58 protein-coding genes (2 of these 58 running past the window's edge) are annotated in these 56,404 nt (G+C 65.3%); 36 read left to right on the plus strand and 22 right to left on the minus strand.

Translation table 11 applies throughout. The features are described from left to right. The 5 genes from E2484_RS01735 to E2484_RS01755 form a co-directional block, all read left to right on the plus strand. On the plus strand, positions 1-45 hold the final stretch of the coding sequence (locus E2484_RS01735) for a glucose 1-dehydrogenase (protein WP_137283497.1). 1,023 nt of this gene lie to the left of the window's left edge; 45 of the gene's 1,068 nt are visible here — the last part of the coding sequence; the start codon falls outside the window, past its left edge; its stop codon occupies positions 43-45. After that, a complete protein-coding gene (gfcR, locus tag E2484_RS01740; protein ID WP_137283498.1) occupies positions 42-683 on the plus strand; it encodes a transcriptional regulator GfcR in 642 nt (213 codons plus the stop codon). Before E2484_RS01735 ends, gfcR begins: the two co-directional genes overlap by 4 nt. Before the next feature lie 37 nt (positions 684-720). Then, a complete protein-coding gene (locus E2484_RS01745) occupies positions 721-1,062 on the plus strand; it encodes a glutaredoxin family protein (RefSeq protein ID WP_137283499.1) in 342 nt (113 codons plus the stop codon). A 112-nt stretch (positions 1,063-1,174) separates the two neighbouring features. Continuing rightward, positions 1,175-1,756 carry a DUF7110 family protein gene (locus E2484_RS01750; protein WP_137283500.1) on the plus strand — a complete coding sequence of 194 codons (582 nt, stop codon included), beginning with the start codon at positions 1,175-1,177 and terminating at the stop codon, positions 1,754-1,756. Positions 1,757-2,135: 379 nt separating this feature from the next. Further along, entirely contained in the window at positions 2,136-3,107 is a 972-nt protein-coding gene (locus E2484_RS01755) for a phosphoadenosine phosphosulfate reductase family protein (protein WP_137283501.1), read from the plus strand. Between the two features lie 236 nt (positions 3,108-3,343). On the opposite strand, the gene E2484_RS01760 is transcribed toward E2484_RS01755, so the two are convergent. From E2484_RS01760 to E2484_RS01775, 4 genes are all read right to left on the minus strand, one after another. Then, entirely contained in the window at positions 3,344-3,535 is a 192-nt protein-coding gene (locus E2484_RS01760) for a DUF7333 family protein (RefSeq protein ID WP_137283502.1), read from the minus strand. A 152-nt stretch (positions 3,536-3,687) separates the two neighbouring features. Next, positions 3,688-4,431 (minus strand): hypothetical protein, encoded by a 744-nt coding sequence (locus E2484_RS01765; RefSeq protein WP_137283503.1) that lies wholly within the window; start codon positions 4,429-4,431, stop codon positions 3,688-3,690. Positions 4,432-4,526: 95 nt separating this feature from the next. Further along, on the minus strand, positions 4,527-5,018 hold the full coding sequence (locus E2484_RS01770) for an SHOCT domain-containing protein (RefSeq protein WP_137283504.1): 492 nt from the start codon (positions 5,016-5,018) through the stop codon (positions 4,527-4,529). An 81-nt stretch (positions 5,019-5,099) separates the two neighbouring features. Then, entirely contained in the window at positions 5,100-5,933 is an 834-nt protein-coding gene (locus E2484_RS01775; RefSeq protein WP_137283505.1) for an aldo/keto reductase, read from the minus strand. Positions 5,934-6,074: 141 nt separating this feature from the next. Between E2484_RS01775 and E2484_RS01780 the strand changes: the two genes are divergently transcribed. Continuing rightward, on the plus strand, positions 6,075-6,776 hold the full coding sequence (locus tag E2484_RS01780; RefSeq protein ID WP_137283506.1) for a helix-turn-helix domain-containing protein: 702 nt from the start codon (positions 6,075-6,077) through the stop codon (positions 6,774-6,776). Positions 6,777-6,903: 127 nt separating this feature from the next. Next, complete coding sequence (locus tag E2484_RS01785; protein ID WP_137283507.1) at positions 6,904-8,076, plus strand: MFS transporter; 1,173 nt, start codon at positions 6,904-6,906, stop codon at positions 8,074-8,076. On the opposite strand, the gene E2484_RS01790 is transcribed toward E2484_RS01785, so the two are convergent. Continuing rightward, positions 8,067-8,909: an SDR family oxidoreductase gene (locus E2484_RS01790; protein ID WP_137283508.1), complete on the minus strand. Its 843-nt coding sequence runs from the start codon at positions 8,907-8,909 to the stop codon at positions 8,067-8,069. The two genes, E2484_RS01785 and E2484_RS01790, sit on opposite strands and share 10 nt — an antisense overlap. A gap of 151 nt (positions 8,910-9,060) precedes the next feature. Between E2484_RS01790 and E2484_RS01795 the strand changes: the two genes are divergently transcribed. The 6 genes from E2484_RS01795 to E2484_RS01820 all read left to right on the plus strand — a co-directional run bounded on the left by E2484_RS01795 (position 9,061) and on the right by E2484_RS01820 (position 15,684). Continuing rightward, the gene (locus tag E2484_RS01795; protein WP_137283509.1) at positions 9,061-10,491 is read left to right on the plus strand and encodes an ABC transporter substrate-binding protein; all 1,431 of its coding nucleotides are present in this window, start codon (positions 9,061-9,063) and stop codon (positions 10,489-10,491) included. 3 nt (positions 10,492-10,494) lie between these two features. Next, on the plus strand, positions 10,495-11,322 hold the full coding sequence (locus E2484_RS01800; protein WP_137283510.1) for an ABC transporter ATP-binding protein: 828 nt from the start codon (positions 10,495-10,497) through the stop codon (positions 11,320-11,322). Positions 11,323-11,662: 340 nt separating this feature from the next. Next, the gene (locus E2484_RS01805) at positions 11,663-12,361 is read left to right on the plus strand and encodes an ABC transporter ATP-binding protein (RefSeq protein WP_137283511.1); all 699 of its coding nucleotides are present in this window, start codon (positions 11,663-11,665) and stop codon (positions 12,359-12,361) included. Beyond that, the gene (locus E2484_RS01810) at positions 12,358-13,368 is read left to right on the plus strand and encodes a branched-chain amino acid ABC transporter permease (RefSeq protein ID WP_137283512.1); all 1,011 of its coding nucleotides are present in this window, start codon (positions 12,358-12,360) and stop codon (positions 13,366-13,368) included. The genes E2484_RS01805 and E2484_RS01810 overlap by 4 nt, the downstream gene beginning before the upstream one ends. Before the next feature lie 166 nt (positions 13,369-13,534). After that, positions 13,535-14,662, plus strand: coding sequence for a branched-chain amino acid ABC transporter permease (locus tag E2484_RS01815; RefSeq protein ID WP_170977202.1), 1,128 nt, complete (start codon positions 13,535-13,537; stop codon positions 14,660-14,662). Beyond that, entirely contained in the window at positions 14,659-15,684 is a 1,026-nt protein-coding gene (locus tag E2484_RS01820) for a 3-oxoacyl-ACP synthase (protein ID WP_137283514.1), read from the plus strand. Before E2484_RS01815 ends, E2484_RS01820 begins: the two co-directional genes overlap by 4 nt. Positions 15,685-15,863: 179 nt before the next feature. On the opposite strand, the gene E2484_RS01825 is transcribed toward E2484_RS01820, so the two are convergent. Next, entirely contained in the window at positions 15,864-17,102 is a 1,239-nt protein-coding gene (locus E2484_RS01825; protein WP_137283515.1) for a mandelate racemase/muconate lactonizing enzyme family protein, read from the minus strand. A 65-nt stretch (positions 17,103-17,167) separates the two neighbouring features. Next, complete coding sequence (locus E2484_RS01830; protein WP_137283516.1) at positions 17,168-18,088, minus strand: dihydrodipicolinate synthase family protein; 921 nt, start codon at positions 18,086-18,088, stop codon at positions 17,168-17,170. 100 nt (positions 18,089-18,188) lie between these two features. Here E2484_RS01830 and E2484_RS01835 point away from each other — a divergent pair, with 100 nt between their 5' ends. Continuing rightward, positions 18,189-18,461 carry a MoaD/ThiS family protein gene (locus E2484_RS01835; RefSeq protein WP_137283517.1) on the plus strand — a complete coding sequence of 91 codons (273 nt, stop codon included), beginning with the start codon at positions 18,189-18,191 and terminating at the stop codon, positions 18,459-18,461. Between the two features lie 146 nt (positions 18,462-18,607). Here the strand turns inward: E2484_RS01835 and E2484_RS01840 are convergent, their stop codons facing one another. Next, positions 18,608-18,916 carry a hypothetical protein gene (locus E2484_RS01840; protein WP_137283518.1) on the minus strand — a complete coding sequence of 103 codons (309 nt, stop codon included), beginning with the start codon at positions 18,914-18,916 and terminating at the stop codon, positions 18,608-18,610. 90 nt (positions 18,917-19,006) lie between these two features. Between E2484_RS01840 and E2484_RS01845 the strand changes: the two genes are divergently transcribed. Further along, entirely contained in the window at positions 19,007-20,194 is a 1,188-nt protein-coding gene (locus tag E2484_RS01845) for an MFS transporter (protein WP_137283519.1), read from the plus strand. Here the strand turns inward: E2484_RS01845 and E2484_RS01850 are convergent. From E2484_RS01850 to E2484_RS01860, 3 genes are all read right to left on the minus strand, one after another. Next, complete coding sequence (locus E2484_RS01850; protein WP_137283520.1) at positions 20,180-20,782, minus strand: hypothetical protein; 603 nt, start codon at positions 20,780-20,782, stop codon at positions 20,180-20,182. The genes E2484_RS01845 and E2484_RS01850 overlap by 15 nt on opposite strands. Beyond that, positions 20,782-21,894 (minus strand): DUF3179 domain-containing protein, encoded by a 1,113-nt coding sequence (locus E2484_RS01855; RefSeq protein ID WP_137283521.1) that lies wholly within the window; start codon positions 21,892-21,894, stop codon positions 20,782-20,784. The genes E2484_RS01850 and E2484_RS01855 overlap by 1 nt, the downstream gene beginning before the upstream one ends. A 145-nt stretch (positions 21,895-22,039) precedes the next feature. Continuing rightward, positions 22,040-22,402, minus strand: coding sequence for a group I truncated hemoglobin (locus E2484_RS01860; RefSeq protein ID WP_137283522.1), 363 nt, complete (start codon positions 22,400-22,402; stop codon positions 22,040-22,042). A 179-nt stretch (positions 22,403-22,581) separates the two neighbouring features. Here E2484_RS01860 and E2484_RS01865 point away from each other — a divergent pair, with 179 nt between their 5' ends. From E2484_RS01865 to E2484_RS01910, 10 genes are all read left to right on the plus strand, one after another. Next, a complete protein-coding gene (locus tag E2484_RS01865) occupies positions 22,582-22,950 on the plus strand; it encodes a response regulator (RefSeq protein ID WP_137283523.1) in 369 nt (122 codons plus the stop codon). A 63-nt stretch (positions 22,951-23,013) separates the two neighbouring features. Continuing rightward, positions 23,014-26,172 carry an ATP-binding protein gene (locus E2484_RS01870; RefSeq protein WP_137283524.1) on the plus strand — a complete coding sequence of 1,053 codons (3,159 nt, stop codon included), beginning with the start codon at positions 23,014-23,016 and terminating at the stop codon, positions 26,170-26,172. Then, on the plus strand, positions 26,169-27,452 hold the full coding sequence (locus E2484_RS01875) for a chemotaxis protein CheC (RefSeq protein ID WP_137283525.1): 1,284 nt from the start codon (positions 26,169-26,171) through the stop codon (positions 27,450-27,452). The genes E2484_RS01870 and E2484_RS01875 overlap by 4 nt, the downstream gene beginning before the upstream one ends. Positions 27,453-27,857: 405 nt before the next feature. Next, positions 27,858-28,409 carry a heme NO-binding domain-containing protein gene (locus E2484_RS01880; protein WP_170977203.1) on the plus strand — a complete coding sequence of 184 codons (552 nt, stop codon included), beginning with the start codon at positions 27,858-27,860 and terminating at the stop codon, positions 28,407-28,409. A 99-nt stretch (positions 28,410-28,508) separates the two neighbouring features. Next, positions 28,509-29,045: a heme NO-binding domain-containing protein gene (locus tag E2484_RS01885; protein ID WP_137283527.1), complete on the plus strand. Its 537-nt coding sequence runs from the start codon at positions 28,509-28,511 to the stop codon at positions 29,043-29,045. 156 nt (positions 29,046-29,201) lie between these two features. Beyond that, positions 29,202-31,031 (plus strand): methyl-accepting chemotaxis protein, encoded by a 1,830-nt coding sequence (locus E2484_RS01890; RefSeq protein ID WP_170977204.1) that lies wholly within the window; start codon positions 29,202-29,204, stop codon positions 31,029-31,031. Positions 31,032-31,036: 5 nt separating this feature from the next. Further along, complete coding sequence (locus E2484_RS01895) at positions 31,037-31,546, plus strand: chemotaxis protein CheW (protein ID WP_137283529.1); 510 nt, start codon at positions 31,037-31,039, stop codon at positions 31,544-31,546. Then, a complete protein-coding gene (locus E2484_RS01900) occupies positions 31,543-32,307 on the plus strand; it encodes a chemotaxis protein CheC (RefSeq protein WP_137283530.1) in 765 nt (254 codons plus the stop codon). The genes E2484_RS01895 and E2484_RS01900 overlap by 4 nt, the downstream gene beginning before the upstream one ends. Beyond that, positions 32,307-32,825, plus strand: coding sequence for a chemotaxis protein CheD (locus E2484_RS01905; protein ID WP_137283531.1), 519 nt, complete (start codon positions 32,307-32,309; stop codon positions 32,823-32,825). The genes E2484_RS01900 and E2484_RS01905 overlap by 1 nt, the downstream gene beginning before the upstream one ends. A gap of 675 nt (positions 32,826-33,500) precedes the next feature. Further along, positions 33,501-35,261: a DUF7405 family protein gene (locus E2484_RS01910; RefSeq protein ID WP_137283532.1), complete on the plus strand. Its 1,761-nt coding sequence runs from the start codon at positions 33,501-33,503 to the stop codon at positions 35,259-35,261. Positions 35,262-35,362: 101 nt separating this feature from the next. Here the strand turns inward: E2484_RS01910 and msrA are convergent, their stop codons facing one another. Beyond that, entirely contained in the window at positions 35,363-35,911 is a 549-nt protein-coding gene (msrA, locus tag E2484_RS01915; RefSeq protein WP_137283533.1) for a peptide-methionine (S)-S-oxide reductase MsrA, read from the minus strand. A gap of 300 nt (positions 35,912-36,211) precedes the next feature. On the opposite strand from msrA, the gene E2484_RS01920 reads away from it, so the two are divergent. Next, positions 36,212-39,541, plus strand: coding sequence for an MEDS domain-containing protein (locus E2484_RS01920; protein ID WP_137283534.1), 3,330 nt, complete (start codon positions 36,212-36,214; stop codon positions 39,539-39,541). Between the two features lie 348 nt (positions 39,542-39,889). Beyond that, positions 39,890-41,245: a DEAD/DEAH box helicase gene (locus E2484_RS01925; protein ID WP_137283535.1), complete on the plus strand. Its 1,356-nt coding sequence runs from the start codon at positions 39,890-39,892 to the stop codon at positions 41,243-41,245. Between the two features lie 16 nt (positions 41,246-41,261). Here the strand turns inward: E2484_RS01925 and E2484_RS01930 are convergent, their stop codons facing one another. Continuing rightward, positions 41,262-41,675 carry a hypothetical protein gene (locus tag E2484_RS01930; protein ID WP_137283536.1) on the minus strand — a complete coding sequence of 138 codons (414 nt, stop codon included), beginning with the start codon at positions 41,673-41,675 and terminating at the stop codon, positions 41,262-41,264. A 77-nt stretch (positions 41,676-41,752) separates the two neighbouring features. Here E2484_RS01930 and E2484_RS01935 point away from each other — a divergent pair, with 77 nt between their 5' ends. Then, positions 41,753-43,321 carry a DUF790 family protein gene (locus tag E2484_RS01935; protein ID WP_137283537.1) on the plus strand — a complete coding sequence of 523 codons (1,569 nt, stop codon included), beginning with the start codon at positions 41,753-41,755 and terminating at the stop codon, positions 43,319-43,321. Positions 43,322-43,387: 66 nt separating this feature from the next. On the opposite strand, the gene E2484_RS01940 is transcribed toward E2484_RS01935, so the two are convergent. Next, positions 43,388-43,927 carry a DUF7122 family protein gene (locus E2484_RS01940; protein WP_137283538.1) on the minus strand — a complete coding sequence of 180 codons (540 nt, stop codon included), beginning with the start codon at positions 43,925-43,927 and terminating at the stop codon, positions 43,388-43,390. Next, positions 43,924-44,832, minus strand: a complete 909-nt coding sequence (locus E2484_RS01945) for an RsmB/NOP family class I SAM-dependent RNA methyltransferase (RefSeq protein WP_137283539.1) — start codon at positions 44,830-44,832, stop codon at positions 43,924-43,926. The genes E2484_RS01940 and E2484_RS01945 overlap by 4 nt, the downstream gene beginning before the upstream one ends. 116 nt (positions 44,833-44,948) lie before the next feature. Between E2484_RS01945 and E2484_RS01950 the strand changes: the two genes are divergently transcribed. From E2484_RS01950 to E2484_RS24650, 4 genes are all read left to right on the plus strand, one after another. Then, positions 44,949-46,013 (plus strand): methyltransferase, encoded by a 1,065-nt coding sequence (locus E2484_RS01950; RefSeq protein WP_137283540.1) that lies wholly within the window; start codon positions 44,949-44,951, stop codon positions 46,011-46,013. Positions 46,014-46,057: 44 nt separating this feature from the next. Further along, positions 46,058-46,330 carry a hypothetical protein gene (locus tag E2484_RS01955; protein ID WP_321111549.1) on the plus strand — a complete coding sequence of 91 codons (273 nt, stop codon included), beginning with the start codon at positions 46,058-46,060 and terminating at the stop codon, positions 46,328-46,330. 49 nt (positions 46,331-46,379) lie between these two features. Then, positions 46,380-47,126, plus strand: a complete 747-nt coding sequence (locus E2484_RS01960) for a proteasome assembly chaperone family protein (protein WP_137283541.1) — start codon at positions 46,380-46,382, stop codon at positions 47,124-47,126. Between the two features lie 562 nt (positions 47,127-47,688). Beyond that, complete coding sequence (locus tag E2484_RS24650; protein WP_170977205.1) at positions 47,689-47,835, plus strand: hypothetical protein; 147 nt, start codon at positions 47,689-47,691, stop codon at positions 47,833-47,835. 28 nt (positions 47,836-47,863) lie between these two features. On the opposite strand, the gene phnE (E2484_RS01965) is transcribed toward E2484_RS24650, so the two are convergent. The 4 genes from phnE (E2484_RS01965) to phnD form a co-directional block, all read right to left on the minus strand. Beyond that, the gene (gene phnE, locus E2484_RS01965; RefSeq protein WP_137283542.1) at positions 47,864-48,664 is read right to left on the minus strand and encodes a phosphonate ABC transporter, permease protein PhnE; all 801 of its coding nucleotides are present in this window, start codon (positions 48,662-48,664) and stop codon (positions 47,864-47,866) included. Beyond that, entirely contained in the window at positions 48,664-49,482 is an 819-nt protein-coding gene (gene phnE / locus E2484_RS01970; protein ID WP_137283543.1) for a phosphonate ABC transporter, permease protein PhnE, read from the minus strand. Before phnE (E2484_RS01970) ends, phnE (E2484_RS01965) begins: the two co-directional genes overlap by 1 nt. A gap of 4 nt (positions 49,483-49,486) precedes the next feature. Beyond that, positions 49,487-50,302 (minus strand): phosphonate ABC transporter ATP-binding protein, encoded by an 816-nt coding sequence (phnC, locus tag E2484_RS01975; protein WP_137283544.1) that lies wholly within the window; start codon positions 50,300-50,302, stop codon positions 49,487-49,489. 178 nt (positions 50,303-50,480) lie between these two features. Beyond that, positions 50,481-51,611: a phosphate/phosphite/phosphonate ABC transporter substrate-binding protein gene (gene phnD / locus E2484_RS01980; protein WP_137283545.1), complete on the minus strand. Its 1,131-nt coding sequence runs from the start codon at positions 51,609-51,611 to the stop codon at positions 50,481-50,483. A gap of 315 nt (positions 51,612-51,926) precedes the next feature. Between phnD and E2484_RS01985 the strand changes: the two genes are divergently transcribed. Beyond that, positions 51,927-52,712, plus strand: coding sequence for an HAD-IIA family hydrolase (locus E2484_RS01985; protein WP_137283546.1), 786 nt, complete (start codon positions 51,927-51,929; stop codon positions 52,710-52,712). A gap of 24 nt (positions 52,713-52,736) precedes the next feature. Here the strand turns inward: E2484_RS01985 and E2484_RS01990 are convergent, their stop codons facing one another. Then, positions 52,737-54,107, minus strand: a complete 1,371-nt coding sequence (locus tag E2484_RS01990) for a geranylgeranyl reductase family protein (protein WP_137283547.1) — start codon at positions 54,105-54,107, stop codon at positions 52,737-52,739. Between the two features lie 121 nt (positions 54,108-54,228). Between E2484_RS01990 and E2484_RS01995 the strand changes: the two genes are divergently transcribed. Continuing rightward, complete coding sequence (locus E2484_RS01995; protein WP_137283548.1) at positions 54,229-54,567, plus strand: 2Fe-2S iron-sulfur cluster-binding protein; 339 nt, start codon at positions 54,229-54,231, stop codon at positions 54,565-54,567. A gap of 4 nt (positions 54,568-54,571) precedes the next feature. Here the strand turns inward: E2484_RS01995 and E2484_RS02000 are convergent, their stop codons facing one another. Both E2484_RS02000 and E2484_RS02005 read right to left on the minus strand, forming a co-directional pair. Beyond that, on the minus strand, positions 54,572-55,381 hold the full coding sequence (locus E2484_RS02000) for an AAC(3) family N-acetyltransferase (RefSeq protein ID WP_137283549.1): 810 nt from the start codon (positions 55,379-55,381) through the stop codon (positions 54,572-54,574). Continuing rightward, positions 55,381-55,974: a flavin reductase family protein gene (locus E2484_RS02005; protein ID WP_137283550.1), complete on the minus strand. Its 594-nt coding sequence runs from the start codon at positions 55,972-55,974 to the stop codon at positions 55,381-55,383. Before E2484_RS02005 ends, E2484_RS02000 begins: the two co-directional genes overlap by 1 nt. A gap of 113 nt (positions 55,975-56,087) precedes the next feature. Between E2484_RS02005 and E2484_RS02010 the strand changes: the two genes are divergently transcribed. Then, a complete protein-coding gene (locus E2484_RS02010; RefSeq protein WP_137283551.1) occupies positions 56,088-56,309 on the plus strand; it encodes a hypothetical protein in 222 nt (73 codons plus the stop codon). Positions 56,310-56,376: 67 nt separating this feature from the next. Beyond that, positions 56,377-56,404 carry the start of a hypothetical protein gene (locus tag E2484_RS02015; RefSeq protein WP_137283552.1) on the plus strand. 392 nt of this gene lie beyond the right edge of the window, so only the first 28 of its 420 coding nucleotides appear in the window; it begins with the start codon at positions 56,377-56,379; its stop codon lies beyond the right edge, outside the window.

Raw genomic sequence — 56,404 nt, forward strand, 5'->3', positions numbered from 1 at the left:
GACGAAACGACAATAAAGACCGCACTCCAATTTAACCAGATATGAAGAACGTAGACGACCTCATCGAGAGCGCGGCAGAACTCGCCGAGCAAGGATTATCGAAGGGCGAAATCGCCGACGAACTCAACGTCTCGCGCGAGACCGCGAGTTGGTTGGTCGAGCGAAGCGGTACGGGCGCACCCACGACCACCCCGAGACCCGAACCCACGGGCGGCCCCCACGACATCCACGTCGACTGGTCGGCGCTCGGCCGGGACAGCAACCGACTCTACCACGCGGGGGCCGCGATGGCCGACCTCCTGAAGAAACAGGGCGAGGAGGTAGACCTGACCATCGGCATCGAGAAGGCCGGCGCACCCCTCGCCACGTCGGTCGCGCGCGAACTCGACACCGACCTCGGAACGTACGCGCCGAGCAAGCACCAGTGGGAGGAGGGAGACATCGACGACCTCGGCGGAACCTTCTCGCGGAACTTCGCCCAGATTCGGGACCGCGAGTGCTACGTCGTGGACGACACCATCACCAGCGGCACGACCATGACCGAGACGGTCGAGGCCATCCGCGAGGAGGGCGGCAAGCCCGTCGCCTGCGTCGTCCTCGTGGACAAGCAGGGCGTCGAAGAGGTGGAGGGCGTTCCGGTCCACTCGCTCATCAACGTAGTTCGGGTGGGCAACGACGAGTAACACAACTTCTTTGCGCGCGGGGTGCGTATCACAGGGTATGACATTCCAGCCGGAAAGTGAATTGACCGAGGAAGAAGCCCGCGAGCGCGTGAACTCGGCCATCGAGGACAACGACGTGGTCCTGTTCATGAAGGGGAACGAACTGATGCCCCAGTGTGGCTACTCCCAGAAGGCCCTCGAACTTGTTCAGCAACACCGCGACGACTACGAGACCGTAGACGTGTTGGACGCGCTGGCCGAGTTCCGGACTGCGTTGGAAGACCACAGCGGGTGGGAGACCATCCCACAGACGTTCGTCGACGGTGAGTTCGTCGGTGGAAGCGACGTTCTCGCCGAGCTCGACGAGCGCGGTGAACTGGGTGAGAAGCTGTCGGCGTAAGTACTCGTTACGTCGGTAGAAACGAAGACCAAAAGAGTAGGTCATATATGTTCGGACCACCTACACTCCCGTGTACCGTGTCGTCAGCCGGGAACCTGCATGTAAATTACAAATGACGGGGCAAGTATATCGACTTCATTCGACGCTCGAACTGCCGTTAGAAAACGTTTACGACTACTTCGAAGGCGACCCCGACCTTCCGCCCAAGATAACTAGCGTCGACATCACCCGGCGCAAGAACACGCTCATCATCAGCGCGGTGGCCGACGACGATAGCATCAGCAAGTACACGCCGACTGCACAGTTGAAGGCCAGCATCTCGGAGACCCGCGTCTACACCGAGGAGGAACAGAAACGACGCGAGGGCCCCCGATGGAGCGACGACGTCGACGAGGAGGAGGAAGACGACGAACCCATGGGCGAACTCATCGAAGTCGCCGCGTTCAAGGGCGACCGCGAGACGGTCCTCCAGAACACGGCGCTCCAGTACCCGATGTTTCTCGTCCTCTGCGACATCGCTCGCCTGGCCGAGAAGGGGACGCTCACCGCCATCACCGAGGTGGACGGCGAACTCCAGGCGACCCGCATCGTGGACGGCGAGGACCGACCCGCGTCCATCGAGGTCGTCGAAGGTCCGACCTCCTCTGACTCCGGGTCCAGCGGGGTCGATTGGCGGGACAACGAGTTTATCTGAACCCACCGTTTTTCTTCGTCGGGTGTCCTCGGGCGCTCCCTTCGGTCGCGCCCTGCGGGCACCACTCCTCGAAAAATGTGGATCAAAGAAGACCTGCTCGCTCAGTCGCTACGCTCTTTCGCTCGCAGTACAGTTGCCGGTTCCCGTGCCTCCGACTCGCTGACGCAGGGACGTCACGATTGGTCGCTACGCGCCGGACGCTCCGCTCTCGTTCGCTGCTCGATTTCTCCCGACCGTGCACCCCTTTATCACGGCAATCAGTGTCACCAATCGAGGCCTGTAACCCCGGTACACGCCGCTTTCGCGTCTATTGGCGCGGCCTGCGAACGCGAAGAGCCGAAAAGCACTTTAGGGTCGTAATTAGATGTAATTACGAACGATGCCCGAAGACTTCCCGAACTACGTCGACGTAGACTACAGCGACGGCGAAGGCGAAAACCCCGAGGACTACCCCTCGATGGAGCACAAGATCGAGAAGGCCATCGACGTGACCCGACAGGGTCTCGAAGAGTACGAGAACCCGGCCGTGATGTGGACCGGCGGCAAGGACTCGACGCTCACCCTCTACTTCATCAAGGAGGTCGCCGAGAAGTACGACCTCGAAACGCCGACCGCCGTCTTCATCGACCACTTCCAGCACTTCGACGAGATTCACGACTTCGTGGACCACTGGGCCGACGAGTGGGACCTCGACGTCGTCTACGCCAGCAACGACGACGTGGGCGAGTACGCCGAGGAGAACGACCTGACGCCGGGCGACGACATCCCCATCGACGCGCTGAACGAACACAACCAGCACCACGTCCGCGAGATTCTTGAGTACGAGGAGGACACCTTCCCGTTCCTGCTCGACACCTACGTGGGCAACCACCTGCTGAAGACGGTCGCGCTCAACGACACCATCGAAGAACTCGACATCGACGGCATCATCTCGGGCGTCCGCTGGGACGAACAGGAGGCCCGCGCCGACGAGACGTTCTTCTCCCCGCGCCACGACCCCGACATCTACCCGCCGCACGACCGCGTTCAGCCGATTCTCCACTTCGACGAGCGCGCGGTCTGGGACACCTTCTGGCACTTCGTCGTCCCGGACACCGTCGAGGAGTACCCGGACGAGGGCCACGTCCCGCAGACCGACGACGACCTGCCCAACGACCTCACGCAGGACGACATCCCGGTCAGTCCCAAGTACTTCGCCGGGTTCCGCTCGCTCGGCAGTGAGGTCAGCACCGAGAAGTCCGACGAAGAGCCTGCGTGGTTGCAGGACCTCGAAGACACGACCGAGCGCGCGGGCCGCGCCCAGGACAAGGAAGACCTGATGGAGCGCCTGCGCGACCTCGGCTACATGTGAAACTTTTGCCGCGCTCCGGGCCGCCGTAGGCGGCCCTCCGCTGGCAAAACTTTCATGAAAAACGCTTCGTCACCCTCTCCGTCGCTTGGAGGTGCGCAGAGCGCACCTCCGGCGCTCCGTCGAGGGTTCCTCGGTCCGCTCGTTCGTTCGCGGTCGTCCACTGGTACGCGACTGGGTAAGGGTCGAGACGACCGCAGGTGGTGAGACTGACCCTGTTTCGTCGTTCTTTCTTTAGATCACCGCGTCGCCCGGTACTCGCCGTGCTTGACGCCGACGAGGAGCACGACGAGGCCGAACACCAGCATCGAGGGAGTCACCATCATCAACACCGTACTCGTGGCCATGAATCCCATCCCGATGAGCGCGGCCGTACCGAGGGCGACGATTCCGAGCAGTACCGCGGCGGTCACGGGCAAATTGAACTCCATGTCCGAACGTCGGGACGAAGCGAGCAAAAGCGTTGTCCCCTTCGGTCGGCCGCGCTCGACGGCTCGCACTTCTATAGGTTCGTCTAAAACAAAAGGACCTTTCTCAGAGCCATTTATAGTGAGGTTACGCGGGTGAGGCTCGCGGGGACCGCTCACTCCCGTTTCGGCCGCACCACGTCGGCCAGCGTCACCAGAGAGCCGAGGAGCCACCCCGTCGGCACCGACAGACCGAACCACATCGCCACGTAGTTCGCGCCTTCGAGCGTGAACTGCTCGCGGAGGAACGTGTTGAGACCCCACAAGTCGAGGGGGTTTTCGAGGAGCCAGACCGCGAGCGTGTAGCTCTTCGGGAAGATGACCGACGAGAGCGTCGGCGAGTAGAGCGCCGCGACGACCGGCGGCAGGAAGACGGCCGTCATGGCGAACGGATAGGCGAACAGGACCGTGCTGAATCGTCCGCCGCGCGTGCCCGTGACGTACGCGAGCGCCGCCGAGACGGTTGCGACCCCGCCCGCGGCCCCGACTGCGAGGAAGCCGTCTGTCGAGAAGCGAAGTCGGGCCAGCGCCGTCAGGCCACCCCACACCAGAAGCGACAGCAGGACCACGCCCACGACGCCGAGTCGGGTCGCGGTCCCGTCTATCTTCCGCGTGTAGTACCGGGCCGCGAACCCGAACAGCGCGAGGGGGTAGAGAACTCCGACGACCGGCGTTCCGACCGCGCTCCACGCCCGGTAGGCGACCTTCCCGGTGGTGGTAGAGGGTTCCCACTTGCCGAGGACGCCGCTCTGGGTTCCGCGCTGACGCGGGAAGAACAGCGCCATCCAACTCTCGTGTAGTCGTTGCAAGTCGTATCGAACGGCTCCGACGAGACCGGTGCTGCTTGTTCCGCCGTGCATCTGCGTTTTAATACGTTACGGCCATTATGAAGTCTTGGGGTTGTTTTACTGCCAGAATTCGGAGGAGTTCGGTTCCTGTCGGGAGTAGGGAGCGTCTACCGACTTCGAGAGCGTTCGAGTCGCGCGTCCCCGTCGTCGCCGGTTTTCGACTCCTCGCTCCCGTCCGCCCGGTGGATTCCCATCACGTCGCCGAGTCGGCGTTCGAACTCCTCGCGCGAGAGTTCCCCGGCGGCGTACCGTCGTTTCAGGACGGCTTCCGTGCTCTCGCGGCCTCCTCGCGGCTTGCTCGCCCCGTCGGGATACGCCGCGGGCGAACCGACGTTGCCGATGAGCGAGAGGTACACCGGCCAGAGCGTGAGTACGCCGAGGACGAACGCCGGGATGCCGAGGACGGACGCGAGCAGGGCGAGCAGGAAGGCGGCGAAGTTCGCGGCGGTTCCCAGTCCCGCGACGCCGACGAAAAACAGGAACGGCCCGGAGACGAGCGCCGTCCCGCCGAGTAGGATGCGACCGAGGGTGCCGTCGGGCGTGTAGTGTTCGACCAGTCGGTGAAGAGCGCGAAAGGTGCTGTCGGAGGACTCGCTCATCGTCCGGATACTCCGGGACGTGTCAGTAAAAGACTGTGATTTGCGATTTGATACGAAACTCCGGCGGAAGAGCCTATCCCGTCAGTTCCACGGACCGAAGTCCGGGTCCACCTGTCGCTCGCGTCGGTCGATGCTCTCTATCTTCTCGACGTCCTCGTCGTCGAGTTCGAGGTCCAGCGCACCCCAGTTGTCCCGGATGTGGTCCTCGCTGGAGGCCTTCGGAATCGCGGCCACGCCGTCGCGCTGGAGGAGCCACGCCAGGCTTACCTGCGCGGCCGAGACGTCGTGCTTCTCGGCGACCTCCCGAATCTCGGGCACGTCGAAGACCTGCCCGCGGGCCAGCGGCGAGTAGGCCACGAGGTTCATGTCGTTCTCTCGACCGTACTCCACCAGTTCGTCCTGCGGAAGCATCGGGTGCATCTCGACCTGATTGGCGAAGACGGGCGCGTCGAGAATCTCCTGCGCTTCGTCCAGATGGCGGGGTTCGAAGTTGCTCACGCCCACGTTCTCGATGAGGCCGTCGTCGTAGAGTTGGTCGAACGCGGGGAGCGTGTCCTCGGGGTCGTACTCGTTGGCCGGCCAGTGGACGTACAGCAGGTCCACGTAGTCGACGCCGAGTTTGTCCAGACTCTCCTTGGCGGTGTGAATCACGTCGTCGTAGGCGAGGTTACTCGTCCAGATTTTCGTGGCGAGGAACACCTCGTCGCGGTCCACGTCTGCCGACGCGATGCCCTCGCCGACGTACTCCTCGTTGTCGTACGCTTGGGCCGTGTCGATGTGACGATACCCCGTTTCGAGCGCCTGCCGGACGCTCTCGGCGCACGTTTCGCCGTCGGTGTTCTCCCACGTTCCGAGTCCGAGTCGTGGCATGCCGTCGAGTAGCTGCGCCTCGCCGAGTGCTTCGCGCTGAGACATAACGTCTGTAGGTAGTGCGACCGTGAGGAAAGTGGTTTCGGCGCCGGAAATCCTCGTGGGTCGCCCCGACCGGCGAAGGTTGCCGGAAGAAAAGTCTTTTATCCTACCTCTCATATGTGGCCTGATAGCAAGGGCAGGCCCATGATAGACATCACGATGGACGTGGAGCAGTACGACTGCCCATTTATCGACACGACCGACGACCACGAGGTCGGCTTCTCGGCCATCCAGTGGGACTTCGACCGGGTGAACGACCAACTGGAGACCCGGATGATGGTGGAGGGCGAGGACCGGGGGACCCTCTCGAACGGCCTGTCGGCACTTCGGGACCACGAGAACATGCGCGATTACGACCTGCTCACTCGTCGGGACAACGTCGCCCACATCAGGACGGTCATCGCCGAGACCGACGCGATGGCGACCATCCGCGACCACGACGGCTACATCACCGGACCGTTCTACATCGAGGGCGGGAGCGAGATCTGGCACGTCGGCTTCGACACCATCGAGGACGAGGACACGACATTGGCAGAACTCGACCGCGACAACGAGTACGACGTGCTGGACCGCAACGACACCGAACTCCCCGAGATGCAGGGGTTCGTCCAGAACGCCGGGGCCGCGATGACTCTCATCGAGGGCTGTCGGGACCTCTCGGACGTCGAGCGCCAGACCCTCGAAACCGCGGTCTCGGACGGCTACTTCGAGAACCCCCGCGGCGCGACGCTCGGCCACCTCGCCGACGAGTTCGACGTGTCCAAGCCCGCCGTCTCGAAGAACCTACGGCGGGGCCAGCAGAAGATGATCCAGCGCGTCGTGGAGGCCCTCGACGAACTGGAGTAGGAATCGCCGTCCCGGCTTGCGGATTGCAGTAGATTTATCCAGATTCGTCGGCCACACGCCGGTAGGATGATTTCGGAGCGCGACCGATTTTCGCCGGACGTTCCCCGGATTCCGGGGGGGTGAACCCGTGGAGCGTGGTTGGAAACCGGTGCTCGTCATCGCTGGCTGGCAGACGGCCGCCAGCCTCTGTTACTACAGCATCTTCGCCGCGACGTCGTTCGTCCGCGAGGACTTCGACCTCTCGCGGACGCTCGTCGGCGTGTTCCTGACGGCGGCGCTACTGGGCTACACGCTGAATCTCTTTCCGAGCGGGGCGGCCGTGGACGGGTTCGGCGAGCGCCGGATGATGGTCGCCAGTCTGCTCGCGCTGGCGGGCGGAGCCGTCGCGGTCTCGCTCGCGCCGAACTACCTCCTCCTGCTGGGGGCCGCGGTCCTGCTCGGAGGTGCCTACGCGACTGCGATGCCGGCCTCCAACAAGGGCATCGTCGCCTCCGCGCCGCGGGGCCGCGAGAACCTCGCCATGGGCGTCAAGCAGGTCGGCGTCACCGCCGGAAGCGGGGCGGCGTCGCTTGTCGTCACGGGCGTCGCGGCCGTTCTCGCGTGGCGACTCGGCTTCTGGGTCATCGCGGTCGTGGCCGGTGGGTACGTCGCCGTCTTCTGGTTCGCGTACTCCGGCACCGGCGGGACCGGCCGGTGGGAACTGCCCGACCTCTCGAAGCTGACGGGCGACCGGGCGTACCTCCTGCTGGTCGCCGCGGGGTTGTTCGTCGGCGCGACCATCTTCTCGATGCTCGGTTACGTCATCCTCTACGTCGAGGACGTGGTGGGTGCCGGGGCGGCCGCTGGCGGGGTCGTCCTCGCGCTGACACAGGCCGCCGGGAGCGCGGGCCGGGTCGGGGCCGGGTCGCTGGCCGACCGCCTCGGCAGTGCCGACAGCGCGGCGACCGTCTCGCTGGTGCAGTTGGGCGGCGCAGTCGCGCTGTTCGGCGCTCTCGGTGCCGGGGTCACCTCGCTTCCGATCGCCGCCGCGGTGTTCGGCGGACTCGGCCTGACCGTCCTCGGGATGACCGGGGTCTACTACTCCTGTCTGGGCGAGTTGGTGCCGAGCGAGGACCTGGGTGCCGCGACGGCGGGCGGCCAGACCGCCATCAATCTCGGCGGGCTACTGGCCCCGCCCGCGTTCGGCTACCTCGCCGACACCGCGGGATACCGGGTCGGATGGGCCGCGATGGCGGTGCTTTCGGCCTGTGGGGTCGTCCTACTGTGGGGCGTCCGGCGGGAAATCGCCGGCTACTCGTAGGTCAGGGTCATCCCGCCGTCGAAGCGCAAGTCGCCGCCGTTGAGGTGGCTGGCGTGCTTCGAGAACCCGAAGGCGAACAGGTTCGCGACTTCGGCGGGCGTCATCATCTCCTTCGTGCGCGACTGGCCGAGCATCACGTCCTCGACCACTTCCTGCACGGAAATTCCGCGCTGTTCGGCGGTGTCCGGAATCTGGTCGGTGACGAGCGGCGTCTTGACGTAGCCGGTGCTGACCGAGAACGACCGGACGTCGCCCTCGCCTTCCGCGGCGATGGACTGGGTGAGTCCGCGGAGTCCGAACTTCGCCACGTTGTAGGCCACCTTGTCGCTGGTGACGTAGTGGCCGTGGACCGAGGCCATGTTGCCGACGCAACCGAACCCGATCTCGCGCATGTGGGGCAGACACTCCTTGGCGAGTTGGACCGGCGCGCGCACCATCACGTCCTGCATTCGGTCGTAAGCCTCCATGGGGAACTCGTCGATGGGGTCGATGTGTTGCATCCCGGCGACGTTGGCGAGGAAAGCGACGTTCCCGTACTCGGCGGCCGCGTCCACGATTTCGGGCACGTCCTCCCGAAGGTCGCCAGTGACGGTCTCGACGGTCCCTTCGACGTCGAGGTCTGCGGCCTTCTCGCGGGTCTCGGCCAGTCCGTCCTCGTCTACGTCGGTGCCGACCACGGTCAGGCCGTTCGCGGCCAACACGAGGGCGGTCGCGCGACCGATGCCGGAGGCCGCGCCGGTGACGAGCGCGACGTTCTCCGGAGCGAATCGGTCGTCGTCGAGGACGAGTACGTCGTCTTGCGAGAGTTCCGGGGCAGTGACTTCTTCGGCCATATCCGAAATACACCCCCAACCAGTGAAAAACCGGAGGTTAACGTATTAAGGAGTCGCGCTTCTCGGCGGTGTTTCGGGACCGTCTTGCGAGCCTGTTCACATATTAACCCAGCAGTATTTGCCGGGGGGGAAGGTATCATTCTAATCTGTTATGGCAGATGACAGCGTTTCACGACGGCGATGGCTCACTGCGCTCGGGGTGACCGGAGCGGCGGGTCTCGCCGGATGTACAGGCGGTGACGGTGGACAGGATACGACGACCGAATCGACTACGGCGAGCGACACGACGGAAGGTGGCATGACCGAAACCACGGCGAAGACGACCGAGCAGGCGAACGTCTCCGGCAAAGTGAAAATCGGCGTCCTCCAGCCGACCTCTGGGGACCTCAAGTACTACGGCCAGCAGAGTCTCTGGGGTTTCTACTCCGGACTGGCGTACAAGGGCGACACCGACCCCATCGAGAGCGGCAGTACCGGTACGTACACCGCGACGGTCGGCGACACGGAGTACGAACTGGTCGTCCGAGACACCCAGTTCGCCGCCGACAAGGCCCAGTCGCTGGCGACCGACCTCGTGCAGGACGAGGAAGTCGACATGCTGTTCGGGTGTGCTTCCTCGGGCGCGGCCAACCGCGTCATCAAGACGGTGGTCAAGCAGGCCCGAGTCCCGTACATGGTGGGCCCCGCGGCGTCGGCCGACATCACGTCGAGTTCCGAGACCTGCGACGATCTCGTGTTCCGCGCGAGCGAGAACACCGCGATGGACGCCCGTTCGGGCGGGAAGTACGTCGCTCAGGAGACCGACGTGAGCAAGGTCTACCTGTTCGGTGCCGACTACTCCTTCGGGAAAGCGGTCGTGAACAACTACGAGCAGGTCCTGAAGGACGAGGGCGTCGAAATCGTCGGCAAGAAGTTCGTTCCGCAGGGCCACTCCGAGTGGAAGGGACTGCTCGACAACGCCCAGAGCGCGGGCGCCGAGGGCATCGTGGGCGGCTTCACGGTCGCCACCCTGCCGAAACTGTTCACGTCGTTCCTCAACGGCGACTACGACTACCGCGTCTTCGGTGGGTTCGCGACCCGGATTACCAACGGTATCGTGGGCCAGACCCTCCAGAAGGCGCTCGGCAACCCCCTGACGAAGGAGAAGCTTCAGGGCACCAACCTCGGGCCGTTCACGACGCGCTACCACTGGAACCAGTACGACAACGACATCAACAACGAGTTCGTGGACACCTACACCAGCACCTACGGCTCGGTGCCCGACCTGTTCACCTCCGGGACGTTCACGGCCGCGTCGGCCATCGCGCAAGCGGTCGGCGAGAGCGGTTCGACCGAGGGCGCGGACATCGCCGAGGCGCTTCGCGGGATGACCGTCACGGACACCCCGAAGGGCGAGAACGGCTACACCTTCCAGCAGTACAACAACCAGGCCCGGTCGGCGATGACCGTGGCGGACCCGGTTCCGACCACCGACGAGTGGGCCGACAACTGGAAGGCGGCCATCATGCCCAGCGAACCGCTGGCCACCATCGACGCGAAGGAAGCGACCGTTCCGAAAGGTAGCGTGGACTGCTCGCTGTAGGCCATGTTGCGAACCTCGGGATTGACGAAGAAGTTCGGCGGTCTCACGGCCGTCGACGACGTAGACTTCGCGCTCGAAGAGGGCGAACTCTGTTCGCTCATCGGGCCGAACGGCGCGGGCAAGACGACGTTCTTCAACCTGCTGACCGGCGTACTGACCCCGACCGAGGGCACCATCGAGGTGCGCGACGGCGGCGAGCAGGCTGACGGCGGGTGGCGCGACGTGACCGACGCCACGCCGTACGAGACGGCGAGTATCGGTCTCCACCGGTCGTACCAGATCACGAACGTCTTTCCGACCAGCACGGTGCTGGAGAACGTCCGGGTCGCCGCACAGGCCGCCACCAACGACGCCGCGAAGTTCTGGCGCAACGCCGGGGCCTTCGAGCGACACGTCGAGGAGGCGTACGCCATCCTCGACCGAGTGGGTCTCGCCGACGAGGCCGAGACCACCGCCGAGAGCCTGAGCCACGGCGCGAAGCGCCAACTGGAGGTCGCCATCGCGCTGGCGGGCGACCCCGACGTGGTGTTGATGGACGAACCCAACGCGGGGGTCTCCTCGGAGAGCGTCGGTCGAATCATCGACCTCATCGAGGACGTGGCGACCGACCACGCCGTCCTACTCGTGGAACACAACATGGACATCGTGATGAACGTCTCCGACCGCGTGGTCGTGCTGAATCAGGGCGCGGTCATCGCGGAGGGCGAACCGGAAGCGGTCCGGAACGACCCCACGGTCCAGGAGGCGTACCTCGGCGGCTACGAGGCCGGGAGCCTCAACGCCGAGTCGGACGCCGAGTCCGGAACCGAACCGGAGGAGGGCGCGGCGTGAGAGCGACTCGCCGACCTTCGGCACGCTCGCGCTCGGTGCGACGGACCACCGGGGCGCGCCCGGTGACCCAATCAACCAGCGGACGCTCGGTGACACATTCTCCCGTCCGGGTGGACGAAAGGGGCCGCCCGCTCGCGGGCCGGAGGCCCGTGGTCGTCTCCGCGGGCCAGTATTTCCGCGCCGGGCGGTGCAGAGAGGCGCGGACATATCCCGCGGAGCGACAGCGAGCGGGCGGGGGCTTTCTGAAACGTGGTCGCCATTCTCCCGCTGCCAAGAGAAACGCGGACCATTCTAAAACAATCAAATTTCGTTCCAATAGAAACGTAAAGGAGGCTACAAAGTGACACTTCTAGAAGTCGAGAACGCCCACACCTACTACGGCGAGAGCCACATCCTCGAAGGCGTCTCGCTCGAAGTCGAGGCGGGCGAGGTGGTCGCGCTGGTCGGCCGGAACGGCGTCGGCAAGACCACGACGCTCCGGACCATCCTCCAGTTGACGCCGCCGCGCGAGGGGACGGTCCGCTACCGCGGCGAGGACCTGACCGGGCGCGAGACGCACGAAGTCGCCGAGGAAGGCGTCGGGTGGATTCCCGAGGAACGGCGCATCTTCACCCAACTGTCGGTCGAGGAGAACGTCCGGGTCGCGGTGCCGAAGGGCAACGACGTGGACGAGGCGCTCGACCTCGCGTTCGAGACGTTCCCGGACCTCCGGGACCACCGCGATCGGGAGGCCGGAACGCTCTCGGGCGGCCAACAGCAGATGCTCGCGCTGGCCCGCGGACTGGTCGGCGACAACGACCTGTTGCTGGTGGACGAACCCAGCGAGGGTCTCGCGCCGCTCATCGTGGAGCGCGTGGCCGAGGCGCTCGCCGACGCGGCCGAGGACACCACGCTGTTGCTGGTCGAGCAGAACCTGCCGCTGGCGCTCGACCTCGCCGACAGGTTCTACGTCCTCGACAACGGACAGGTGGTGGACGAGGGCGACGCCGACGAGACCTCGGCCGACGACGAGCGACTCAGGAGGTATCTCTCGGCATGATGGAGATAGTTCTCGCCGGATTTATCGACGCGCTCGGCCAGTTCCTCCGCCCGGAGAATCTGGCCTCCGTCTTCGTGGACGGACTGGCGAAGGCCGCCATCTACGTGATGATTGCGGGCGGTCTCACCCTCATCTTCGGCCTGATGGGCGTGCTGAACTTCGCTCACGGGTCGATGACGATGATAGGTGCCTACTTGGGCGGCCTGCTGATGGTGTTCGCCATCGGCGGAGAGACCGGCCCCGGGACGCGCCTGCTCGCCTTCTTCCTCGCGCTGGCCGCGACGTTCGCGGTCCTCGCGGGTCTCGGCGGCGTGGTCGAAGTCGGACTCATCAGACGCCTCTACGACCGACCGCCGGTCTACCAGATTCTGCTGACGTTCGGGCTGACGCTCATCCTCGACGAACTGGTCCGAATCGCGGTCCTGTTCTACGGGATGCAACCCACCAGCGACTGGCAGGCCGCGCTCGGGACCAAACCGTCGTTCCTCGCCGAATCGGTGGACCTCGGTCTCATCTCGGTCAGCGGTCTCTCGCTGTTCGAGATCGTAATCGGCGCGGCAACGGTCGCGGGCCTGTGGGCGTTCCTCACCCGGACGCGCTACGGTCTCGTCATCCGGGCCGGGAGCGAGGACGCCGAGATGACCGAGGCGCTCGGCATCGACGTGCGCCGGGTGTTCACCGTCGTGTTCGCGCTCGGCGCGGGCGTGGCGGGCGTGGCCGGGACGCTCCTGATGTGGGACCCCTCGTGGGGTGCCAGCGTCCCCCTCGCCGCCGACACCCTGCTCCCGGCGTTCGTGGTCGTCATCATCGGCGGTCTCGGCACCTTCCGGGGCACCGTCGTCGCGGCGGTCATCGTCGGGATGGCCGACGCCACGACGACGTGGTGGTTCGTCAACGAAATCGACTTCGCGAGTCTGCCCGAGATGACCATCTTCCTCATCCTCGTGGTGATGCTCGTCCTGCGCCCGCAGGGTCTGTTCGGCGTCGAGGAGGTGGGCGGCCATTAGCACCGAAACCGCGGACGCCACCGCGTCCGACACCGAATCGGAGTCGGCGGCGTCGTGGCCGGTTCGCTACGTCCGCGAGCAGTTCGCCCACGTCGCGGTAATCGCGTTCTTCGCGGTCTACCCCATCCTCCACTCGGCGCTGATCAACTCGCCGGTCGGCGCGGAGATGGTGACGATTCTGCCCGACGTGGAGACGATGATTACCGTCCTCTACTTCGGACTGTTCGCCATGTCCTTCGACTTCATCAGCGGCTACACCGGTTACCTCTCCTTCGGCCACGCGGCCTTCTACGGTACCGGGGCGTACTTCGTCATCCTCGTCGCCAACGGGAAGATACCCCTGCTCGGGCCGGGCACGCCGTTCGTCTACCTGCTCGTCCTCGGCGGACTCGTCGCCGTGGTGCTGGCGGTCCTCATCGGCGCGGTGTCGTTCCGGCTGTCGGGCGTCTACTTCGCCATGATAACGCTGGGCTTCTCGCAGGTGCTGTACGTGTTCGTCCGCGACTGGGACTTCGCGGCCTCGAACCCGCGGGACGGTCCCGCGGTGCTGGAGCGGACCGAACCCTTCAGCGTCGGGGTCCCCGGCGTGGACTCGCTGAACCTCGCCATCGGCCAACTCGCGGGCGACAGCGTGGACGGACTCCTCGGATTCCTCTCGTTCGGGACGACCGAAGTGTCCTACTACATGATCGGTCTCGTGGTGCTGGTCTGCTACTTCGCCATGCAGCGCATCGTCCACTCGCCGTTCGGCCGGGTGCTGGTCGCCATCCGCGAGAACGAGGAGCGCGCCGAGGCCGTGGGCTACAACACCTTCTGGTACAAACTCGGCGCGTTCGCGATCAGCGCCTTCTTCGCGGCGGTCGCGGGCGGCCTGTTCGCGGGGTTCCAGCGGTCGGTCTCGCCCGAGAGCAGTTTCTACTTCCTCGTGACCGGCGACGCCCTGCTGGCGTCCATCATCGGCGGGTTCGGCACGCTCGCCGGGCCGCTGTACGGGTGGCTGTTCGACGAGACCGTCACCGAGTTCCTCTCGAAGTCCGGAGAGGGCGGCGGTCTGCTCCCGTACCTCCGGGACAACCTCGGCGAGGCCACGATGACGACGGAACTCTACAACGGCCTGACGGTCGGCCAGGCCATCGACACGTTCCTGAACGGCCACGCCGAGCTCTACATCGGTGTCATCTTCGTGCTGTTCGTGCTGTTCGTGCCGAACGGCCTGCTCGGGACGGTCCGAGACCGACTCGGCGGCCCGGTCGGCAAGCAGGTCGCCGCGCGACTCCGGGGTGACGACCGATGACCCGAGCGGACTCCCACGTCGGCCTGACCGGCTACGGAACCTACGTGCCGGACGAAACCGTCACGGGCGAGGAAATCGCGGCCCAGAGCGGGATTCCCCGGGAAGTCGTGGTCGAGAAGATGGGCGTCCGCGAGAAGCGGGTCTGTCCGCCCGACGCCGACCACGCGACCGACATGTGCGTGAACGCCGCGGAGGACGCGCTCGCGGACGCCGACGTCGCGCCCGAGGACGTGGACGTGGTGCTCTACCACGGGTCGGAGTTCAAGGACTTCGTGGTCTGGAGCGCCGCCGCCAACGTCGCCGAGCGCATCGGCGCGGACGGGGCCTTCGCGGTCGAGAGCTACGCGCTCTGTGCGGGCGCTCCCCTCGCCGTCCGACAGGCCAAGTCCCAACTGCTGGCCGACGCGCCCGAGACGGCCCTGCTGGTCTCGGCGAGTCGGGAAGAGGACCTGGTGGACTACGAGAACGAGGACTCGTCGTTCATGTTCAACTTCGGTAGCGGGGCCTGCGCGATGGTGCTGGAGGCGAACCCCGACGACGACCGGACTCGGGCAACCGTCCGGGAGAGCGCCGCCGTCACCGACGGCAGTTTCTCCGAGGACGTGGTGATGCCCGCGGGCGGGTCCAGAAATCCGCCGAGTCACACCACGGTCGAGCAGGGCCTCCACGTCCTCGACGTGCCCGACCCCGAGGGGATGAAGGAGCGACTCGCCGACGTGAGCCTCCAGAACTTCCTCGACGTGGCCGACGACGCGTTGGCGTCGTCGGGATACGACCGCGACGACCTCGACTTCGTGGCGCTGACCCACATGAAGCGGTCGTTCCACGACCTGCTGACCGACGAACTCGACGCCGAGGACTACTACCTCGACGAGTACGGTCACGTCCAGAGCGTCGACCAGATTCTGGCGCTGGACGAGGGACTGGACCGCGGGCTGGTCGAGTCCGGCGACCTGCTGTGCTTCCTCGCGGCCGGAACCGGCTACACGTGGGCCGCGACCGTGCTGGAGTGGCACGACTGAAACCGTCGGTGTCGTTCTCTTTCGGACGGTGCTCCGGTACCGGTCGGCGGAGGGGACGTATCGCCGTTTCTATCCGACACCGAGGACGGTCCAGTTCGATTCTCGAACCCGAAAACGAGGACGCGGAAGCGGGGTCGACGCACGCTTCCGACTCCGGAACGCGACCGTAACGCGGCGTCCTACGCTTCGTCGAACAGCTCTTCGCCTTCGACCATGTTCTCTTCGACCACGTCCATGTCCAGCGTCACGCCGAGACCCGGCTCTTCGGGAATCTCGATGTAGCCTTCCTGAATCACGTCTTCCTGCACGAGGTCCTCCCACCAGCCAAGCTGGTAGCTGTGGTACTCGACCGCCAGCGAGTTCGGGATGGCCGCCCCGACGTGGGCCGAGGCCATCGTCGCTACCGGCGACGAGACGTTGTGCATGGCGACCGGAATGTAGTAGGTGTCGGCCATGTCGGCGATTTTGCGGGTCTCGCGCATCCCGCCGGTCTTGGGCATGTCGGGCGCGATAATGTCCACGGCCTGCTCCTCGATGAGGCGGCGCTGGCCGTGCTTGCGGTAGACGTTCTCGCCCGCCGCGATGGGCGTGGTCGTGGAGTGAGTGACGTTCTTCTGTACGTCGTGGTTCTCCGGCGGGACGGGGTCTTCGAGCCACCAGATGTCGTACTCTTCGAGCGCGCTGGCGAGGCGCTTTGCGCTCCCGGCCGAGAAGGTCCAGTGGCAGTCGAAGGCCACGTCGGCGCGGTCACCGACGCGCTCGGTAACGGCCTCCACGATGTCCACCTTGTGCTGAATCTCGGGGTTCCGGAGGTGGCGGTTGGCGCGGTCCTTCTCGTGGCCCGATGGCACGTCGAGGTCGAACTTGAGCGCGTCGTAGCCCAGTTCCTCGACCACGCGCTCGGCCTCGTCGGCGTTGCTCTCGGGGTCGGCCTCCTCTCCGGCGTGACAGTCGCAGTAGACCCGAACCCGGTCGCGGTACTTCCCGCCCAGCAGTTGGTAGGCGGGCACGTCGAGAATCTTGCCCGCGAGGTCGTGAAGCGCCACCTCGATGCCCGAGATGGCCGTGACGGTGACGCCCTCGATGGACCCCTCGCCCGACATCTTCTGAATCAGATGCTCGTAGAGGCGGTCGATGTCGAGGGGGTTCTCGCCAACGACGAAGGGTTTCATCCGCTCGATGAGTTCCGGAACGCCCGCGCCCCAGTAGGCCTCGCCGGTCCCCACGACCCCGGCGTCGGTGTAGATGCGGACCAGCGTCCACGGGAAGTTGCCGTCTATCATCGTCGTCTGTACGTCGGTGATCTCTACGTCGCGGTTTCCGCCGCGCTCCCCGCCACAATCCATCGTCTCCGCCGAGAGGTCCCGCATCGTGTACTCGGCGTTCGGGTCGTGTAGCGACTCGTAGTTACGAACCATGCAAAGCGATTACTCCGCCCAGAGTAAAAGTTTGAAGGTTCCGTCGGTCCGGACCGACGCGTCCTTCAGAGCAGGCCGAGTTCCGAGAGGTCGGTCCGCAAGGCTTCGCGGTCCTCGTCGTCCATCGTCCGGAGGGGACTCCGAAGCGGGCCGGGGTCGAAGCCGACCTCGCGCAGGCCCAACGCGGTCTTGACGCCCGCCATGTAGGGGCCTCGCTTGAGCGCCGACCGCACGTCGTACACCTCGCTCTGCAACTCGCGGGCGCGGTCTTCGTCGCCCTCGTCGTAGGCCTCGTAGAGGTCCACCACGAGTTCGGGGAAGGCGTTGGCGACCGCGCTCACCACGCCCGAACAGCCGACTTCCAAGCCGGGGAACAGAAGCGAGTCCGACCCCGCGAGGAACGTCAGTTCGGGATGCGCGTCGATGGCCTGACCGAGCCACGGCACGTCCTTGCTGGAGTCTTTCAGCCCGACCAGATTCTCGATGTCGGCGAGCGCGTCCAGCGTGTCGAGCGACAGCGAGTTGCCGGTCTTGCTCGGGATGTGGTAGACGTAGACCGGACACTCGACCGCCTCGGCGACCCGCCGGTAGTGAGAGACCGCGGCCTCGTGGTCCAGCGGGTAGTAGTACGGCGTGACGACGACCACGCCGTCCGCGCCCACCTGCTCGGCGTGTTCGGCGTGAGCCACCGTCTGGCGGGTGCTGGCCGCGCCGACGCCCGCGATGACCGGCGCGTCGTCGCCGATCTCCTCGACCACGGCTTCGACCACCCCGTCGCGCTCGTCGGGCGTCAACAGCGGGAACTCGCCGTTGGTCCCGAGCGGGAAGACGCCGTGTGCGCCTCGGTCCACGACGAACCGCGCGTGTGCGGCAGTCGCGTCGTAGTCGACCGATTCGTCCTCGTCGAATGCGGTTATCGTCGGCGGGACGACCCCGTGGACGCCGAGCGAGTCGCCCGTTCCGGGGTCGGGTGCGTGGTCCACCATACGAGAGTCGTCGGGAGCCGTCTCCTTAAGCGATTTCGTCTCGGCAGGACTTTTTCGCGTGTGAGTAAACTTTTTGTGAGTGGCGATGCGAGTGGAGTGTATGAACGTCACAGTCGAACTCACCGGTACCCTCGTCGCACGCACCGGCACGCGCAAGGCCCGCGTCGCCGTGCCCGAGGACGCGACGGTCGCCGACGTGGTCGAGAGACTCGCAGACAAGTACGGCACGCAGGTCCGCGCGGGCGTGCTCGACGGCCAGCGTCTCCGCTCGGACACCGTGGTCGTCCGCGAGTCGTTCGACTCGACCGAGACGCTCTCGACCGCGAGTTCGCTGGAGAACGGCGACACGGTCCGGTTCAGCCTGAACGTCTGACCGGCGTCGAATTCGTCTCTCGCCGCTGTATCTCGATTCTACGAACTGCTTCTCACTCTTTTCGTCAGCGAGTCCGTCGTTTCGGCCCACCCTCCGTTCTCACGCGCGAATCGGTTCCCGTCCGCTGGGCGTCGGCAGCAGCTCGCTCACTCGACGCCGAAAACGCCGACCGAGTGCACCCAGACGCCCACGACGACGGGGACGGAGGCCTCGCCCGAGTTCGCACCGGTCCCGGCGCACAGATGGACGACAGTTCCGACGAGGAACGCCGTCCCGCCGAACCGCCAGTGCGTTCCGGTTTCGACCTCGAAACCTGGGGCTTCCAGCGCCACCGCCGCGGCCGCCGCCAGGACGAAGTGCGCTCTCGGGCCGTCCATCGTCCGTCCCGCGACAGCCATCAGCGGCATCACCAGCCACGCGGTACCGATGGCCAACGCGAACGTGGAGTTCGTCACGCGAGAGACGAACTTCGCCGCGCGTAAGAATCTCGTAGCCGGACGACGAGACTGAGAAAGTAGAGGGACCCAGATTCGGGGTGATACACCGTGACGACCAAAACCCGCGACCCCGCCGCCGTTCCGTGGGGCTCGCCCACCGTCAGGGTCGTGTTCGCGGCCACGGCGCTCGCACCGCTCGGAGTCCCGCTGGTCAGCCCCGCGCTCCCGGTGGTCAGGGACGCTTTCGGCCTGACCGACGCGACGGCTAGCCTGCTGGTCGCCGTCTACTTCCTGACCGGCATCGTCCTCTCGCCGTTCATCGGCCTGCTCGCCGACCGGGTGGGCCGCAAGCGAGTCCTCGTCCCCTCGCTCGTCGTCTTCAGCCTCGCGGGAAGCGCGATTGCGCTCGCTCCCGAGTTCTGGATCGTTCTGGCGGTCCGACTGGTGCAGGGGACCGCGGCCGCGGGCATCTTCGTGACCACGGTGACGCTCATCGGCGACGCCTTCGAGGGCGTCCAGCGGAACGCGGTTCTGGGCGTCAACACGGCGGTTCTCGCCTCGGGCGCGGCGGTCTACCCCCTGCTCGGCGGCGCCCTCGCCACCGTCTCGTGGAACGCGCCGTTCCTCGCGTACCTGCTCGGACTCCCGGTCGCGGCGTTCGCGTGGGTCACGCTCGAAGAACAGGTTATCGAACCCGACGTGGCGAATCGGGGGACGGCTTACTTGCGCAGTGCCGCCAGACTCCTCGCGCGCCGGGCCGCCGTAATTCCGTACGGCACCGCGTTCCTGACGGAGGTCCTGCTGTTCGGGGCCGTCATCACGGCGCTCCCGTTCCTGCTCTTCGGAACCTACGGCGTCTCGCCCGTCTTCGTCGGTGGGGCCATCACCGCGACCGAGGCGGTCTCGGCCGGGGTCGCCGCGGCGAACGGACGGTTCGCCCGGCAACTCTCCGACCAGCGACTCATCGCGCTCGGCTACGCCTGCTACGGGGTCGGCCTGCTGGTCGCGTGGTGGGCGTCGTCTGTCGCCGGTCTCGTGGCCGGCGTCATCGTGTTCGGCGCTGGCGTCGGCCTGACGATGCCCTCGGTAGACGCCCTCCTGAGCGACGTCGTGTCGGCGGAGTACCGAGCGGGCGCGCTGAGCCTCCGGAACAGCGTCACGTTCCTCGGGCGAGCAGTCGGCCCGGTACTGTTCGCCGGTATCGCGGTCGAGACGGGCTATCGACCGCTCCTGTTCGCGGCGGGAGTCGTCGCTCTCGCCGGAGTCGTCGGAACGGTGGCGCTAACTTCCGACTGACGCCGGGTCGACCCTCCGCCCGACCCAGAGCAGACTCCCGACGAGCAACACCACCGCGGCCGGAATCAGCCACTGGAACACGGTCAGAATCGTGCTCGACGCCTGGATCCCGAAGATGATGAGGACGATTGGCCCGCAGCAGGCCGCCCCGGACAGCAGTGCCGGAACCCCGGCCAGCAGTCCCGAGGAGGAGGACCCGATGCCGCAGGCCTTGGGCTGTCGCCACGCGAGGTACGTCACTGCGAGGTTCAGTCCCACGAGTAGCGCGATACCGAGTCCGACGAACGTGTTCAGCGAGAACAGGTACGAGCCGACGCCGAACTCGACGAGCGCGACCGGTTCGAACGACAGCGCGCTGTTCGCTGGCTGGAAGAAGCGCGCGAAGGGGTCGCGCGCCACGGTCAGTCCCACGTCGGCGTCCCCGAACGCGAGTAGATTGCTGAACCAGAGGAACGAAAGCAGGTAGCCGAGTGTGACCCCCGAGAACACCGCGAAGCCGTCCCGACGGCCGAGCGCCGCCCGAACCGCGAACCCGGTCCGGGAGACGGTCCGGCGGACCGGCCCGCGGGAAGTCGTCTCGGTCGCCACTACGCCATCACCTCCGTACTCGGGTAGAAGCCCGACCACGCGAACCACATCGCGTCGAAGGCGTACACCCGGTCGAGCGGAAGGTCCGCGGGGTCGTACGTCGTCCCGTCGTCCGCGACGGCCTGTCCGTCCTCGTAGCTGAACGACGCGCCGTCAGGGTTCCGGTAGACGTAGGCCGCGTCGAGGTCCGAATCGAAGACCGACAGGTGCGACGTTCCGCCGACCGTTCCTTCGAGGAGACCCGCCTCTCGCAGGGCCTCCTCGTCGAAAGCGATTCGGCCCTCGTCGGTGCGTGCGCCCACGACGACGTGCTTGTTCGGGAAGCGGTCGTCTTCCCGGAGCGGCGGAAACAGCGTCGAATCCCGGGCGTAGTACCCGCTGGGATTCGGAACGTAGGAGCCGTAGGGGTCTTGGTCGTAGTTGCGGACGGACCCCGTGTCATCCGAGAGGACCTGCGTCTCGGGGTGGACCGCCTTCCACTCCTCCCACGTCGTCCAGAGGAGTCGGAACTCCTGCAGGGACTCGCCCTCGAACTCGCCGGAGATGGCGGTCCCGAGTATCTGCGGCCACCGACTGTCGGTCTCGCGGTCGTACATCACGAGGTTGTTGTTCAGCAACTTGCCCGAGACGCCGAAGGTGGTCTCGCCGCGCCGGAACCCCATCGCAGTCCCGGTCAGCGGACAGTACGTCACGGAGACCGGTTCGTCGCCCACCACGTCGTTGGTTATCTCGTGCTGGACCAGAATCTTCTGCGGATAGGCCTTGACCTCACCGTTCCGGACCAATCCGAACACGACGTCGGCGTCGCGCAACTCCTCGTCGGCCTTCTCCGCGCTCCAGAACTTCGGTTCGTCGATAGAGGGAATGCCGTCCTTCGGCGGGCCACCCGAGAGAACGTCCTCCCGAAGGTCGGCGAACTCGTACTCGACCGGTAGTGCCGACGCTCGCACCGGCACGCCCTTCATCGTCGGACCGCGCGTGGTCGATTGGGAGTCGCCCTCGTCCCGTCCATCGTTACCCCCCGAGACCACGCCGCCGATACAGCCAGCGAGTCCCGTGAGCGCGCCCCCCGTTGCCGCGGCTACGAATTTGCGTCTCGAAGTCGGTTCCATGTCGTTCGGTAGCCTTCGGGGAAAGTTAACGCTTCTACGGACGTGCCCGGCGACTGCACACCCGGTCTCTCGACGCGCTCGCGGTGAACCGCTCCGAAGTTTTCGCTCCGCCGACGCTACCGAACCCCTCGCTCTCCCGAGAGGGTCACTTCGCCGAGACGATAGCCGGTTCGAGTTCGGCGACCGCCGCGACGACCTCCTCGCGTTCGGTCTCCGGAACGTCGAGGTCCGCGAGCGCCGCGTCGAGGTGGTGGGCGATTATCTCGAACTCCTCCCCGTCGATGTCGAGGTGGGCGTGGGCCGACGAGAGGTCCTCGCCGTCGTACTCGACCGGACCCCCTGTCACGGAAGCGAGAAACTTCGTCTGGTGGGCGCGGAGCGCCGACATGTCGGTATTTTCGAAGAAGTGATTGACGCGGTCGTCGCCGAGGACACGTTCGTAGAACACTTCCACGACGGCTGAAATGGATTCTCGGCCACCGAGGCGCTCGTAGAGGGTCCCCGTCATGTGTACCTAATCGCATATAATCGAGATGATTAAATTTATTGGCCGACTATTGGCATTTCGTCGATTCGAGTTGTCAGAGAAAGTGTCAGAGTCGTCGAAGTGTCGGATACTTTGGTTTCTCGTCGGGGAATAGTATTTTATACTTCGCATGGAAGCGGATAAATGATGAGTAACACGCCATGAAGACCGGGATTCTCATCGTGGACGACTCGGAGTTCATGCGACAGCGAGTGAAGAGTGCGCTCGCGGACGACGAGTACCAGATCGTCGCCGAAGCGCCGAACGGCGCGTGGGCTATTCAGAAGTACAAGGAGAACGCCGAGGACATCGACCTCGTGCTGATGGACATCGTGATGCGGAAGGCCAACGGCCTGAAGGCCACGGCCGCGATCAAGAAACTCGACGACGACGTTCGGGTCATCATGTGTACCAGCGTGGGCCAGCGACAGAAGATACAGTTGGCCGCGCGGGCCGGGGCCGACGCCTACATCACGAAACCGTTCGAGGACGACGAACTCACCGACGCCATCGACGGAGTGGTCGTCTGATGGCCGCGGACGCGACCCACGATAGCCAGCGCCTTCGACGCGGAACTTCGCGGAGGTGCAGGTATGGCCCCGACTGACGACGCCTTCTATCGGGAGGCCAAGTCCCAGATTCGGGCGCTGAACGACGGCCTGCTCGCGGTCGAGAACGACGCCGACGAGGGCGTGGCGGTAGCCGAACTGTTCCGGGTGGCCCACTCGCTCAAGGGGTCGTGTCGGACACACGGACTCGACGAGGCGGGCGAACTCGCCCACGCCATTGAGGACGCTCTCGACGCGATTCGCGGCGGGGAAGTCGAACCGACCTCGGCGCTGATAGACGAGGCGCTCGGAACCGTGGACCTGCTCGAAGCGACGGTCCGGGCCGACGCGATCGGCGGCGAGGTCGAAGGCGACCCCGAAGCCGCCAGGGCGTCGCTCCGGGCCACCCTCGACGAGGTGCGCGCGCGGCCGCCGACCGATTCGGACGGAACGCTCGGAGCCTCGGAGTCCGGCCTCGACGACTCCGGTGACGAGTGGGACCCCGCCGACGACGACCTGAGCGACGACGTGGTCGCGGTTCTCGAAGACACGGCCGAGTTCGACGACATCGACTCGCTCCTCGACGGGATGGACGCGCCGGACGCCGACGAGGAACTCGACGGATGGGGCATGCTGGGCGACGAGGACGCGGTCGGCGACGGAACCGACGCGGCCGACGACGCCGCGCCCGCCAACGACGTGTCCGCCGACTCCCCGCAGTCGTCCGGAGAACCGAACTCCGCCGAGACCCCGGACGAACCGTCGGCGTTCTTCGAGGAGACCAAAGAGCAAATCGCCGACGACTCGAACATCGACGCCCTGCAAGAGGACATCGACGCGGTCGAGTTCGGCGAGTTCGACGACGAGGACAACTTCACCATCGAGGAACTGATGGACCTCGAACCCGACGAGAGTCCGGACGAGGGTCCCGCAGCGACCTCGCCGGAGGAACGAAGTCCGGCGGAAGGAGGAACGCCCACGGGCGAAATGAGTCCGCCGGAGGACCGACCCCCGTCACCGACCGCGGATTCCGACGCCTCGCCCGCGGGAAGCGACGACCCGCTGGACCTGTCGGCCGACCTGCTCGGTTCGGGGACCTCCGAACCGAGCGCGACGGACGACTCGACGTCCGGCAATTCCGCCGACGCCACCGACCCCGTCGGCGACCCGCTCGGTCTGGCCGACGACGACCTGTCGCCGGACGACGCGACGCCGTCAGACCCGGACCCGGGCGAGTCGGTCGCCGGGTCTGACGCGACGACCGACGAAGCCGGCGAGAACGGTACAGAAGCCGACGGGACCGGCACGTTCGTCTTCGGAAACGATGGTGCGGACGACGCTCCTGACGCCGAATCCGGCGGCGAGGCGGTTTCGCCAGAGGAATCGAAGTCGGAATCGACGCGCGACGAAGCGAGAGGCCCCGCGGACGCAGATACACCTGAACCCGCGGACGCAGACGCATCTGCAGGCACGCCCGACGCGGCCACCGAGTCGGAGTCGGTGCCGGACGACGGTTCGACACCTGACGCCGATTCGGTTCCCGATGCGGGTTCGGTGCTGGACGCGGACTCGATGCCCGACGACGTCTCGGAACTCGGCGCTCTCTCTGAGACCGAGTCGAACTCCGATTCGGCACTGGACGCCGATTCGGTGCCGGACGCGGACCTCGGCGTGGACCTGTCCGGGGAGTTCGACGCCGACCTCGGCGGCGCGACGGACGACGCCGGTAATGCGGGCGATGTCGGCATGGACGTCTCCGTGGACGAGGAGATGGCCGAGTTCGAGTCCCGATTCGGCGACCTGCTCGGCACCGGGCCGGGTGCCGACGACGCCGGGGACGAGGGCGCGGTCTTCCGGTCGGCGGTGGCGACCATCGAGAAGAGCAGTCTCGACGCCGACGAGTTCCCGACCGGCGGTCGGGCCGACCGCTCGGAGGCGACCGGCGAGTTCGACCGCCTCCAGTCGATGACCGTGGACGTGGACACCGCCGACCGACTCCTGAACGTCGCCGAGGAGTTGTCGCTGAGTCACCTCCGACTCGACGAGGCCGTAGGTCCCGAGACCGACGACGCCATCCGCGAGGAGGTCTCGAACCTGCTCCGGGTCGTCACGGAGTACCGCCGGACGGTCATGGACGTGCGTCTGATGCCCCTCGAAACCGCCATCGACGCGATTCCCCGGACGGTTCGGGACGTGGCGCGCTCGCAGGGCAAGGAGGTCGAACTCGTCGTGAACGACGCCGACGTGGAACTCGACCGCTCCATCGTGGACCGCCTGCGGGACCCGCTGGTCCACCTCGCGCGCAACGCCGTGGACCACGGCATCGAGTCGCCCGACGAGCGCGAGGCGGTCGGCAAGGCCGCCGAGGGCACAGTCGCCATCTCGGCCGAGCGCGTCGGCGACGAAGTGGTCATCGAACTCTCGGACGACGGCCGCGGCGTGGACCCCGAGGCGGTCCGCGAACAGGCCGTCGAGAACGGCGTCGTCGCGCCCGCGGAAGCCGAGGCGATGACCGACGACGAGACCTACGACCTGCTCTTCGAACCCGGGTTCACCACGACCGAGGAAGTGACCGACGTGAGCGGCCGCGGCGTCGGCATGGACGTAGTGAACCGGACGATAGCCGACCTCAACGGTACCGTGACGGTCGAGAGCGACCCGGGCGTCGGAACCACGGTTCGGTTGACGGTCCCGGTGTCCATCGCGCTGACCGAAGTGCTGTTCGTGGAGGTGGCCGGCCAGACGTTCGGCATCCCGATGACCGCGGTCGAACAGATTACCGCCGCGCCGCCGGTCGAATCGACCGAGGACGGCGAGGTGGTTCGCCGGTCGAACCTCGACCTCGTGGGCGGCCTGCCCGAGGACGTCGAGGCGGACGACGCCTACCCGTTCGTGCGACTCGAGTCGGCGCTCGGGTTGGACGAACCGGGCGAGTCCGGCGTTTCCGCCGGGCGCGGCGGGGAGGTCCGCGCCGGGAAGGTCCACGACGGAGAGGCCCGCGACGGAGAGACCGACGACAGCCAGATCGTCTGGATTCGGACCCAGACCGGCCGACTCGCGGTCCGGTGTGACCGCGTGGTCGCGTCTCAGGAGGTCGTGGTCCGACCCTACGGCGACCTGCTGCGGGACGTGCCCGGCGTCAGCGGGGCGACGACCCTCGGCGACGGCCAGGCAGTGAACGTGCTGGACGTGGCAACACTATGAAACTCGACGTAGACACCCTCGGAACGTTCTACGAGATGGCCCGCGAAGGGGCCGGACTCGCCGCGAATCGGCTGAGTTCGATGACCGGCATTCCGGCACGGGTCAACGTCACCCACCTCAACTTCACGCGGGACGCCTCCATCGCCCGCGAGTTGACCGACACCGGATGGGTCGGCATTCAGGTGGAACTCTCCGACGGGTTCGGCGGGACCTCACTGTTGCTGTTCGACCGGGAGAGCGCCGCCACCATCGCGTCGGCGGTCATCGACGACATCCCGACGGTCGAGGACGGGACGCTCCACGACAGCACCGTGACCGAAATCGCCCAGATCATGAACAACGGGTTCGTGGACGGGTGGGCCAACGTGCTGGACACCAACATCGACGTGTCGGCCCCGACCTACGTCTCGGCCGACCACCCCGACGAGTTCCTCGACGAGTCGGCGCTCGCGCTCGCTGGCGACGGGTCGGAGGGAGAGCACGCGAGTGACGAACTCGCCGTCCTCTTCCGGAACAACCTCGAAGCGGTCGGCGAGGAGTTGACGTTCCGCCACTATCTCGTGCCCGACGCGGCCACCGTTGAGCGCCTGTTTCGGGCACGCTCGGAGGACCGCGCCATCGAGTTCGAGAAGTTGGTCGGGTTCGACCGCATCGCCCAGCGCGGCGCGACGCAGGTGGCGAACAACCTGACCCAGATGACCGACATCGAGATGGACGTGGACATCCGGCGCATCAACTTCATCTCGCTCGACGCGATTCCGAGCGAGGTTTCGACCGAGCGCATGGTCGGCGTGGCGTTCAGTTTCGCCGGGATGCCCAGCGGCTATCTCCTGTTCCTGTTCGACGAGGACTCGGCCCGGCGGCTGGTCAGTCGGAGCGTCGAGACCAGGACCGCGGCCGGACTTGGGGAGTTCGAGCGTGACGCGATTCAGGAACTCTCGAACGTGATGGCCAGCGGGATGCTCGACGGGTGGGCCAATCTGCTCGACACGACCATCGACCACTCGACGCCCGCCTACGCCCACGACATGGGCGCGGCAGTCGTAGACCCCCTCGTCGTCGGCCTCGGCGAATCCCAGGAGTTCGCCTTCGTCTTCGACACGCGCATCGAAGCGGTCGATACCGAAGTGGACCTCGACATCTACGTCATTCCCGACGAGGCGGACCTCCGGGCCGCACTCGGAGAGTTCGACATGGGCCGAGTCGCCGAGACCCAACCGGAGGCGGACACGGACCTCTCGGACGAAGACGTGGACCTGGACTACTGGGAATCGCTCTGAGCGATAAAAATAATTCTTTAGCAATCTAATTTCGTTAGTAGACGTATCAGGAAGTGTCTCACCCGCCCGGCACGCTCCGGACCGAACTCTCCACTCGGCGCGGGCGGTGCGGTTGCGGTACTCCGTGGTCCACGGAGTAGCTACCGTTCTCGAAGACTCCCCTGTTCGCAGTCTCGTCGCTCGGGTGGTCGAATGACGACAACCCGAACCGCAGTTCCCAGTCACTCGACTCACCGACGAACGCGCCGCCGAAGACGGACGCTCGAAACGACCACCCACGAACCTTCGGATAGAACAATTCACCGGAGAAACGGCCAAAACGATTATGGTATCTGTCCGAATCCGATTCGATATGTATAAGCGACGGAAGGTTCGGAAACCTGTCTCTGGACGGTGGTGGTAGCCGTGCATGGCATCGTTCTGAAGGGTCTGAAGGACTTCGTGACCACCGAATACGACCACGAGGCGTGGCAGGCGATACAGGACGGTGCGGGTCTCGAAGGGAAGGTGTACGTCCCCGTCACGGAGTACGAGGACGCCGACGTACTCGGACTCGTGGACGCGGCGTCGGCCATCACCGGCGAGGAGGTGCCGGACCTGCTCGACGCGTTCGGTCGGTTCCTCGTGCCACCGCTGGTCGAAACCTACGGCGTCCACGTCGACGAGGACTGGACCGGCCTCGAGCTGGTCGCGAACGTCGAGACGTACATCCACGAGGCCCTGCGTGCCAAGCAGTTGTCCACCTACACGCCGCCCGCCCTCTCCTCGGAGTGGGTCGGCGACGACCGGGTGAAGGTGACCTACGACTCCGAGCGGGAACTCTGTCCGCTGGCCATCGGCCTGCTCCGGGGCATCGAGTCCTACTACGACGAGACGTTCGAAATCGAAGAGGAGACGTGTATGTTGGACGGCGACGACGAGTGCGAAATCCTCGTCGCCAGTTCGGTCGAGTCGTGACGACGACCGAGGTTCGTCCGCCAGTCGAGGACTACCCGCCGACCGAGGCCTCGACCCCCTCGACGGGTCCCCTGCCGAACCCCTCCGCGGAGTCCACCCATGCACGGAATCATCTTCAAGTCGCTGAAAGACTTCGTGGTGACGAACCACGGCCACGAGACGTGGGACGAAATCCGCCACGAGGCGGACCTCGAACAGCGGGTCTACTTGCCCATCGACACCTACGACGACGGCGAACTCGTCGGTCTCGTGGAGGCCGCCACCGACCTGACCGAGGCGTCGATTCCCGACCTGTTGGAGTCGTTCGGCCGGTTCGCGGCCGGGAACCTCCTCGACACGTACGGAAACGTCGTCGGCGACGACTGGGACGCCCTCGACCTCGTGGCCAACGCCGAGACGGGGATTCACACCGTCCTCCGGGCGCACAACCCCGACCTCGACCCGCCGGAACTCGTCTGCCGCCGGGACGGTGACGCCCGGATTACGGTCTACTATCGCTCGCCGCGCCGGCTCTGCTTCGTCGCGAAGGGCATCGTCCTCGGCGTGGCCGACCACTACGGCGAGCAGTTGACCGTGACCGAAGCGACGTGCATGCACGACGGCGACGACCAGTGCGAACTCGTCGTCCGCCGGTGACCTCCGACCTCTGGTGACGGCCTCCCTGCTACTCCGAGTTCTTCTACCACTTGAAAAAGGCGCGCAGTCAGTTGATTTTTCTTTTCTCCTATATTTTATAACTTATCGTTCATGTTGTGTGAAGATTTATTACGCTATGCTGATTGGGTTCGCTCAATGTCTAACTTTGCGCGCGCGGTCGTCCCTACTTTCGTCAGGCGGCGGTACTCCCTGAAGTTCGGCCTGACGATGGTAGTGGTCGGCGCAATCGCGGCAGGAGGCGTGTACGCGAGTGGTCAGTTCGACCGAACCGTCGTCGGTGCGACGCTCGGCGGCGCACTGGTCGCCGGGGTCGTCGGAACGACCGTCTCGTGGCGGACCAGTCGGTCGCTCGACAGACTGGTAGCGAGTGCGGACCGACGGGCCGAGGGCGAAGACCCCTCGTTCGACTCCGCCCGCGTGGACTGCGTGGGTCGGGTCGCCGACTCGATGGCCGAGACCCACGAGACGCTCATCGACGAACACCGGGCGCGACTCCGGGCCGAGGACCTCAACACGCACGTCGAGCAGACCGCCGAGGAGTACGGCCGGGTCATGCGCCAGTGCGCCGACGGCGACCTCGGCGAGCGCATGGACCCCAGTTCCGAGAGCGAGGCGATGAACCGGGTCGCGACCGAGTTCAACCAGATGATCGCGGAGTTCGAGGAGACCGTCGAGAACCTCACTCGATTCGCCAACGAGGTGGCGACCTACAGTCAGGAGGTCACGCTCAGCACGGAGGAGGTCAGCACCGGAAGCGCCCGTGTCGTGGACTCGCTCCGGGACATCTCGGTCGACGCCGAGACTCAAACCGGCGACCTGCAGGCGGCCGCCGACCAGATGAACCGACTCTCGACCGCGGTCCAGGAGGTCGCGGCCTCCACCGACGAAGTGGCGTCCATCGCCGAGCGAACCGCCGAGACCGGCCGCGAGGGCCGAGCGGCCGCAACCGACGCGGTGGAGGGGATGAACGACATCGAGAACGAGTCCGAGGAGACCGTCGAGGCCATCGAGAGCCTCGAATCCGAGGTCCAGCAGGTGGACGAACTCATCGACTTCATCTCCGAAATCGCCGAGCAGACCAACATGCTCGCGCTGAACGCCCACATCGAGGCCTCGCGCGCCGGCGAGCAGGGCGCGGGCTTCGCGGCAGTCGCAAACGAGATCAAGGAACTCGCCGAGCGCACCAAGGAGGCCGCCGGCGACATCGAACAGCGCCTCAAGCAGATTCAGCACCAGACCGACCGGACCGTAGACGAGGTCCGAGACACCAGCGACCGCATCTCCCAGCAGACCGATTCGGTCGAGAACGCGGCGGAGGCACTGGCCGACATCGCGGGCTACGCCCAAGAGACCAACGCGGGCGTGCAGGAGATCTCCGACGCGACACAGGAGCAGGCCGACTCCACGAAGGAGGCACTGGAGATGGTCGAAGAGGCCGCGGACGTGAGCGAGGGCATCACCGACGAGGCCGAGACCGTGGCGGCCTCCGCCGAATCCCAGACGATGGCGCTCTCGCAGGTTTCGAACAGCGCGAGCGACCTCGCCCAGCAGGCGACCCGACTCAGCAACGCGCTGGACTCGTTCGACACCGACGACGCGATACTCGGCGACTCCACCGAGTCGGAAACCGCTTCCGTCGAGTCGGAATCCGACTCGACTCCCGACGATTCCGAGTCCGCCACAGACGACCCCGAGGCCGACCCTGACGGCTCCGAGACCGGCTCTGACGGCTCCGAGGCCGACACTGACGGTTCCGAAGTCTCCGACTTCGACGCGCATCCCGACGACCGCGAAACCGGGTCCGTGGCAGTCTCGTCTACCGCGGACGACTCCGAAACCGAACCGGCGGCCGAATCCGCCGACACCGAGTCGCCAGCGGAACTGCCCGACTCCGAACAGTCGGCCGAGACGCCCGAACCCGACGGCGGCGAACCGACCGAACTCGTCGGGGACGAGGAGGTCTAACTCGGATGAGTGGCGAGCTTTCGAGCGCACCGACGACGCCGGAGACGACCGACGACCGCCACGAGTGGGTCGAGTTCGTTCGCTTCCACCTCGGCGACGACGACTACGGACTCGAACTCGGCCGCGTCGAGCAGATACTCGACGACCCGACGGTGACGCCGGTGCCCCAGACCGGTCCCGCCGTCGCGGGCGTGACGAACCTCGGGAGCGAGATTCCCGTCGTCGTGGACGGCCGGGCGCTACTGGAACTCCCCGCCCGCGCGCCCGACGCGGAGACGGCCCTCCTGCTTCTCGACCGCGGCGAGGGTCGGCCGACCGGCCTGCTGGTGGACGACGTTGCCGGTATCGACGCCCACCACGTCGAGAACATCGACGCGCCGGAGGACAGCGACTGGGAACCGCCCGTCAGGCGACGTTGGTTCCGGGCCGTGGTGGACGACGCCGACCGACCCGGCGAACCCATCGGGGTGTTCGACCTCGACGTACTCGTCGCCAAAGCGAGGGCCCAAGCATGACGCCCGGAAACGATGCGACCGGGCGCGCCCGAGGCGACGGCGACGAGCGCGCGCGGCGAGCAGACAGCCACGGGCAGGACGAGCAGGCCGAGGAGGTCCAGAGCGCGGCGGAGTCCGCGAGTGCCCAATCGGTGGCGACGGCAGACGACAGCACCGAACCCGCGATACCTCTCGAGACGCTGGCGGTCCTGAACTGGCTGGGCGACGAGGGAGTTACCGGCGTCGAGGCCCGCCTCAACGACGTGCTGGACGACGACCTCGACGTGACGACCGAGCAGGTCAAAATCGGCTACGCCGACCAAGAGACCGTCGCCACCCAGTTCCGGGCGAGCGAACGCGCCGGAGCGCGCGTCCTGCTGAGCAAACCCCTCGTCGGAAACGTGCTGGTCGTCTTCCCGATGGACAGCGCGAACAAGGCCGCCGCGCTCATGCTCCAGCGTGCGGTCGAAGACCTCTCGTCGGTCTCGACCGAGATGGGCCGGGACGCGCTGACCGAACTCTGCAACATGATGGCCAACGGGTTCGTGGACGAGTGGGCCGGACTGTTCGACACGACCATCGACACGGGGTCGCCCGTCGCCGTGCAGGACCCCGAGCGAACGCTCGTCGCCCGCATCCTCAAGCAGTACGGCGTGGGGCTGTTCATCCGGTCGCGGCTCCGAATCCCCCAACACGACGTGAACGCCGCCATCTACATGTTCCCCGGCAAAGAGGAGTTCGTCACCAAGATATCGGAAGTCGGACTCGGAGTAATCGACTGATGGACACCTACGAGAGCGACCCGGACGAACCCGACCGCGAGCGACGACTCGTCGGCGTCTCGGAGTACGAAGTGGTGAACGACGGTTCGACCCTCGTGGCCTACGGTCTCGGCGCGTGCGTCGGACTGGCGGTCTACGACCCCGAGAACGCGGTCGGCGGACTGGCCCACGCGATGCTCCCCCGCCAGTCGGAGGGCGACGGAACCAGCGACGGCAAGTACGTGGACGCCGCGGTGGAGACGATGCTCCGCGAGGCTGTGTCGGCCGGTGCGAGTTACAGCGCGCTGGAGGGGTACGTCGTCGGCGGGAGCGACCTGCTCGACCTGCAAGAACTGCCCCGCGAGGTCAGCGACGACAACGTCGCCACGGCCCGCGAGGAGTTCGCGGAACTCGACGTGTCCGTCGAAGGAACCGACGTGGGCGGCAGTCGCGGCCGGACCGTGGAGTTCGACACCGAAACCGGGCGAATCGCGGTCGTGACGGCCTACGACCCCGAGCCGATTCTGCTCCGGAAGTGACTGTCCCAATAGAGGTTATCATATCGCCTACGCCATTGGTAACCTGTAGGACGATGTCTACACCTTGGTCGGGATTGTTCATGGGCGCCTGCAGCGAATATTTATCGGTTCCACCCCTGTACGGGAACGGACGTAGTCGTTTAGGGGTCTCTCGGATGCCCGTCTTGAGAACAGCCTAGACAAGCGTCTGAGTATCACATTCGGTGCATTCATCCTGTTGATACAATATGGATTAGTGCTCTCGGCCAGTCGCTCGGACGGGAGCCTTAGCGCGTCGGGACTGGTGAAGCGGTATTACGGCCAGGGGCGTACTTGAGCGACCGTTCTTGGATAGAATCGCCCTGCATTGAACAGAATCGAACTTTCGAGAACAGAATTAAACTATTGCATCTGGTATTGTGCGCTATTATTGTGATGCGTACGTGATATGGGGCGCTCATTCTCCAGTCCCGTAACCACCATTACTATTTTGGCGTATTTCAGCGCGTGTGAAAAACATCCAGTTGCAAAATTGTTCTTGGCAAATAACAAAGCCACTTCCTCAGGTATGCCCTGTCTATGCCATGTAGGCACACAAATCGGAATCGAAATTCGGACGACTCCCGTGGGCTTGACCGCCGGGAATTCCTCAAATCGGCACTCACAATCGGTGGAGCCGGTGCACTGACCACCGCCATGAATCTGTATGGACTGTCGGACGACGCCGCAGCCGTATCCGGAGACCATGACGAGTCCGGCCCCATTACGATTGTTGAACGAAATAACCGCCAGCACGCATGGGACGACTTCATCCTCGAGGACGACGAACACGGCCTCGCACCGCCTCGCCATCACCTGCTCCTCTGTCTCGATTATCGCAAACCGGGACAGCCGACATCGGACGACCGGCAGGCCGTTGCCGGCGCACTTGGCCACCTCGAAGCCGCCTTCGAGTGGAGCAATCGGGGCCTGCTGTTCACCATCGGTTACGCGCCGGGATACTTCGACCGGTTCGACGAACCGCTTCCACCTGGAATTGACCTCCGGCCCGCTGATGAGGTCATCGACGCCATCAAAGTGGGGGATGAAGACCCGACACCCGAACCCTACGAGATCATAATGCATCTCAGCAGTAACAACGCCGTCCATCTATTGGCCGCCGAAGAAGCGCTGTGGGGCTTTCCCGGCCAGGACCGGGACCATCTTAACGGCGTCCACATCGAACATACGTTCGAGGGCATCTTCGAAAAGCCGACGACCTTCCCAGGTCGCCGGACTGGATTTGTGGGGGCGAGCCTTCCAAAACAAGAGATACACGATACTGTTGACGAAGACCTCGGCGACGCGATCCACGGGGATGCACCGCTGTCGATGGGTTTCGAATCCGGACTCGACGACAACCTGCCGGACGAAACAGCAGTCTCCTTGGTACACGACCAGACGCTCAGCGGAGACTTCGAACAGCCCGGCGTGTTCGCCCAGGGCACCATCGAACACGTCTCGAAACTGGACCTCGACCTTGACGGATGGTACGACCAGACGAAAGAAGAGCGCATCCACCGGATGTTCAGCCCGCATCACACCGAGTCGGACGTCGGCGAGGTCGGTGAGGAGCTTGGTTCGACTAGCGGCACCGACGAAATGCCAATGCGCGACCACCGGGCCGACGACGCCATCGCCCGGCATACCCAGGAGGACGCCGAGGAACAGGGGTTGGTCGGCCACGCCCAGAAACTCGCCCGTGCCCGGTTCGACGTGGATCTCCGGCAAACGGACGCCGAACGTGACCCGACGCGCTCGCTCGATACCACGATCCTGCGCCGTGACTTCGACACGACCGACCAGCAACAGCCCGGCCTTCACTTCGTCGCCCTCATGCGCTTTAATGGGTATATGGTGTACACACGCCGGGCAATGAACGGCGTCAGGTTCGACTCGGAGACCGAGCTGCCATCTGAACCAGGCGAGCTTGAGGGAACACGGATCACTCACGAGGACGTTGAGCTCCCTATCGAAGACGACGGGTTCCTTGCGTTCATCACTGCCCAGCGCCGCGGGAACTATCTCGTACCGCCACTTGAACTGCGCGCATTGCCGCCTGCGCGGGCGCTCCGCCTCGACATCGACATGGACATCACGCGTCTTACGTCACTTAGCGAGGGACGAATTCCGGTGGTGATCCGCCGGACCGAGGCGTTCGACCCGAAGACCGAGCTGGATCTGGAGACGGTCCGGTTCGGGCCGCCTGCCGTCGTCGATCAGGGCGGGGGTGCGACGCCAGTTGATGCGGGCCCCGTGAATGAGGACATGATCGAGACCGCCGATCTCCTCCTTGAGTTCGAGGCGGCCGATGCGGGCTTCGACAACCAGAGCACGGAGAGTCGACTCTTTGGGAAAACGAATGAGGGGTATCCCGTGCAGAGCACTGCTGAGATGGTTGTCGATCTCGGGGAGTAAGCGACCAATCTGTGGACTCACTGAGTCCTCTGATGGCTGACAACACCATCGGCCTGCCGCTGCTCCTGCTTTAACATAACATTTTACCCACGTTGGGGGGTTTACTGACTCGATTTTACCTTATCACCGAACTTCTCGCGCACCTTCTGGACCTTCGGTTCGGCCTGAATCGAGCAGTACTGGTCGTTCGGATTCTTCTCGTAGTAGTCCTGGTGGTACTCCTCGGCCTCGTAGAACGTCTCCAGCGGTTCGACCTCGGTGACGATGTCGTCGCCGTCGTAGGCACCCTCGGCGTCCAACTCGCGGAGGAACTGCTGGGCGACCTCCTTCTGTCGGTCGTCGTGGTAGAAGATGGCCGACCGGTACTGGGTGCCCACGTCGGGGCCTTGCCGGTTGAGTTGGGTCGGGTCGTGGACCGTGAAGAACACCTTCAGCACGTCCTCGTAGCTCAGCACGTCGGTGTCGTACTCGACCTGTACCACCTCGGCGTGGCCGGTGTCGCCCGAGCAGACTTCCTCGTAGGTGGGGTCCTCGACGTGGCCGCCCGCGTACCCGGACGTGACCTCGTGCACGCCGTCGAGTTCCTTGAACGCCGCTTCGGTACACCAGAAGCACCCGCCGCCAAACGTTGCCTTGGCTGATTCAGTCATCACTAATTGATTAGCAATCGCGGCCTATGTATGTGACGTACGGTCAAACGCGGTCGACCGATCACACCTCGTTCTGGCTTCGCTGAAACCGTCGACCTCTGATAGAATCGAGTCGCCTGTGCGAGATACAACGCGTAGACCGAACGAGACGTATTTCTCGTCTCAAATATACTTGCGAACTTATCTCCCTCATAATGCGTACAATATCTTTTTCCCCGTCGAGTCGCTGTCTCCGTACACTAATGAACGAGCGAAGTTGTGGTCGAGTGTCGCGGTCTCACGGTACAGAGGAGGGGCTACATGAGTGAGCGTGCATCTCCGATCACCGCGGGAGGCGAGCCAGTAACGCTCGAGACCGGTCTCGAGGCGCTCCAGTCGAGTCCGGAGTTTAACGGGCCTGTCGAGTCGCTCGACGGGCACGACTGCAACAATCACTTCGCACACATCTACGAGACGAGCGAGGAGAAGTTCACCTCCGCCGTCCCGTTCGTCCGCCACGGGCTCGAAGGGGACGAGCGCGTCATGTACGTCGTCGACGAGAGCAGTGAAGCAGAGGTGAAGACGGCGCTACACGACGGGGGCGTCGACATCGACGCCGCGCTCGACACCGGACAGCTCTCGTTCCACACCGTCCAGGACACGTACCTCCGGAACGGGTCGTTCGACCCCGACGAGATGATCGACTTCTACGACGACACCGTCACAGAGGCCACTGCAGAGTACGAGGCCCTACGGATCGTCGCCGAAACGACGTGGCTCCGAGACGACGCCACGACGGTCGAGCAGTTCATGGAGTACGAGTCGAAGGTGAACGACCTCTTCGCCGGCGAAGATTGCCTCGCGCTCTGTCAGTACGACCGAAACGGATTCCCGCCGGAGATCGTCCGGAACATCGTCCAGACGCATCCCCACCTCATCTACGACGGTGTGGCCTGCCACAACTTCTACTACACGCCGCCCGAGGAGTTCTTCGGCCCCGACGAACCCACCCGCGAGAACGAGCGGATGCTCCGGACGCTCCGCGACCGAACCGTGGCGAAGACCGAACTCCAGCGGCGCGAACGGTTCCTGGAGGACCTCCACGAGACCACGTCTGCCACCGACCGCGGGTTCGACGAAAAGCTTCAGGCCGTCTTCGAACTCGGCTGTGAGTGGTTCGACCTCGACCTCGGGGGGTTGGCCAAGGTCGACCCAGACAGCGACCGATGGGAGGTCGAAGCGGTCAGCGCCGACCACGGCCACCTCGTTCCCGGGGCGCAGGTCGACCTCTCGGAGACCTACTGCCGAGTCACCGTCGCCTCTGACGGGGGCGGCGCCGTCGCCGAACCGGTCGAGATCACCGACCCCATCGACAGCGGGTTCGAGAACGCGGCCTGTTTCACCGAGTTCGGCGTGCAGGCGTATCTCGGCACCCGCATCCCCGTCGACGGCGGCCACGACCGGACGTTCTTCTTCGTCGCCGAGGAGTCGCGTGACGACCCGATCACCGATGAAGAACGCACGTTCCACCGGCTGATGGCCCAGTGGGTGGGGTACGAACTCCAGCACCGCAAGCGCGAGCAGTTCTTGCGCGGGGGCTACGAGATAACGTCCGACCCCGCGCTGTCCTTCGAGGAAAAGTTGCAGTCGCTGTTCGAGTTGGGGTGCGAGCAGTTCGGCCTCGAACTCGGTGCGATGGCCACAGTCGACCCCGACGACGACCTGTTCGAAGTCGAATACGTGAGCGACGACCACGAGCACTTCGAGCCCGACCTCGCGCTCCCGCTGTCGGAGACGTACTGTACAGCGGCCACCGACGCCGGCGGAGTGGGGAGCGTGAACGACCCCGTCGAGGCCGGGTACGACGACAGCTACGTCCACGACGAGTTCGGCATCAAAGCGTATCTCGGCACGTACATCGAAGTCGAGGGCGACCTCAACCGGACGTTCTTCTTCGTCTCCGAGAACCCGCGCGACAAAGCGTTCTCGGACGACGAGCGAACCTTCCAACGGCTGCTGGGTCAGTGGGTGAAGTACGAACTGGAGCGCCAGCAACGCGAACGCTTCCTTCGGGAGAGCTATCAGATTACGTCCAATCCCGACCTATCGTTCGAGACGAAACTCGAGCAACTGCTCGAGTTGGGACGCGAACGGTTCGATCTCGAAATGGCAGGGCTGAACCACCTCCCGTCGTGGGACGGACCGTTCCGTCTGGAGCAGGGGCTCGGCCTCGGCGTCGACGGCGACGAGGAACTCTGGACGGACCCGGGCTACGGCCGTTTCTGCCGACAGACCATCGAGCAGGAGGAGCCGGTCAGTATGCCGGACGTCACCGGTACCGACTGGGTCGAAGACACCATTCATCGAGAGTTCGGCCTGACGAGCTACCTCGGTACCAAGGTCACGAGCGGGGCCACGCCGTACGGCACGCTCTGGTTCGGGAGTACGGAGCAACGCGACCGCCCGTTCTCGGACACCGAGCGCACGTTCATCGAGTTGATGGGTCAATGGGTGAGCTACGAGATCGAGCGCCGCGAACACAACGAAGACAAGCGGGAACTGTACGAGGTCACCGCCGACACCGAACTCGGGACCGACGAGAAAATCGCGGAGTTGTTGGAGCTAGGGTGCGAGCGCCTCGACCTTCCCGTGGGGATGCTAACCCGAAACCACGGCGAGGAGTTCGAGATCGAGCAGATGCACGGCACCCACCCCGATCTCGGCGAGGGGACGCGCACTCCGCCGATGACGGACAACTACTGCCGCCAGGTCGTCGATACCGGTGACCCGATCAGCGTCGCCGACGCCGAGGCGGCCGGATGGGACGGAGACGCCCTCTACCACGAGTTCGGCCTCGAATGTTACGCCGGGGTGCAACTGACCGTCGGCGACGAGCCCTACGGCACCATCTGCTTCACGGACCTCTCACCTCGGGACGTGGAGTTCACCGAGGCCGAGCAGACGTTCCTTGACCTGATGGGCCAGTGCGTGAGTTACGAACTCGAACGCAACCACCGCGAGGACCAACTCCAGGGGAAGAACAACCGACTGGAGAGCTTCGCCAGCCTACTTGCCCACGAACTCCGGAATCCCGTCACTATCGGCCAGATATACAGCCAACAACTCCCGGCCGAGACGGACGTAGAGGCGGTCGAGTACGTCACGGAGGCGTTCGACCGAATCGAGAACATGGTCGACGTCATGTTGGTGTTGACCCGGGGCCGCGAGGCGGTCGACACGTGCACCCCGGTCGAACTCGTGGGGGCCGCCCGCGGGGCGTGGGACGAACTGGACGCTCCCGACGCGACGCTCGAGGTGACGGTCGATCACACGATACACGCCGACGAGACCTACGTCCGGCACCTGTTCCGGAACCTCCTCGAAAACGCGGTCGAGCACGGCGGACGTGACGTCACGGTCACGGTCGGAGACCTCCCTGACGGATTCTACGTGGCCGACGATGGGGTGGGCATCCCGGCCGACGAGCGCGACGCGGTCTTCGACGAAGGGTACACGACGGCCGCGGAGAACGGCGGGACCGGGCTCGGGCTGGCGTTCGTCCAGGAGCTCGCCGAAGTGTACGAGTGGGACTGTGCGGTAACCGAGAGCGCGGCCGGTGGAGCGCGGTTCGAGTTCCGGAACGTTACTTGAACGTAGTGTCACCTCGCGGTGGTACCGTTCTCTCGGTCGGGATTTTCCAGCGGCTCGGGATAACCGTAGAGCGTGAATGACGGACGCGTCCGTCGAGTCTGCGTTCGCGTCGCTCACCGGACGACGTCACACTCGTTTGCTCGCGGTTTCACCGCTCGCTCGGTTGGCGCGGCGTAAGAGCGCCGCGCCAGCGCGCGCCGACGTTTTCCGATACATCTATTTCTCTATGTTATGGAATCATATGTGTACTAAATAGGCATAAATAACCGTGTCTTAGAAATATAAATATTTCCACAATACGAGCGACACACCCCTTAAGGCGACGGAGGACCGAGAACTCACCAACCCGTGGCCGACGTGACGCTCACCTTCGAGGAGGGGACCATCCGAGTCGAAACGGACCTCGACGCCGAACCGACCCTCGACCTCCCGCACACCGAGACCGACGTCCGGTCGAAGACCCGGCGAGCGCCCGCGTTCCGGTACGCCGCCCTGCGCGAGTATCTGGACGACCGGGACGTCTCCTGCGCCGATTCGGTCCTCGATGCGCCCGAGTTGCCCGACCTCGCCTCGTCCTACGAACTCCGGGCGTACCAGCGAGACGCGCTCTCGGCGTGGGAGGAGGCGGGTCGCCGGGGCGTCCTCGAACTCCCGACCGGGAGCGGCAAGACCGTCATCGGCCTGAAGGCCATCGAGGACCTCCGGACCGCGACCATCGTGGTCGTCCCGACCATCGACCTGCTGGAGCAGTGGCGGCGCGAGTTGGAATCGGAGTTCGGCGTTCCGGTCGGCCAGTTGGGCGGCGGGGAGCAGAACGTCGAAGCTCTCACCGTCTCGACCTACGACTCGGCCTACCTCCGGGCCGACGGGTTGGGCGACCGGTTCGGTCTCGCCATCTTCGACGAGGTCCACCACCTCGGCGGCGAGGGCTACCGGGACATCGCCCGACTCCTCGCCGCGCCCGCCCGCATGGGCCTGACCGCGACGTTCGAGCGCCCGGACGGCGCGCACGAGGTGGTCGCGGACCTCGTTGGCGACCGTGTCTACGCCATCGACCCCGACGAACTCGCGGGCGACCACCTCGCGCCCTACGACATCAAGCGCCTCGAAGTCGAACTGACCGACGACGAACGCGAGCGCTACGAGGAAGCCAACGAGGTGTTCACCGACTACCTCGTCCGGTCGAACATCCGGATGCAGAGCGGGAGCGACTACCAGGAACTCGTCAAACGCTCCGGATCCGACCCCGAGGCCCGCGAGGCACTGCTGGCCAAGCAACGGGCCCGCGAGGTGATGATGAACAGCGACGCGAAGGTCGAGGCCCTCGAATCCATCCTCGCGGACCACCGCGACGACCGGGTCATCGTCTTCACCGCGCACAACGACCTCGTGTATCGCCTCTCGGAGCGATTCCTCCTCCCGGCAGTGACCCACCAGACCGGCGCGGCCGAGCGGCGCGAGATTCTGAGCAAGTTCCGCGACGGCGACTACTCCCGCATCGTGACCTCGAACGTGCTGGACGAGGGCGTGGACGTGCCCGACGCCAACGTCGCGGTCGTCCTCTCGGGGAGCGGGAGCGAACGCGAGTTCACGCAGCGACTCGGCCGCATCCTCCGCCCGAAATCCGACGGGCGGCCCGCCCTGCTCTACGAGGTCGTCAGCGCCGAGACCGCCGAAGAGCGCGTGGCCGAGCGCAGGCGGTAGCGAGACCGTCGCTCCGTCAGGTCCGGAAGTCCACGTCGATGTTGCCCTTCCGCGCGAACTGGTCGTAGCCGATATCGAACGCCAGCGTGACGGTCTTCGACTCTCCCGCGGGCACGGTCACGTCCCGCGACTTGCGGGCCGACACCGTGTCGTCGTCATCGTCGTCGGTCCCGGTCTCGCTGGTCCGCTCGCTGGCGGTCACGGACACGTAGACGTTGCCTGTCCCCTCCGCGTCGCCCGAGTTTTTCACCGTCACCGAGACGACGAGGTTGCCCGACTCGCCCTCTCGAAAGTCGAAACTCTCCTTGGAGAGCGCTCCCGACTGTTCCGACCCCGAGTCCCCGCTTCCCCCGGAACAACCAGCCAGCGTCCCGAGGCTCGCGGTCGCCCCGACAGCCAGACAGTTCCGGAGTGCGTCGCGTCTGTGCATAGCCGAGTGTCCCAGTCCAGCGGAATGAGTCTTCTGTCTTCCGACGATTTTTGTACGCGCCACCCCGACGTACCGGTATGCTCACCAAGGCCCTGTTGCGCGTCTCCAGAGCGGGCGGGGGCTACCGTCCCCGGTTCGCGGGCCGCGAACACCGGCCGCTGGCCGCGCGGGTCCTCGGCACGTATCAGGGTCACGTCGGCGAACCGCGCGAGAAACTCGACGCGGCGCTCGAGGACCTCGAAACCGAGGCCGACGACTTCAAACTCGTCCGGGGGTTCGCCAAACTGCTGGACCGAGAGGCCGTCTTCGAGACCCGGGCCGCGGTCTCCCCCGAGCGCGCACGCCGGGTCGCCTTCGAGGCGGCCGAATCGGTCGGTGTCGTCTCGGAGGCCGAGCGAACCGAGGCCCTCCGGCAGGCGGGCCAGCACTTCGGCACGACGCCCGATTCGGTCGCCACCTCGCTCTACGCCGACCTGGACGAGCGACAGGTCCTCGCCGAGTTCGACTCGCGGTGGGACCCCGACCAACTGGTCGCCCAGTACAACCTCTCGCTCGGCCAGACCGCCCTCTTCGACGCGACCGAGTTGCGGGTCCGCACGTCCGACCCCAAAGCACTCGTCTCGGCGGTCAAGCGCCTGCGCCTGATGTACGAGATTCGAAAGACCGAGGGGGAAAATCGGGTGTCGGACCGCGAAGTCGTCGTCACCGGCCCGGACGCCCTCTTTCGCTCGACCCGGCGATACGGCACCCGGTTCGCCCGCCTGCTCCGGACCGTCGCCAAGGCCGACGAGTGGACGGTCTCGGCGGCCATCGACGACTACGGCACCGAGCGCACGCTCTCGCTGTCCGACGACGACCCGGTTCGCGTGCCGGGCACCGAACCGGTCGCGGACGTGATGTTCGACAGCAGCGTGGAGGCCGACTTCGCCGCCCGGTTCGAGTCGCTCGACCTGGACTGGGAGTTGACCCGCGAACCCGAACCACTCGAAACCGGCGCGCGGGTGATGATTCCGGACTTCGCGTTCGACTATCTCCCCGCGAGCGTAGCGAGTGGGGGCTCGTCGGACTCGTCCGACGGTGTCCACGCCGACTTCCGGGTCTTCTTCGAGATCATGGGCTTCTGGACGCCCGAGTACGTCGAGAAGAAGCTCTCGCAACTCGAAACCGTCGAGGACGTGGAACTGCTGGTCGCGGTGGACGAGAGTCTGGGCGTCGGCGAAGAGATTGCGGCCAGGGACCACCGCGCGATTCCCTACTCCGGAACCATTCGGCTCAAGGACGTGCGAGACGCCCTGCGGCGCTACGAGGACGAGTTGGTCGCCGAGAGCGTCGCGGACCTCCCCGACGAACTCGTCCCCGAGACCGACGTGATATCGCTCGAAGCCCTCGCCCGAGAACAGGGCGTAAGCGAGGACGCGATAGCGGACAAGTCGTTCCCGGACCACGAGCGCGTGGGTCGGACGCTCGTGCGGCCCGCCGTCCTCTCTGACCTCGCCGAAGAAATCGAGTCGGGGATGGCGTTCTCCGAGGCCGAGGCGGTGCTGGACGAGGTGGGAGTCGAAGACGCGAGCGCGGTCCTCTCCGAACTCGGCTTCGCGGTCGAGTGGGAGGGACTGAGCGGCGGGACGGTGGTCGAGAAGTCCTAACAGTAGTACTGGACCGCGTAGACCGGGCTTCGCAGGCCGGGTACAAAATGCAGGGTATTTCGTAGTTCAGAGGTCCCGCTGGCGACCCTTCGGAACCACGCTCTGTAACTCGCCGTGGACGAACAGGCCGACGCCGAGGGGTTCGGACTCCCCGGCGAGGTCGTGGGCCACGACCAGATACCCCCAGTCTCCCTCCCAGTCCAGTTCCTGGTCCTCGCCGCGGACGAACCGCCGGGCCTGCTCGCGGGTGAGTTCGAGGACGTTCTTCGTGGCCTCCCGACCGAACCGCTGGACCGCGTTCGTGGTCGGCTTCCAGTGCTCTTGGCGGGTGCGCAGGAACTTCATGCCGAGCGCCTCGATGCGGAGCGGCGAGGAGAGTTCGCCGTGGAGAATCCAGACCTTGCCCTTGCCTTTCTCCCAGAACGAGTAGCCCTCGAAGGTCTCGGGCGGGACGTCGAATCGGTCGTCCCACCACTCGACGACCTCTTCGCGGGTCGCGCGACCCTCGACCTCGCGGTCCTCGGCCGTCTCTGGAAGCCTATCGAACTGCTGGCCGTCGTTGGTCGGTCGCTCCTCGCCCGTTTGCTCCTCGCCCGCATCCGTCATCCTTCCACCTCCAGTTTCGCGCAGAAGAACCCGCCGGTGTCGTTGTGGTGCGGGTAGAATCGCCGGGCCTTCCGGACACTCTCGTCGTAGGTCTCGCCGTCCCACTCGGTGACGCCGGGCCGGGAGTCCAGCGGCAGGTCGAACTCCACGAGTCGGCAGTCCTCCTCTTCGAGGGCGTAGTCCAGCACGGCCTCGTTCTCCTCGGGCGCGAAGGTGCAAGTCGAGTAGACCACGGTACCGCCTTCCCTCGTGGCCTGCACCGCGCGCCGGAGGATGCCCTTCTGAACGCCCGCCACGCTCCGAACGTGGTCCATCGTCCACTCGTCCAGCGTGGTCGGGTTCTTCCGAATCGTCCCCTCGCACGAGCAGGGCACGTCTACGAGGGCCCTGTCGAAGGCGTCGAAGTCGAAGGGTTTGAGCGAGAAGTTCCGCGAGTCCGTGTTCGTCACGGCGGTGTTCGTCACGCCCAGTCGCTCGGTGTTGAACCGCAGCGCCGAGAGTCGGCCGAGGTTGTTGTCGTTGGCGACGACCAGCCCCTCGTCGTCCATCAGCGCCGCGAGTTGGGTGGTCTTGCTCCCCGGCGCGGCGCAGGCGTCCCAGACGCGCTCGCCGGACTCGGGCGCGAGGACCGCCGCGGGAATCGCCGAAACCTCTTCCTGCCCGTGAATCCAGCCGTGGTACGAGGCCCACGTACTGCCGGGGTTGTCGGTGTCCAACTCCAGCACCGTGTCGGACCACTCGCGGCCGGTCCACCCGACGCCCTCCTCGTCCAGCGCCGCCTTCGCTCGCTCCGGGGTCGCCTCGATGGTGTTCACTCGGACGACCGAAGGGAGCGGGCGCTGGCAGGCGTCGAGGAAGGCGTCGAACTCCTCGACCAGCGGTTCGTAGCGCTCCAGTGTCTCCATTGGCGGTGAGTTCGGGCGAGTCGCGTTTGTGGGTTTCGGAAGGCGGGCGACCGAGTGCCGAGGTCGAGGTTCCGGAACGTAGCTTTTTGGCTCGGTGCGTCGTCCGGTTCGGTCCTGTGCCAATCAATCCCAACTTCATCGAACGACTCCTGCTGTTCGGCCTCGACCGCGCTCCGACTCCGATGCTCGACCTGTTCGGCGCGGCGGGGTTCGAGGCCGTCACGCTCGCGTCGAAGTTAGACCTCTTCGAGACGCTCGGCGACGAGGAACTGACTCTGCACGAACTCGCCGACGAACTCGACGCCCACGAGCGGGGACTGGCTCCGTTCCTCGGCTACCTCGACGCACAGGGGTACGTCGCCGAAGACGGCGGTCGCTACCGCACCACCGCGATGACACGGACGTGGCTGACTCCCGACTCGAAGACGAACATCGCTCCGTGGCTGGTGTTCTGGGACGAGCTCGTCTTTCCCTTCTGGAACGACCACCTCGAAACGGTCGTCCGCGAAGGCGAGCCACCCCAAACCATCTACGAGTGGTTCGACGAGGAGCCGTCGCGATGGAATCTCGCCCAGCAGGGGTTCCGGGCCGCCGCGAGCGTCCTGGTTTCGGAGGTGGCGAAGAAGGTAGACGTGCCCGACGGTGCGACCCGACTGCTCGACGTCGGCGGCGGTCACGGTCTCTACGCCGTCGAACTCTGCCGCCGCCATCTCGATCTGTCCGCGACCGTGTTCGATTATCCCGAGGCGCTCGACGTGGCGCGCGCAGAGATCGCGGACGCGGGTCTCGGCGACCGGGTGGGAGTTCGGGGCGGCGACTACTGGACCGACGACCTCGGGGAGGGATACGACCTCGCGCTCCTGTTCAACGTCGTCCACTCCAACGACCCCGAGGAGAACGTCCGCCTCTTCCGTCGGGTGGCCGACGTACTCGCACCCGGCGGGCGCATCGCGGTCCTCGACCAACTGGAGGGGACGGCGTTCTCGCCGGTCGGGTCGGTAGGCCTCCGGTTCGTGGACCTGACGTATTTGGTCACCCTCGATGCGAGGGTCTACCCCTACGAGTCGGTCGCCGAGTGGCTCCGGGCGGCCGGATTCTCGGGCGTGAACCGCACCTCGATTCGGCGGGCCGGACCGGGGAGCTCGCTGGTGCAGGCGACCAAGCCCGCCACGCGGAAGTGATTCCGGCCGTCGCAATTACCTGTGGCGGTCCCGTCGAACGTGGTATGGCAAACGAACCAAACGACATCAACTGGGAAAGCGCCGCACGAATGGAACTCGAACCCGACGCCATCCACGAGTCCTCCGACGGCTACTACTTCGACTGCCCGGAGTGCGGGTCTCCGGCGACCATCGACAACATCATCGAGGAAGGCCGGTGTAACGGCTATCTGAACGAGCAGGTCGAGGGCATCGACTTCGACCTGGAGAACGTCTCCTGCTCGGCGGTCCTCCGACTCGAAATGGCGTACACCGCCGAACCCGAGTCCGAGACGTAGGGCCACTACGGCCCGGACCTTTATGCGGACGCTGGCGCAAGTCTCCGACATGGAAAGCGTCACGATTCACGACGAGGACGTAGCACTGGACCGACCGACGCTGGTCGAGGGACTCCCCGGAATCGGACTGGTCGGCAAGATAGCGGTCGATCACATGGTCGAAACGCTCGACATGACGTACTACGCCAGCATCGACTGCGAGGGCCTGCCCCGAATTTCGGTCTACGAGGACGGAAGTCGGGACCTCCGGCCGCCGGTTCGACTCTACGCCGACGAGAGTCGGGACCTCGTGGCGCTCCAGAGCGACGTTCCGGTGTCGGCGTCCGCGGCGTCGGACTTCGCCGCGTGCATCACGGAGTGGATCACCGACCACGACGGGACGGCCATCTACATGAGCGGCCTTCCCAAGCAGAAGGAAGCCGACCGGATTCCGTCGCTCTACGGCGTCGCAACCGGCGACGCGGGCGGCCGACTCGACGAGCAGGACATCGACCGGCCTGCCGAGCGCGGCGCGGTCAGCGGCCCCACGGGCGCGCTCCTGTACGAGGCGGGCGCGCGGGACGTCGACGCGTTCGGCCTCATCGTGGAGAGCGACCCGCAGTTCCCCGACCCGGAGGCCGCGCGCATCCTCGTCGAACGCGGTATCAAACCCCTCACCGACATCGACGTGGCGACCGACGACCTCGTAGAGCGCGCCGAGGAGATCAGCGAGCAGAAAGAGCAACTCGCCCAACGCATGCAGGAGGCCGACCCCGACGAGAGTTCCCAAGCCCAGTCGATTCGGATGTTCCAATGAAACTTTTGCTGCGGTCGAGCGCGCCGTAGGCGCGCTCTCCCTGGCAAAACTTTCATGAAAACCCGGCGTCACCCCCTCCGTCGGAGGCGAAGCGGAGAAGCCGCTTCGCTCCTCCGTCGAGGGATTCCTCGGTCCGCTCGCTCACTCGCTACGCTCGTTCGCTCGCGGTAGAACCGCTGGTACTCGACCGCAACAGCACCGCGACCGCAACAACACCGCAACAGCACCGCGACCGCAACAACACCGCAACAGCACCGCGACCGCAACAACACCGCAACAGCACCGCGACCGCAACAACACCGCAACAGCACCGCAACCGCTACTGCGACCGCTACGCAACAGCACCGCAACCGCTACTGCGACCGCACCGTACCGCAACTACACCCGCTACCGCAACCGTGACCGTAAGCTCGGACACTTCTATCTGCGTGCTGAAGAAACAAAAATGATTCCTTAGTGTTTATTCTTGGCTGTCTAATGTGGCTTGATATGCCTCGAACGTCGGACGGCGCGACCGACGTGATTCATCAGACCTTTCTCGGCGAACCTCGTTGGTAGCAGTATGACAGACCTCGAAGACGCAGTTTCGGAGTTCTTGAGCGAGGCGGACACGGTTTACAAAGAGTACGACCGAGGATACATGGACGCCGACGCCGCGATGAGTCGGTTGGAGAATCACATCGAGGAACTGCGCGAGCAGACGGAGTAGCGAAAACCGGCGGTCGAGCGGGTCCCGGCTACCGGACTTTTCGCCGGACGTACGCCGAGAAGCCTTCGCTGAAGATGACGACGCCGAGGATGGCGAGCAGGATGGTCAGCACCTTGTCCCACGCGAAGGTGTTGATGCTCGTCGTGAGCGCCACTCCGATACCGCCCGCGCCGACGAACCCGATAATCGTCGAAGCGCGCACGTTGATGTCCCAGCGGTAGGTGGACACGCTCACGAACGCGGGCTTGATCTGTGGAACGATAGCGTAGATGAGTACCTGCGCCGGGTTCGCACCGGTGGCACGAACTGCCTCGACTTGCCCGCGGTCGATCTCCTCGATGCCCTCCGCGATGAGTTTGGCCGTGAACCCGATGGACCTGACTGCGACCGCCATCACGCCGGCGAGCGCGCCGGAACCGAAGAGGACGACGAAGATGAGCGCCCAGATGATGACGTTCACCGACCGCGTGAACGACACGATGAACTTGCCGAGACCGTAGGTGAGTTTGTTCGGCGTCGTGTTCTCGGCGGCGATGAACGCCACGGGAATCGAGAGGGCGACCGCGAACGCGGTCCCGAGAATCGAGATGTGGATCGTCTCCACGAGCGGACCGAGAATCTCCCCGGTGTACGCGAGGTCCGGCGGATACATCCGGGCGATCAGGTCGTACGTCTCTCGGGGCGCAGTCATGGCGTACTCGTAGTTGAACCGGAGCGACCGCCACGAGAAGACGAAGATGCCGACGACCAGCGGGATGGAGAGCAGGCGAAGCAACCGCTTCGTGGGCGAGAACCGGTGCCACTCGCGGTCCTCGGTATCGACCGCCATCACTGGACCCTCCTCCGGACGATCGCGCTCACGGCCTCACCGACGAGGACGATGGCAACGATGGCCAAGATGATGGTGAGGCTGTAGTCGTAGTCGTACTTCTGGAACGAGTTGAGCAGCGTCACGCCGATTCCGCCGGCACCGACGATACCGACGACCGTGCTGTGGCGGATGTTGATGTCCCACCGGTAGATGCTGAGGCCGACGATTCGCGGCAGTACCTGCGGCAGTACCCCGTAGGCCAGCACCTGAAACCGACTGCCACCGACGGCGCGGATGGCTTCGATTTGCCCCTCGTCTATGTCCTCCAGGTCCTCGGCGAGCAGTTTGCCGAAGAAGCCGATGGTCTTGAACGACAGCGCGATGACGCCGGCGAGCGGCCCGAATCCGACGGCCTTGACCGCGATGATGGCGACGATGAGTTCGTGGAACGCCCGCGTCACCGAGATAATGCCCCGGTTGACGTAGTAGAGCGACCGGGGCGCGAGATTCTCGGCGGCCATGAACCCGACCGGGATGCTGACGATGATACCGAGGACGGTCGCGACGATGGACATGTTGATGCTCTCGAACAGCCCCTCTATCAGGAGTTCCCGCTTTCGCGGGGTGAGTTCGGGCGGGAACATGTTCTGGACCAGTTCGACCGCCGCGTCGATGCCCACGACGAACCGCTCCAGTGAGATGCGGATGTCCCACATGCTCCAGACCACGAACAGGACGACGAGCGCGTACAGTCCCCACTTGACGTACTTGTTGTAGAAGACGGTCGGCCGTTCCCACGTGCCGTATCCGGACTGGCGTTCTTCCTCTAGTGCCATAGTGTCACTCCTTACGTTCCGTGGCGACGGAACTGGTCTCGGCGTCGCCGACTCCTGCCCCCGCGGTCACGGACTCGTCCTGCATCGCGCCCCGGTATATCACGTCCCGCGCCCCTTCGTCGAGTTCCTCGGGCGGTCCCTGGAAGACGATTTCGCCGTCCGACAGCCCCACGAGTCGGTCGGCGTACTCGATGGCGAGTTCGATCTCGTGGATGTTGATGAGCACCGGGATGTCGTCGTCGGTGGCGATGTCCGTCAGGAGGTCCATCACCGACCGGGAGGTCTCGGGGTCGAGACTGCTGGTCGGTTCGTCCACGAGCAGTATCTTGGGTCGCTGGATGACCGCCCGCGCGATGCCGACCCGCTGGCGTTGGCCCCCGGACAACTCGTCGGCGCGATTGTTCTCCAGTCCGCCGAGCCCCACTCGGTCCAGCACCTCGTAGGCCCGCTGTACGTCGTCGCCCGTGAACTTGCGCCGGAGCGCCTGCCAGTTGCTCGCGTAGCCCAACCGCCCCGACAAGACGTTCTCCATGACGGTGAGTCGCTCGACCAGGTTGAACTCCTGGAATATCATCCCCATGTCCCGCCGGGCGCGTCGCAACTCGTTCTTGCCGAGCGACGTGATTTCGGTGTCGTCCAGCCAGATCTCGCCGCTGGTCGGCTCGGTCAGTCGGTTGATGCAGCGAATCAGCGTACTCTTTCCGGCACCGCTCGGGCCGACGATGGCCACGATTTCGTTGCCCGAAACCTCCATCGAGACGCCCTTCAGTGCCTCGTCACCAGTCGGATACGTTTTGTGCAGTTCGTTTACTCGAAGCATTCGACCCCTCCCCGGAAGGCGTACCGTACCTGCTACCCAGAATATAACGATTTTATGCCGTATATAATTTCCACACGTTGCTCCGCGCCCCGACTTCGTTTCGAATCAGTCGGTCGTCCCGGTCGGAATCGGTCGGGGCGTCCTGACGCGTCCGAAAGCCGGAGCGCGTCGGGCCGGTTCACTCGCCGATTTCACCCTCCTCGTACTCGACGTTGTTCTCCTCCTGAATCGTCAGAATGACGTCCCAGACGGTCGCGTAATCGATCTCTATCCACCGGCCCCGGCCCTCGAACTGCTCGGCTATCGAGGTGTCGGAGTAGTCGTAGTCGAGGAACGCCCGCTTGATACCCTCTTGGAGTTCGGGTCTGAGGTTGTACCGGAGACAGAACCCGGTCGTCGGGAACGGGCGACTGGCGAACACGCACTTGATCTGTGACGGGTCGAGTTGTCCGGCGTCGGCCACCCTCGCGTAGCACGTGCTACACACCGGGGCCCCAGCGTAGTCGCCGTTGGCCACGCCGAGCGCGCTCTGCTGGTGGCCGCCCGAGAACGAGACCTCGTAGTCCTCGCCCGGAGTGATGCCGAACCGGTCCTTGAAGATCGCCCGCGGTGCGAGGTTTCCGGAGTTCGACGTGGGTTCGGTGTGAGCGATGTTCTTGCCGGCGAAGTCCTCGACGCTGTTTATCTCGTCGTTGTCCGCCTGCGTGATCGCCCAGAGCCGATAGCCGAAGTCCCCTTCCTCGGACACCTGTATCGAGAACGGGATCGCGCCCGCGAGGTTGACTGCGAACGGAACCGTCCCGGTCGAGAAGCCCCCGATGTGGAGTCGCTCGGACCGCATCGCCTCGACCTGCGCCGCGTAGGAGTTCAGCGGGAAGAACCGCACGTCCTTTCCGGTCTCCTCGGCAATGTTGTCGAGCAACGGTTGCATCGTGTCCCGGTACACCGACGGGTCCTCGGTCGGAGCCAGCGAGAACGCGAGCGTGTTCGGGTCGATGAACTCGCTCTCGTCGCTCGGGACCTCCCGTACCGAATTGCCGTATCGCGGTTCCTCGCGTTCCTCCATCTGCTGGAGGTCCGAGAGGTTCCCGGTCTCGAACCCCGCTTCGAGCAACACGTCGGTGGTCACCGGGAAGTCGAACTGCTGACCCGTCGTGGTCGTCTCTCCGCCTTCTGCCGTGGTCGTCTGTTCACCCTCCGTCGTGGTCGTCTCCTGTCCAGTTCCCGCTCCCGAGAGTCCGACAATCGCCGTCGCGGCTGTCGCCGTCGTGCCGAGGAGGAATTTCCTCCGTGATGATTTCTCTGTCATCCGCAACCCCCGCCCACAATAATTATAATTATTGATATTATGGTTTCGGAGGAGGCAACTTTTCCTCTTTTCTGGCAAGTACCCGTCGATACTCCCTACGTCACTAGATTCCTCCTTCGAGTCGTTCGAGTTGTACCTCCGGCAACGCGGGAATCAAGTACTCGGAAACACGGGGAGTATCCGCGGATCGGGCCGTACCTAAGACATCCGTATTTTTAACACCGTTCGGGTCGACTGTTCGTACTATCGTTCGGGCATGCGGGTCGTGCAGGGCGTGGGATTCCCCTGCACAACCGCATCGACCGACACATCGCCATGACAGTTCGTGGAGCCATCCTCGACTTGGACGGAACCGTGTACCGCGGGGACGCTCTCCTCCCGGGAGCCGACGACGGGATTGCGACCCTCCGCGAGCGGGGCGTCTCGGTGCTGTTCGTGTCGAACAAGGCCATCGAACGCCGAGAGCGGTACGCAGAAACGCTCGGCCGACTCGGCGTACCCTGTGAACCTGCGGACGTCGTCACGTCCGCGACGGTGACGGCCGACTTTCTCGCGCGTAACCACCCCGAGCGCGTCTGTTACGTCGTCGGCGAAGAACCCCTCCGCGACCAACTGCGCGACGTTGGCCTCGCGGTGACCGACAACCCCGACGAGACGACCGCTATCGTCGCGTCGATGGACCGCGAGTTCGACTACGCCGCCCTCTCGGACGCGCTCGACGCCATGGACGACGAGACGGTGTTCGTCGCCACGAATCCTGACCGGACCTGCCCCGTCGCCGACGGGGAGATCCCCGACGCCGCGGGCATGGTCGGTGCAATCGAGGGCGTGACGGGCCGGGAACTCGACCGCGTGATGGGCAAACCCTCCGAGACGATGTTGAACACTGCGATGGATAAACTGGACCTCGACCCGGCGGAGTGCCTGCTGGTCGGCGACCGACTCGAAACCGACGTCGAGATGGGGAACCGCGCCGGAATGACCACGGTTCTCGTCCTCACTGGCGTCACTGACCGCACCGACCTCGACGGAGCGTCCACCCGACCCGATTACGTCATCGACTCGCTCGGTGCTATCGGGGAGATTCTGCCGCAAATCTGAGGAGAAATCGAGCGACGCGGCGTCTCAGTACTTGGGCTCCGCCCCGGTCGTCGCGTAGATGTCGTCCATGATGGAGTCGCGCTTCTGCTGCCACGCCTCCAGGCCCTGCGGCCGACTCGGGTACTTGCCGTAGTGGTCGATGAGGTCGTCGGCGAGGTTCTTGGTCTCGTAGAGGTCGTAGATGAGGTCCCAGTGGCCGAACGACTTGATGGCGGTCTGAATCTTGAGCCACCAGCCGACGTTCGCGCTTCCGGAGTAGAGCGCCTCGGCCAATTTGTTGGCGGGGAGTGCGCCCAGCAAGCCCATCAGGTCGTCCACGTCTACGGCGGTCGAGAAGATGTTGTACACGTCGAGGCCGGCGTAGCGCGCTCCGAAGTGGTCCATCACCTGCTGGTTGTACTCCCAGAGGTTCGCCTCGCCCACGTCGCCGTCTTCGATGGCGTCGATGGCGGCTTCGGCCGCGTACTTGCCCGCGTACGCCGCGCCAGCGATGCCGCCGCCCGTGGTCGGGTTGACGTGTCCGGCCGCGTCGCCGACCGCCATGAACCCCGGCGCAATCGCCGAGTCGTAGGGTCGCCGCGTGGGGAGGGCCGCGCCCAACTTGTCCTCGACCGTCGCGTTCTCGAACTCCGGTCGGGTTCGGAGGTCCCGTTTGAGGTCCTCCACGAGTTGCATCGGTTCTTCGTTCATCTGGAAGCCGAGTCCGGCGTTGATTTCGGTCTCCGTCCGCGGGAAGTACCAGAGGTAGCCCGCCGCGCGCTTGGTCGGCTTGAACACGAGCGCGTCGTCCCACGGCACCGGTTCGTCTACCTCCACGATCTCCCGGTAGGCCGAGCAGAACTGCGAGTAGGTGACGTTGGTGTCGAAGGTGGGGGCTTCGAGGTCGGCCTTGTCCTGGAGAATCGACAGCGACCCCGCGGCGTCAACCACCACGTCGGCGTCGTACCGCTGGATGTCGCCCTTGCGCTTGCCCCGGACGCCGGTCACGCGGCCGTCCTCGCGCTGGGTCACGTCCTTGACCACCGTGTCGTAGTGGAACTCCGTGCCCGCGCGCTCCGCACCCTCGATGATGCGTCGGCCGTACTCCCACCGGTCGATGACCGCCAACTCGCCCGGCACGGGGATTTCCAGCACCGTGTTCTCCTGCGGTATCTCGAACCGGCCGTGGTCGACGCCGGTGTTGGTGAACGACGGCTCCAGTTGGGACTTGGGGATGGCCTCGGGGAAGGCGTCCGCGCCCTTCAGGGCGTCGCCGCAGGCGATGTGGCCCGCTTCCTCCTCGGTCTTGCGCTCCACTACGACGACATCGTATCCTTCACGTGCAGCGGTCGCGGCGGCGTAACAGCCAGCCGTACCCGCCCCGACGACGACGATGTCGCACTCGTGCGTAGCCATGCATTCGGCTACGAGACGGAGGGGGCAAAACTCTTTATACGCTAATCGGCATCCTGTTTCTCCAGAGACGACGCGGAACCGCGAATAAAGAGTTTAGTGAGGTAGTTTCGTAGCACGAGGCATGACCGAGTACACCGTCGAGTTCGTCGGCACGGGCGAGAGCATCGAAGTCTCGGACAAAGAGACCATCCTGAGCAAGTGTATCGAGGAGGGCATCGCCCAGGAGTACTCCTGTCGCGTCGGGATGTGTCTGGCCTGCTCGGCCGAAATCGTAGAGGGTGACGTGACCCAACCCGCGGCCCGCGGCCTCACCGACGAGGAGGCCGAAAGCTACGCGCTGACCTGTATGGCCCGTCCCCAGAGCGACCTCGAGTTGGACCGCGGGAAGTACCCGCCGAGCATCGAGGACGACGCCACGGCGATGGAGGGCGAGGGCGAAGCCCCGGCCGCCGACGACTGACAACTCAGTCCCGATTCTTCTCGAACCACTCCGCGCCGTAGTCCACGATTGCCCGCTGAGAGACGAGTTTCGCGTCGGCCATGCCGACCGTGCCCCGAGTGACCGCCTCGGGACGGTCGTCCTCGAAGTCTCGGCCGACCTCGGGGAAGTCGTCGGCGTCGTATTCGAGTTGCTCGAAGGTAATCATCTCGCGCTCGCCGTCCTCGAGGACCGGCGTGGTCTGCGTCGAGACGCCCTGATCGCGGTCGGCGCGATGCTCCGCGAGGTGGAACGAGGTGTTGGTGTCGTGGTCGGTACCGAGCATGAGAATCGTGCCGTCGCGGTCGTAGACCTCCGCGAGCGGCGACTCCTCGCCCAACCCGTGGTCGTAGCTGTGGTCGGTGACGACCGACTCGGCGTCCGCGCCCCACGCCGCGAAGGAGTAGGACGGGTGGCGACTTCGCCGGACGTCGGGATACGTCCGGAAGCACTCCGGAATCGCGCCCACGTTCCAGGTCGGCGTGACCTCCGGCCGGTAAGCCGGACGCTCGGTCCGAATCACGTCCTCCCAGTCGTCCGGGACCGGCGGGTTCCGCCAGCGGGATGGGTCGCTGTACTGGGTCGAGTGGGTCGGCATCACTATCGTCCCCTCGGACGTGACGACCTCCATCAGCGCGTCCACTACCGCGGGTTGACCGGCCGTGACCCACCCGAGCGACGAGAGCGACGAGTGGACCAGCAGGGTGTCGCCGGGTTCGACGCCGAGGTCACAGAGGTCGCTGGCGATTCGTTCGGGCGTTATCGGTTCGTCACTGCGCTCTATGCGTTCTTTCATTACGGTGGTCGCTCCATCGAGAATCGATTTTCCGTCGTCGCGTATAAACTTCCCGACAGTCGTCCGACAGCATCCAGCTTATCCACGTCCAACTTCCCGCCGGTCGTCACCTCGTCGTCTAGGTGGACCCACTCGACCTCGCCGAGAACCATCGTGGACCCGCCCACGTCGAGCATCTCGTAGAGCGAACACTCGAAGGCGACTGGCGACTCGGCCACTCGCGGCGGAGCGACCGCGCGGGTGTCCGTGCGCGATATCCCGGCGCGGTCGAACTCGCTCTCTCCCGTGGGGAGGGTCGCGCTGGTCTCGTTCATGGCCTCCGCGACCGACTCGGTGACGGCGTTGACGACGAACTCCTCGTTCTCCCGGATATTTCGGGGCGTGTCCTTCAGTCCGTCGGGCGACTCGTCGTCGTCCACGGGCGCGAACATCACGACCGGCGGGTCGATGGCGACGACGTTGAAGAAACTGTACGGCGCGAGGTTGTCCACTCCCTCGGGACTGGTCGTACTGACCCACGCGATGGGTCGGGGGACGACCGCGCCCGCGAGCGTCCGGTACATCGACGGTATCTCGTCGGGGTCGATTTCCATGTCGACGGAACGGGACGAGCTGGGGAAGGATTTGTGGTCCCGGCCAGCGAGGTGCCGAAAGCGACCGACGGCGGGCCACCAGGTCAAAGGCTATCGCGGGCCACGGTCGAACCATGGGAGACGAAGAAACCGCGGCGAGCGAGAGTGACCGGCGCGAGGAGATGGAAGCAGAGCGCGACGAGGAGGTCGGGGAGGAGTTAGAGCGCGTGGACGAGGAGATGGACCCCGAGGAGACCGAGCAGTCCGACGCCGCCACCCTGCCGGACGACGAGGAGGGCGACCACGACCGCAAGGACGGCCGACACGTCGAGACCTCGGGCGACGAGGACGGCTGACCAACCACTCTCGGCGGACACCGAACGCCTTTTTCTTCGTCGGCTTCGGAGTTTCGAGAACTACCGTATGAATCGGGACAGGCGACTGACAGGCC

Origin of the sequence: Halorussus salinisoli (assembly GCA_005239435.1) — an archaeon.
Classification (GTDB): Archaea; Halobacteriota; Halobacteria; order Halobacteriales; family Haladaptataceae; genus Halorussus; species Halorussus salinisoli.

Coding starts and splice junctions, on each gene's coding strand:
- gfcR (WP_137283498.1), top strand. CDS start 42: ATGAAGAACGTAGACGACCTCATCGAGAGCGCGGCAGAACTCGCCGAG.
- E2484_RS01745 (WP_137283499.1), top strand. CDS start 721: ATGACATTCCAGCCGGAAAGTGAATTGACCGAGGAAGAAGCCCGCGAG.
- E2484_RS01750 (WP_137283500.1), top strand. CDS start 1,175: ATGACGGGGCAAGTATATCGACTTCATTCGACGCTCGAACTGCCGTTA.
- E2484_RS01755 (WP_137283501.1), top strand. CDS start 2,136: ATGCCCGAAGACTTCCCGAACTACGTCGACGTAGACTACAGCGACGGC.
- E2484_RS01760 (WP_137283502.1), bottom strand. CDS start 3,535: ATGGAGTTCAATTTGCCCGTGACCGCCGCGGTACTGCTCGGAATCGTC.
- E2484_RS01765 (WP_137283503.1), bottom strand. CDS start 4,431: ATGCACGGCGGAACAAGCAGCACCGGTCTCGTCGGAGCCGTTCGATAC.
- E2484_RS01770 (WP_137283504.1), bottom strand. CDS start 5,018: ATGAGCGAGTCCTCCGACAGCACCTTTCGCGCTCTTCACCGACTGGTC.
- E2484_RS01775 (WP_137283505.1), bottom strand. CDS start 5,933: ATGTCTCAGCGCGAAGCACTCGGCGAGGCGCAGCTACTCGACGGCATG.
- E2484_RS01780 (WP_137283506.1), top strand. CDS start 6,075: ATGATAGACATCACGATGGACGTGGAGCAGTACGACTGCCCATTTATC.
- E2484_RS01790 (WP_137283508.1), bottom strand. CDS start 8,909: ATGGCCGAAGAAGTCACTGCCCCGGAACTCTCGCAAGACGACGTACTC.
- E2484_RS01795 (WP_137283509.1), top strand. CDS start 9,061: ATGGCAGATGACAGCGTTTCACGACGGCGATGGCTCACTGCGCTCGGG.
- E2484_RS01800 (WP_137283510.1), top strand. CDS start 10,495: ATGTTGCGAACCTCGGGATTGACGAAGAAGTTCGGCGGTCTCACGGCC.
- E2484_RS01810 (WP_137283512.1), top strand. CDS start 12,358: ATGATGGAGATAGTTCTCGCCGGATTTATCGACGCGCTCGGCCAGTTC.
- E2484_RS01815 (WP_170977202.1), top strand. CDS start 13,535: ATGGTGACGATTCTGCCCGACGTGGAGACGATGATTACCGTCCTCTAC.
- E2484_RS01820 (WP_137283514.1), top strand. CDS start 14,659: ATGACCCGAGCGGACTCCCACGTCGGCCTGACCGGCTACGGAACCTAC.
- E2484_RS01825 (WP_137283515.1), bottom strand. CDS start 17,102: ATGGTTCGTAACTACGAGTCGCTACACGACCCGAACGCCGAGTACACG.
- E2484_RS01830 (WP_137283516.1), bottom strand. CDS start 18,088: ATGGTGGACCACGCACCCGACCCCGGAACGGGCGACTCGCTCGGCGTC.
- E2484_RS01835 (WP_137283517.1), top strand. CDS start 18,189: ATGAACGTCACAGTCGAACTCACCGGTACCCTCGTCGCACGCACCGGC.
- E2484_RS01855 (WP_137283521.1), bottom strand. CDS start 21,894: ATGGAACCGACTTCGAGACGCAAATTCGTAGCCGCGGCAACGGGGGGC.
- E2484_RS01860 (WP_137283522.1), bottom strand. CDS start 22,402: ATGACGGGGACCCTCTACGAGCGCCTCGGTGGCCGAGAATCCATTTCA.
- E2484_RS01865 (WP_137283523.1), top strand. CDS start 22,582: ATGAAGACCGGGATTCTCATCGTGGACGACTCGGAGTTCATGCGACAG.
- E2484_RS01870 (WP_137283524.1), top strand. CDS start 23,014: ATGGCCCCGACTGACGACGCCTTCTATCGGGAGGCCAAGTCCCAGATT.
- E2484_RS01875 (WP_137283525.1), top strand. CDS start 26,169: ATGAAACTCGACGTAGACACCCTCGGAACGTTCTACGAGATGGCCCGC.
- E2484_RS01885 (WP_137283527.1), top strand. CDS start 28,509: ATGCACGGAATCATCTTCAAGTCGCTGAAAGACTTCGTGGTGACGAAC.
- E2484_RS01890 (WP_170977204.1), top strand. CDS start 29,202: ATGTCTAACTTTGCGCGCGCGGTCGTCCCTACTTTCGTCAGGCGGCGG.
- E2484_RS01895 (WP_137283529.1), top strand. CDS start 31,037: ATGAGTGGCGAGCTTTCGAGCGCACCGACGACGCCGGAGACGACCGAC.
- E2484_RS01900 (WP_137283530.1), top strand. CDS start 31,543: ATGACGCCCGGAAACGATGCGACCGGGCGCGCCCGAGGCGACGGCGAC.
- E2484_RS01905 (WP_137283531.1), top strand. CDS start 32,307: ATGGACACCTACGAGAGCGACCCGGACGAACCCGACCGCGAGCGACGA.
- E2484_RS01910 (WP_137283532.1), top strand. CDS start 33,501: ATGAATCTGTATGGACTGTCGGACGACGCCGCAGCCGTATCCGGAGAC.
- msrA (WP_137283533.1), bottom strand. CDS start 35,911: ATGACTGAATCAGCCAAGGCAACGTTTGGCGGCGGGTGCTTCTGGTGT.
- E2484_RS01920 (WP_137283534.1), top strand. CDS start 36,212: ATGAGTGAGCGTGCATCTCCGATCACCGCGGGAGGCGAGCCAGTAACG.
- E2484_RS01930 (WP_137283536.1), bottom strand. CDS start 41,675: ATGCACAGACGCGACGCACTCCGGAACTGTCTGGCTGTCGGGGCGACC.
- E2484_RS01935 (WP_137283537.1), top strand. CDS start 41,753: ATGCTCACCAAGGCCCTGTTGCGCGTCTCCAGAGCGGGCGGGGGCTAC.
- E2484_RS01940 (WP_137283538.1), bottom strand. CDS start 43,927: ATGACGGATGCGGGCGAGGAGCAAACGGGCGAGGAGCGACCGACCAAC.
- E2484_RS01945 (WP_137283539.1), bottom strand. CDS start 44,832: ATGGAGACACTGGAGCGCTACGAACCGCTGGTCGAGGAGTTCGACGCC.
- E2484_RS01955 (WP_321111549.1), top strand. CDS start 46,058: ATGGCAAACGAACCAAACGACATCAACTGGGAAAGCGCCGCACGAATG.
- E2484_RS01960 (WP_137283541.1), top strand. CDS start 46,380: ATGGAAAGCGTCACGATTCACGACGAGGACGTAGCACTGGACCGACCG.
- E2484_RS24650 (WP_170977205.1), top strand. CDS start 47,689: ATGACAGACCTCGAAGACGCAGTTTCGGAGTTCTTGAGCGAGGCGGAC.
- phnE (WP_137283542.1), bottom strand. CDS start 48,664: ATGGCGGTCGATACCGAGGACCGCGAGTGGCACCGGTTCTCGCCCACG.
- phnE (WP_137283543.1), bottom strand. CDS start 49,482: ATGGCACTAGAGGAAGAACGCCAGTCCGGATACGGCACGTGGGAACGG.
- phnC (WP_137283544.1), bottom strand. CDS start 50,302: ATGCTTCGAGTAAACGAACTGCACAAAACGTATCCGACTGGTGACGAG.
- phnD (WP_137283545.1), bottom strand. CDS start 51,611: ATGACAGAGAAATCATCACGGAGGAAATTCCTCCTCGGCACGACGGCG.
- E2484_RS01985 (WP_137283546.1), top strand. CDS start 51,927: ATGACAGTTCGTGGAGCCATCCTCGACTTGGACGGAACCGTGTACCGC.
- E2484_RS01990 (WP_137283547.1), bottom strand. CDS start 54,107: ATGGCTACGCACGAGTGCGACATCGTCGTCGTCGGGGCGGGTACGGCT.
- E2484_RS01995 (WP_137283548.1), top strand. CDS start 54,229: ATGACCGAGTACACCGTCGAGTTCGTCGGCACGGGCGAGAGCATCGAA.
- E2484_RS02000 (WP_137283549.1), bottom strand. CDS start 55,381: ATGAAAGAACGCATAGAGCGCAGTGACGAACCGATAACGCCCGAACGA.
- E2484_RS02005 (WP_137283550.1), bottom strand. CDS start 55,974: ATGGAAATCGACCCCGACGAGATACCGTCGATGTACCGGACGCTCGCG.
- E2484_RS02010 (WP_137283551.1), top strand. CDS start 56,088: ATGGGAGACGAAGAAACCGCGGCGAGCGAGAGTGACCGGCGCGAGGAG.